Below are 57,671 nucleotides of genomic sequence, written 5' to 3' on the forward strand. Positions count from 1 at the left end.
CCTCGTGTATGACGCCAGCCTGGCCGACTACAAGAAATACATGTGCGGCGTCGGCATGACGGCCGAATGCGCGGGCGGCACCCTGGCCGGCTACAACCTGAACATGCCGTCCATCACCATCGGCAACGTGCTGGGCACGCAAACGGTAACGCGCCGCGTCACCAACGTGGGCAGCGGCAGCGCCACCTACACGGCCAGCGCCTCGGTCAGCGGCTACAGCGTGGCGGTTTCGCCTGCCACCCTGGCGCTCGCGCCCGGCGAAACCAAGTCCTTCACCGTGACATTGACGCGCACCACGGCACCGGACAATGCCTGGCAGTATGGCGCGCTCGTGTGGAGCGACGGCGTGCACACGGTGCGCAGCCCCGTCACGGCCCGCTCGGGCCGCGCGGTGCAGTCGCCGGCGTTGTTGAAGGCCGACAAGGTCAGCGGCCTGCGTTCCCTGACCCTGACCACCGGCTTTGCCGGCAAGGTGGGCGCGGCGACGGGCGGCCTGAAGGAAGTGGCGCGCAGCGAGCAAAGCATCAGCCAGGCCGCGCCGGGCAGCGTCGACACGCTGGAACAGATGGCTGCCGCGTGCAAGGCGGGCGGCAGCGGCGTGCGCACGGTCAATGTCAGCATTCCCGCCAGCACGGTGGTGGCGCGCTTCGAAACCTTCGACCGCGACACGACCGAAGGCGCGGGCAATGACCTCGACCTGCTGCTGCTCAACAGCGCCGGCGCGACCGTCGCCACCTCGGCCACCGCCGGTTCGAACGAGGCCATCACCTTGACCACCCCGGCGGCAGGCAACTACAAGGTGTGCGTGATCGGCTACGAACTGGCAAATGGCGTCTCGACCGGCTTCGGCCTGTCGTCGGCCGTCGTCACGACCGCCGACAAGGGCGGCAACCTGAAAGCCACCGTGCCCAGCAAGGTGTACGTGGGCGGCAGCGCCACGGCCGGCGTCAGCTGGTCGGGACTGGAAACGGGCAAGCGCTATCTGGGTGGCGTAGTCTTCCTTGATGGCAACAATGCGGCCGCATCCACCACCGTCCTGTCGGTGGAGACCAACAACCCGCTGCCGCTGGCCGTCCCCAGCCAGCGCAACGTGAAGGTAGACGCCAAGCTGTAACGGTATGGTTTCAGGCAGTAACACAACGCGCCCTGCGGGGCGCGTTTTTTATGCGCGACGCGCGTACAATCGACACATGTCCACACTACGCCTCGGTATTGCCATCCTGGCCGGCATGGCCAGCCTGCATGCGCTGCCTGTCACGGCGCAGGCCGCCGCGGCGCGGCAGTCCTATCTGGTACAATTGCGCGCCCCGCCGCTGGCCTCGCAGGCGGACGGCGTGCATGGGCTCGATACGCACAGCGACGCCGCGCGGCGCTACACGGCCCGGCTGGAAGCGCAGCAGAACGCCGTGCTGGCGCTGGTGCCCGATGCTCCAGTGCAATACCACTACACGGCGGCTTTCAATGGCTTTGCCGCCATGCTGACGGCGGACGAAGTGGCGCGCCTGCAAGCGAGTCCGGACGTGGCACGGGTGTCGCCCGGCAGCGTCGAACACACGCAGGATGGCGGCGGCAATGGCAAGAATAAAATACAGGACCAGCGCTAATGGCTGAGCAAACGCAGCGCGATGCCGCGCGAGACGGCTTGCGTGCGGTTGCTCACGCCCAATAATTTGTAGATGCGCTGCAAATGGCTTTTCACGGTGGTGCCGCTGATGCCGAGGATTTGCCCCACCTCGTCATTGCTCTTCCCCTCGCGCACCCAGTGCAGCACTTCCAGCTCACGCACACTGGCTGCGCGCGTGGCGCCCGGACCGGCCGTGGGTGCACGCCGGCTGGCCGGCAGCGCCAGCCAGTGCAGGTGCAGGTAGGGCAGCAGCAACTCCAGCGCATACGCCTGGCGTGCCGCATCCGGGGTTCCCATGGCGAACAGGGCAAAAAAGCTGCCGCCGCCCTCGCCCACGCTGCCGTGCACCAGCACGCCATCGATGACACGAGCCCTTTGGCCGCCCGCGCGCCACGCGAGCGCCAGGCGCGCCAACTGCCCTTGGCGCTCACGCAACTGCGCCTGATCGGGCACGATGCTGTGCCAGGCTGCGCTGCGCAACACGGCCCCGTCGGCACCCAGTTGCGCACACAGTAATAGGTCGTGCGGCAGCAGCGTTTGCAGCGGTCCCTGGCTCCACAGGAAAAAATCGCCGGACTCGGCAATGCCATGCGCGCCGAGTATCGCGTGCAGCAGGTATTCCTGTTCCCGTCCCGTCAGCAGCATCATGCGCACACGGCGGCATCAAACGCCAGATAGCGATAGCCGCTGCCGCGCACGGTTTCGATGCGGTGGCCGCAGCCGCCCGGCTGCAGTGCCTGCCGCAGGCGTCCCACGTGGGCGTCGACCGTGCGTTCGTCGAGATAGGCCGCATGGCCCCACACCTGGTCCAGCAGGTGCGCGCGGCTATGCACCCTGCCCGCATGGTCCATCAGGAAATGCAGCAATTTGAATTCCACGCGGCCCAGGTGGATGGGCACCTTGCCGGCCGTCACGCGCAGGGTATGCGGATCGAGCCGCAAGACGGTGGCGCCGGCCGTGCTTGCGCCCGTGCGCAAGGCCGATGGCGCGCGCCGGCGCAGCAGCGCATACACGCGGGCCAGCATTTCACGGGGACCGACAGGCTTGCACAGATAGTCGTCGGCGCCGCTTTCCAGCGCCAGCACCTTGTCCTGTTCGCTGTCGCGCGCGCTGACCATGATGATGGGCAAGTCGCACAGCTGACTATCCTGGCGCACCTGGCGCAGCAGCGCAATGCCGGACGCATCGGGCAACTCCCATTCCAGCAGCAGCACATCGGGCGGGTCGGCCGCCAGCAGCGCCAGCGCGCCGCGCCCGTCCAGGGCGCAGCTGACCCGGTAGCCGGCGCCCGCGAGGTTATGTGTCAGCAGCGCCTGCATGGCGGGCGCAGGGTCCAGCACCAGGATATGGCCAGGCATCGATGCATCCTCCCGAAAAAAAGTTGGCGGCAGCCCTGAAAATACTGGACTACCCGACAAGTTTTTTACTATGCATCAAGCGTAAAACGCTGACCAATACAATTTAGTTTCCTGATTTATAGCTATTCCGAATAAATAGACGCAACACAGCGGCCCGCAGGCGCGCTGTGTTTTGGCCGGCAAGACTATGCGCGTGCGACGGGCTGGCGGCGGCGCAGGGCAAAGCCGATCAGCGCCAGGCCGCCCGTCAGCATCATCCATTCCGACGCTTCCGGCACGGCCGAGATCGACGCGATGCTGGCATACGTGCTGCCGGCGATGCTGGCGGGAATGCCGCCGTTGAGCGGCGTCAACTCGAATTGCACCAGATTGCCGTTCGCATTGCCCAGGTAGGCCGTGCCGCTGGCGTCGAGCAAGCCCACGCCAAACGTCGTGCCCGCGTTGCCGGCCGTATTCAGGAAGTCGCCGCCGAAGACGATATTGAAACCGAACTTGCCGCCCAGTGTCACGTTGTGAAACCAGTCGTTGTAGGCGCTGCCATTGCCGAAGGTCAAGGTGCCGGGCAAGCTGCCGCTGACATTGCCTTCCTGCGAGGCGAGCGCGCCGAACGCGCCCGAAAAATTGCTGAGGGTGGCCATCGCGCCCGGTGCCGGGCTATTACCCGCGATAAAGGCGAAATCGAGGAAGCCGGCACCCGAGAACTGGCGCGTGTCGATTTCCACGCGGTAGCCGAGCGGGTCCGCCAGCGCCACGCTGGAGCCCGTGGCAAGCAAGGCGGCCAGCACGGCGCGGCGCAGGGTGAGGTTGAGTTTGGTAGTCAACATGGTCAAGTCCTTAGAAGTTACCGGCAAAAATGCTGGCGGAGTAATTGATCGTCACTTTCGACGGATTGCTGAAACTGACGGCAAACGAGGCCGTCGCGCCCGGCGCCAGGCTGGCCGCGTTCACCGTGACATACGCGGCGCCCGCATGGCTGCCCGTGGCATTGGCCAGGGTCACGCCGGCCGGCAAGCCGCCGAACACCACCTGGAACGGGCCGTTCAAGGCGCTCGTGCCTGTGTTGGTAAACGAGAACGTGCCCGTATATTTTTGCGTCGCACGGTTGAACGTCAGGCCCGAGCTGGCTTGCGCCACGCCGGCCGTGATGTCGCGGTAGGCGGGCTGCAAGTCCAGGCTGACGACGACGGGGTCGTGGTCCGAGGCGCGGTAGGGCAAGGCGTTGTACAGGTCTTGCGGCTTGGCCGAGTCGATGTTGTAGTCGATCACTTCCGGCTCGTCCGCATTCACGTGCCATTCGGCCACACCGGCCACTTGCGGGCTCAGCGAGGCGCTGGCCAGCGCATGGTCGAGGTAGCCGCTCTGGCCGCCGAATACGTAGGAATACGGCATGCCGGACGGCCGCACGAAACGCTCGAGTTCATTGACGAAGCCGGCGCCCGTGATGACTTGGATCGGGTCTTCCGCGCCATACGAATTCAAGTCGCCGATGACCAGCACGTCCGCGTCGCCGGCAGCGGCCGCCACCTGCGGCACGAAGCTGCCCACCAGGCGCTGCGCTTGCTGCACGCGGGTGGCGTTCCAGCAGCTCTGGCTATCGTTCTGGTCCGCGTCCAGCCCGCTCGACGGGCAGCTGCCCTTCGACTTCAGGTGGTTGACGACCAGCGAGAATTTCTCGCCATTGGCGGCGCGGAAGGTCTGCGCCATCGGCGGGCGGTTGTTGATGGCGTTGGCGTCCGACAGGGCGCCGCCCACCAGGCCCAGCTTGGCCGGCTTGTAGATCATGGCCACGCGGATGGCGTCCGTGCCTGTGGCGGCCGGCTTCGGTACCACGGCATAGGTGACGCCGCCGATGGCGGCGTTCAGTTGCTCGACCAGGTAAGTGACGGCCGTTTCGCCATTGTTCTGGATTTCCATCAAGCCCACCACGTCCGCATCGATGGCTTTCAATTCGGCCACGATCTTGTCGCGCTGGCGCACGAACTCGGCCAGGTTGTCGGCACCGCGGCAATTGCTCTTGGTGGTCGACGAACCCACGGTGCAGCCCTGCCCCGTCTGGCCAAACACGTTATTGCCATTGGTAAAGGTCGTAAAGAAATTGAGTACGTTGGCGCTCGCCACCTTGACGTTGCCGGACGGCAGTTCCGGGCTGCCCGTGCGCGGATTGTCGCGCGAGAATTGCGGCGTCTGCGTCGGCTGCAATTTGTAGGCGGCGCCGCCACCGCCGATGGCACCGAAATCCACCACGCCCGTCAGGTCGGCCACCGTGTCGCCGCTGCGCACGGTGTTGTCCTGGCCGATATACGGTATCGTCGGCGGCGCCACGAAAATGCCATCATCGAGCACGATCAGGTTGTTCGCGTTGGCGGCGATCAGGGCTTGCGCCTCGGCGGAACCGGCCGGATAACGGTTGGTCGGCACTTCGCGCCGCCCCGCCGACAGGGTCAGCTCGCCGCGCGCGCCCAAGTAGGCGTTTTGCGATACGGTCAACGGCTGCGTGAAGCGCACCAGCATGCCTTCCACGGCAGCCAGGTTCTCGTTCGGCAGAGTCACATTCGTCGGCACGATGCTGTGGCCCGCGCTTTGCGTGAGGATGGCCGTCACGTCCTTGAATTCCGTATAGGAATTTTTCGCGCCCGACGGCGTGTATTCGACCACCGTGCCCGTCACGCGCACCAGTTCGCCCGGCTGCACGGTGGTGGCCGTCGCGCCCGTGTACACGAAGATGCCGTCCGACGTAGACGGGTCGCCATCGCCGGCCGCGTCCTGGATGAAGAAGCCGGTACCCACTTTCAGGGTGACCACGCCTTCGGTCGTCTGCACGGAATTGGCGTACGGGCTGCTGGCACCGCTGCCCTGGATTTGCGGGATCGTGTGGCTGATGGCGGCCAGGCCCTGCACGGCGACGTCGATCTTGCAGCTGGCGCTTTGCTGCTGGTCGTTGCTGAAATTGACGATGACAGGATAATTTCCTACCGGCACGCCAGCGGCCACCAGCAGGCTCACGCTGGCGCTCTCGCCCGCCACGCCGGCCGCGCTGAAATTGGCCAGGCTGATGCCGGCCACGGCCGGCGAACTCAAGCTCGCGGCATTCACGACGCCATCGACGTCGGAGGCGCGCAGCGCGGCGCTGCCGCCATTGCCCAAGGCCACGGCCAGGCTGGCCGGGCAGCTGGTGACGATCGCGTGCACGACGGGGCCACCACACACATTCAGCGGCGAGGCCATATTGCGCGGCGCCACGCTACCGGCGGCAAAGTCCACGCTGTTATCGTCCGTGTCGCCGCAGCCGCCATTCGCGCGCGAAATCGACAGGGTATTCGATGGCGCAGGCGCGACGGCGCCTTCAAAACCGTTGGCCGTGCCGAAACCGACCAGGTCGACGACGGCGGCGCCCGTGGGGCTGGTGCCCGTCTGGGCCGCCTTGTTATTACTCAAGAGCACCTTTCCCGCCGTACCGGACATCGCCAGGCTGCCCGTGGCATCCGGCGTGGGCAAGTCCTGCGTGCCGCCCGCGCCCTTGGCTTGCTGGACCAGCAGATACTGGCCTGCTTGCAACTCGATAGCCGGCAAGGCCGTCACGGCCCAACTCGTGCCAGCGGCGGACGCGTATTGCACGCTCCAGTTGCTCAGGTTCACAGGGCTGGCGCCGCGGTTGAACAGTTCGATGAAATCGTTGCGGTACAGCGCGCCCGTATTGCCGCCACCGCCATACACCTGGCTGATGACGATATCGGAAGCGGCCAGGGCCGGCACAGTCAGGCTGGCCAGCAAGGTGGCCATGACGGTCAGGCGCAGCGGCGTGCGCAAGGGGGAAAACGAGGTGTGCATGAGGATCCCGGTCGGTAAATAAATAGCGCCGGCCCCACGTGATCGGCCGGCACGCCACAATTAACAAAAGTATTTCAGACTTGCTATTTGCATATTAAAGGCCTGGGATGACGACTTGATGACATTTGATTAAGCCGAATGGAGTAAGACCTCACCAGTCAGCCTCTTCCGATGCCTGCTGAAACGTATTTTTTGAGCAACATACTGCACTCTATGGCGAGTCAAAAAGACGCCGCCAGGAAAAATGTGATATATTTAAGGCAAATAAGTTTGGTTCATGACAACAACAACCAGCTTCGCGCCTACGATACCGCAACAATGAGAGCAGGCCCCAGCCTCGCTTGCCTCTTGGAATGCACATCCGGCCATGCACACAAAGGTCGCATTACCGGTAGCAACATTAATCGCATCACGAACGGACAGCGCACGGCGCGACGCTCGCATGCATTCTGAAGAGATACACCATGTTAAAACCACGCAAGCAATACACCGTTTCCTGCGCCGCCTTAGCGGCAGCCCTGTTCATGACGGCAGGGTTGGCGCAGGCACAAACAGCGGCGGCACAGCCCAATGCGGACAGCAAGCGCTGCGAAGCGGGCAATGCGGATGGCGGCGGCAAGGGCGCCGAATTCAACCCCGACAGTTCAAGCAGCGCCTGCAGCCTGGCGAATGGTTTCGTCAACTTTGGCTCGCGCAGCAATGACGGTGTTGGCTCGACTCCCGAATTTGGCGTCGGCGAGTCCGACCAGGTATTGCGCGCGCCTGCATTTTCCGGCAATGGCCATCGCCTGGCCAATGCCTTCGGGCAGCCTGCCGATGCAGGATACGGCGCCAATGCCAGCCTGCTGGCCAGCACCGGCCAGCACCATTTCGGCAGCCGCGACTTCGTGTATGCGCAGGAAGAGCCGGCCATCGAGGGCCGTGGCTATGAAGCTGGCCGCGGCCTGCGTGCCGGCGATGTGTACGAGCCGCTGCTGGTCTCGTCGGGCGGCGGCATCGCGCCACCGGCCGGTGGAGGCGGTGTCGGCGGCGGCGGCGCCAGCGGCGGTTTCGACCGCAGCGGCGGCGGCGCTATCGACACGGGCGGCAATGGCGTCGTAGTACCGCCGATTCCTCCCGTGCCGGAACCGGAAACCTATGTGATGTTGCTGGCAGGCCTGGGACTGCTCAGCTGGATCAGCCGCCGCCGCAACGGCAAGGCATAAAAAAAAATGGCTCATACGAGCCATTTTTTTTGCCTTCAATCATGCCAGCATGCCGTCAGCGGCGGAAGCTGGCGTAGGGTGCCGCCAGGGGATCGCCGATGAACAAGCCCTGAGCAGGCCAAGCGACGCTGCCCCAGTACGCTTCAAGCGCCGTCATGCCGCTCAGGTAGCGGCGCAGCAGCACCGTAGGGTTGGGAAATTTCTGCCAATAATTGCAGGGTTCACTGACAGTGCCGTAACTGGCGGTCGCGCCCGCTTCCAGCCAACGCTGGCTGCTCATCTGCGCCGTGCCCTGCAAATCGCCGCCAAACGACGTCAGGTGGTCGGCCAGAGCGCCCGGCAGGAAATGCAAGGTGTCGAGCTTGTCCACCTTTGCCATGCCCGTCTGGTACACCATGATATCTTGCGCGCCTTCCAGCACATCGGCCTTCATGCTCTTGATCGTCAGCTTGCGCTGGCGCACCACCCCGGCCGGCGGGAAAAATGCCGCCCGGCTGTTGCGCGCGCCTTCGCTCGTGCTCAGGTAATACGCGCTGGCGGCCGGCACGGCAAAGCCGCTGGCCGTGCCGCGATCGACGACCGCCTTGGCCTCCTCGACAAAATCGATGGGCAGCAACATCGACAGACGCATGCCCAGCTGGCTGAAGGGCTGGCCCGTATTGCTGTTGAAGTAGTTACTGGCCTTGCCGGCGCCGCAGCTCTTCGCGCACTGTCCGGCGTCATATCCCAAGGTAAAGGCCGAGGTGATGGAGTTGCATTCGACCGCATACGGCGCGCTCCATACCATCAGCACCGCCTGGATACCGGGCTTCAGCTGGCCGTCGATGCGTTCCTTCAGTTGAGCGAACTGGTCCATGCTCAGCTTGCGCAGCCGATTCGGAATATGCACATGCACGACATTGGCGGCAGGAATGGCATGCGCCTGGCGGTAATACTCTCCCACCTCGATACTGTTCGGTTCAGCATCATTGATGACGATGGCCAATTGTGACGGTTGCAAGCCGGGTGCGGCGGCCGGTTCGGCGCCATGGGCGCTACTGGCCAGCAATGCCAGCGACAGAAAGAATGAAATACGCAATGGGGTACCGGGGAAAAATACTCGTGCGATTGATCAAAACGGCCGTTTGCCGGCCGCCCATGGTGCCAACAATTATAGCCTTGAAAATAGCCCGAAGTGTTGCCCAAAAAAAACGGAGGCCGAGGCCTCCGTTTTTCCATTCACGCCACGGCCATCACGCCTTCTGCTTGCGGCGGCGCGCCATGAAACCCACAAGGCCCAGGCCCGCCAGCAACATGGCATAAGTTTCTGGTTCCGGCACGGGATTGACCGACACGTTGCCGCTATAGCTGCCGCCAGCCGCCGAAGCCACGTAGCCATTCACTTCCAGGAAGTAGTCGCCGGCGCCCAGGGGGGCCGTATTGGACGACAGAACCCAGGCCTGATCGGCCGCAGTAAAGTTCACCAGGTCCAGCGCCCCTTGCAAGACGACGCCGCCGGCATTCTTCAGACTGAAGCCCGTCAAGGTCAGGCCCGAGTTCAGGCTGGGCTTCAGGGAAGTGGCCAGGCCGCTGAAATCATTGCTACCGGTCAAAGTGAACAGAAACTTGTCGCTGAAGAAATTGTGCTCGACGCCTGCCAACTGGCCCGGCGCCAGCGAAAACGAGCCGAACAGGTTAGTGCCCGAATAGTCGAGCAAGTCCTGCGTCAGGTCGACAGGCGCGTGGCTGATGTCGACGGGGGCCGCTTGCGCGCCCAGGCTGCTGCCGGCCAGCATGATTGCCAGGAACAGAGATTTGAGAATTTTGTTCATACTTTTCACCAAGGAAACAGCGGCCGGCACAGGCTGGCCGCAAGATAAAAATGCGGAAAGAGAGCGATGCGGTGCTCAGGCAGACTTCTGCCGGCGGCGCGCCAGGAAGCCCAGCAGGCCCAGCCCGCCCAACAGCATGCCGTAGCTTGCAGGTTCCGGCACAGCCGACACCAGGCTGCCATTGCCGCTGAAGGTGGCGCCCGCGCCCGAAACGAGGTTGCCGCTGACCTTGACGTAATAGGAACCGGCCGCCAGATTGGCAAAGGACAAGGTCCACTTGTCATCCTTGCCCGTCAATACCTGCGCGCCCTGCAACAGGCTGTGATTGGCACTGTCGTACAGGCCCAGGCCCGTCAGGTTCAAGCCATTCGCCGCGCTCGTGCTGGTCGACGTCACCACCAGGTTCACATTGCTGAACTGTGCCACGTTGAACGTGAAGTGATCGTTGAAAAAGTTGCCTTTATTGCCGGATTTAAACTTGTCGCCAAAGGTCAACGATCCGCCATTCGCCAGCGTCAGTGCCGTCGGCACGGAGCTGATGTCGACGACGGCGGCTGTGGCGGCCTGGGAAAACAGGGCGGCACCGGCAAATGCCACGGTGGCCACAGCTGAGCAAATATGTTTCTTCATGCGATTCCACCAAACGTAATTGCAGACAATAAGTTGCCCGCAGGAATTGAATTATTTAACCAGTAGGAATAATATCATAAAGCAATTTATTGGATTATTATTTTTTTAATGAATAGTTTCTTTATGGCATCAAATTCAGATGCCGTGGCATGAGCAAAAAGTAAAGATATAATCAATGCCAATGACAACAGGATGGGAAGACGTGGTGAATGTATGACAACATGGACAGCATTAAAGGCAGACACGTATCGCTTATTCGGTCGCAGCAGCTGGCCCTTGACCTTTAAGGAAATCTTGCGCAGTAGAACCTTCCGTGTCGTCGCCACCGCCCGCCTCTGCCAGGCGGTATCGCAGGCACGCGGCATGTGGCCGATGTTCTTGCCCTTCTGCAAGCTCGTGCATCGCTATGCTGCCAACCGAGCGGGAGTGGATTTCCCCTGGAAGGCGCAGATAGGCCCCGGCTTTGCCCTCACCCATGGCTGGGGCATGGTGATGAGCCCGGGTGCCGTCATCGGCCGCAATGTCACGCTGTTCCATGGCGTCACGCTGGGCCGACGCGACCAAATTGCCAGGGATGGCCAGCGCGTCACCGGCTACCCGACCCTGGAAGACGAGGTGTGGGTTGGCCCGCACGCCATCATCACGGGCGGCATCACCATCGGGCGTGGCAGCCGCATCGGCGGCGGCGCCGTCGTCACGGAAGACATCCCGCCGTATTCCATCGTGGTGGGCAACCCTGGCAAGGTCGTCAAGAGCGGCTGCACGCCGGACGTGATGCACCGCGTGCCTTGAGTCTCAGGCGCGCTGATAGGCGTCGGCGTAGCGCACGATATCGTCCTCGCCCAGATAACTGCCCGTCTGCACCTCGATCAGATGCAGCGGCAGCTTGCCGGGGTTTTCCAGGCGATGCGTCATGCCGATGGGAATGTAGGTGGATTCGTTTTCCGTCAGTAATTTGACAGTCTCGCCGCAGGTGACGCGGGCCGTGCCGCGCACGACCACCCAATGCTCGGCGCGGTGATGGTGCATCTGCAGCGACAGCTGCCCGCCGGGATTGACGACGATGCGCTTGACCTGGAAGCGTTCGCCCATATCGATGCCTTCGTAGCTGCCCCAGGGCCGGTACACGAGGCGGTGCTGGACGTGTTCCGTGCGCGCATGCCGCTCCAGGTGCTCGACCACCTGCCGCACGCGCTGCACCTGGTCGCGATGCGCCACCAGCACGGCATCATCGGTCTCGACGATCACCAGGTCATCCACCCCAAGCACGGCCAGCATGCGGCTGCCAGCCCGCACCAGGCAATTGTGCACGCCATCGAGATAGGCATCGCCGCGCACGACATTGCCATGCTCGTCGCCGGGCAAGGCTTGCCACAGGGCCGACCAGGAACCGATATCGCTCCAGCCGATGGCGGCTGGCACGACAACGGCGCGCTGCGTGTGCTCCATCACGGCATGGTCGATCGAGACGCTGCGGCAGCGTGCAAAGGCGGCCGGATCGAGGCGGAAAAAGTCGAGGTCGCGGCAGCCGTGCGCGACGGCCAGTTCGCAGTCCGCCAGCATGGCAGGCTCCAGCAGCAGCAACTCGCCGAGAAAGGCGGCGGCGCGCAACAGGAACATGCCGCTGTTCCACATGTAACGCTCATCGGCGAGAAATGCGCGGGCAGTGGACAAGTCCGGTTTTTCCACGAAGCGCTCGACCTGGCGTCCTTGCGCCGAGCCTGGCAAAGGGACGCCGGCAAGGATATAGCCATAGCCCGTTTCGGCGGCGGTCGGCAAGATGCCGAAGGTGGCCAGCCCACCGGCGGCGGCCAGCGGCGCGGCTTGCGCGATCGCCCGGTGAAACGCGGCCGTGTCGCCGACCAGGTGATCGGCCGGCAAGACCAGCATCAGGGCATCGGCATCGTGCGCCAGCAGATATTGCGCGGCGGCCGCCACGGCCGGTGCCGTATTGCGTCCCAGCGGCTCCAGCAGGATGGCCAGCGGCGCGACGCCAACCTGGCGCAACTGTTCAGCCACCATGAAACGGTGCTCATTGCCGCACACCAGCAGCGGCGGCATGACCGCCAGCCCGACACCGCCCAGGTCGCGCACGCGCAGCACGGTTTCCTGCAGCAGCGTCTGGCTCGATACCAGCGGCAACAGTTGCTTGGGTAGCGCCTGGCGCGACAGCGGCCATAGACGGCTACCGGAGCCTCCCGACAAGATCACTGGATAGATGTTCATGTCGGGGCTCCTGGTTATTTGACTGCGCGCAATTGCGTGGACGTCTCGGCACGCCGCCGGTTACGCCGGTCGCGCGCATTGGCCCAGGCGTCGGGGTCATACTGCGACGCGTGCCGCATCTCGCCGGCCCGGTCGACGCTGTAATCCTTGAAGACGATCATTTCATCGAGCACCACGCCCGGCAGCACGCGCGTGTACTCGAACAACACGCTGCGCACCACTTCGGCACCCGCGCACACGTGGCTGCCGTGGCCGATCCAGGTCGGTCCGATGATCGTCGCGCCCGCCTCGATACGGCTGCCCGAACCGATGTAGACGGGGCCTTCGATACGCGTGCCGCCGCTCCAGTCGATGCTGGTATTCAAGCCGACCCACAGGCCATCGTCGATCTGGATGCCGGGCACGTCCAGCTGGGCCACCTCCCCCATCAGCACGCTTTGCAGCACTTCCCAGTAATCCTTGACGCTGCCGATATCGATCCAGTTGTAATCGCGTTTTTGCGCATAGAAGGGCAGCCCCTTCTCGACCAGCAGGGGGAACAGCTCCGAACCGATGTCGAACGGCCGGTCGCTGGGAATCAGTTCCAGCACTTCCGGCTCGAAAATATAGATGCCCGTGCTGACGCAATTGGACAACGCATCGGCCTGCGCCGGCTTTTCCTGGAAGGCGCGGATACGGCCATCGGCGTCGCTGACCACCACGCCATAGCTCGAGACCTTGTCCCAAGGCACTTCGAGCGTGATGACGGACGCCAGCGCGCCCTTGCGGCGGTGTTCGAACAGGGCGGACTTGATGTCGAGGTCGATCAAGGCATCGCCGCACAGCACGATGGTGGTTTCATCGAAAAATTTACCGAACTCCTGGATCTTCTTCATGCCGCCGGCCGATCCCAGCGGCTCGGGCACGACTTCGCCCGCGTCATTCGTGTAACCTTCGAAGGAATAGCCGATCTGCACGCCGAACTGGTGCCCCTCGCCGAAATACTCCTCGATTTTTTCATGCAGATAACTGACATTGACCATGATTTCGGTAATGCCGTAACGGGACAGGTGCTCGACCAGGTAAGCCATCACCGGCTTGCCCAGGATGGGTATCATCGGTTTCGGTAAATCATAGGTCAGGGGGCGCACGCGAGTGCCCTTGCCTGCAGCCAGTATCATTGCTTTCATCGTCGATCGCTTTCCATCGTTGTTTGGGGTGGATGCGGCGTCCGGCCAGCGTATCGCCAGCCATCGGCCATCTTGCAAGCGCATGGGCGGCGCTATCCGTGTCCGCCCTGTGCGCCCGTCCAATCCTCTTTCAGCCTATCCCTTGCCTGCCGCTGCCTATGCCAGTTCCTGGTCCAGTTGCGCCACGATGCGCTGCGCGGCCCGGCCATCCCACAGATGCGGACGGCGGCCCTGCTTGCCTTCGCCGCGCAGCACCTTGCGCGCCTCGGCCACGATGCGTAGCGGATCCGTGCCAGCCAGGACATTGCTGCCCTCGTCGACGGTGACCGGACGCTCCGTGTTTTCACGGATGGTGATGCAGGGCACGCCCAGCGCCGTCGTTTCTTCCTGCAAGCCGCCGCTGTCGGTCAGCACCAGCGCCGCATCCTTCCACAGGTCGAGGAAGGCCATGTAACCTTGCGGCCCCACCAGCGTGATGTTCGGCCCAAGGTCGATGCCAAACTTGTCGAGGTTGGCGCGCGTGCGTGGATGCACGGGAAAGATCAGGGGCAGGTCCGCGGCGATCTCGACCAGCGCGCCCGCCACCTTGCGCATGTCTTCTGCGCTGTCGACATTGCTCGGACGATGCAGGGTCACCACGCCATAGCGGGCTCCCGCGCCGCTGTGCGCCGCCTTGAAGGCCGACGTTTCAAATTGCTGCGGCGACTCGCGGCCGAGTTTCTCAGCCTGGTACAGCACGTTGTCGACCATTACGTGGCCCACGTAGTGCACGGCGGATTCCGACTTGCCTTCACGCCGCAAATGCTCGACGGCGCTCGGTTCGGTGACGAAGAACCAGTCCGAGATACTGTCCGTCACGAGACGGTTGATCTCTTCCGGCATGCCCATGTCGCCGCTGCGCAGGCCAGCCTCCACGTGTGCCACGGGAATGCCGAGTTTTTTCGCCGCAATCGAGCAGGCCAGCGTGGAATTGACGTCGCCCACCACCAGCACGGCGGCGGGCCGCTCGGCCTGGCATAGTTGCTCGAAGGCCAGCATGATCTTGCCCGTCTGTTCCGCGTGCGTGCCGCCGCCTGCCGCCATGAAGACGTCCGGCTCGGGGATGCCCAGCTCTTCAAAAAACACGTCGTTCATCTCGCGGTCGTAGTGCTGGCCCGTATGGATGATCTTGAACGCCAGGCGCGCATGGCCTTGCAACGCGCGCACGATAGGCGCGATCTTCATGAAATTGGGCCGTGCGCCGGCCACCAGGTAGATCGTCTTCATGATGCCAGTTCCTGTGCCGCTGGCCAGTAGCGGTCCACCAGTTCGCGCGTATTGCGGATATTGCCGCGGCTGGAGGCGCCAAAGACGATCGATTCGATGTTCGGCTGCTGGCAGACCCATTCGATCGCTTCCTCGGGAGCGATCGCGCCCGAGGCGAAGACGGACATGGCGATCGCGCGGAACTTGCGGTCGCGCAAGGCGCTCTGGTAGGCGTCGAAGCCGCCGGACATGCGGAAGCCCACTTTGTTGATGTTCGAGCAGACGATGGGATTGTCGATGCCCTGCTCTTCGAGCACGTCGAGCAGCATCGGCAGATTCATCGTGATGAAGCCGGGCTCGGCGTTGTAGCGCTTGCGCACGTGGTTGGCGAAGATCGAGAAGGCTTCCTTGAAGCCCAGCCCCAGCAGCAGGTCGACAACCACGTTCTGCAGGAAGATCACGGGCGTATTCAGGCCGGCAAACATCTTCATTTCCGCATCCACCAGCAGGGTGATGATGCCTTCGATATCCTTGGTCGCCAATGCCTTGCCGCCACGCAGGGCCGCATTCAGGAAGCCTTCATCGGGCGTAAAACGCCTGAGCGCGCCCATGATGCCGTCTTCCGTGACGGCATTCGCATATTTGTGGGCATACGGCATGCAAGGCATGAATTTGAAGTCCTTGTAGCGCACCGGGTCGGCACGCATGTGATCGCACACCTGTGCGATACGGTCATGGGTCGTGCACATGAAGGATTTCACCCCTTCATCATAGGCATTATCGAGCACCTTGATAACGGCCTTGATATCCTGGAAGCGCATGGCCTGGGCCCGCGCTTTTTCCTCCGACATATGATTCACACCGAAGAACTGATTATCACCAAATAACAAACGATCGAGTTGATCCATTTCCTGCTCCATTCATATTTCGTATCGAAATCCTGCTGCGCGGCATGTCAGCGGCCAAAAAAGAAACCTTTTTTCTTCTTCGGCTGTTCTGGCAAGGTATCGCCGGACAGCACGCCAGGACCTTTTTCCGCGTCGGCGATCAGCATCGAAATCACGCGGTCGGTCGCCAGCGCCGAGGCGAACGAGTTGACATTGTCGTCCGCGCGCTTGTCGACGATGCAACGGACGAAGTAATCGAGCTGCGCCGAGTATTCTTCGCCGCGCAGGTAAAAGTCGACCGGTTCCGTCAATTCCGTGGTGTTGCGCACGGTCCAGCCTTCGCCATAGCCTTCCGGTGCGCCGCTGGCGTCGCGCAGGTAGACCTGGACTTCCTGGCGGTCGGCGGTGATGCGGCCATTCTTGCCCCACACGCTGATCTTCGTCGACATCTTGCGGTAGGACTCATCGCTCCAGTTGACGGACAGCTGGGCGCTCTTGCCATCGGGGTAATACAGGGTGGAAAACACCTCATCGTCCGTGTCGGCCGAGAAAATCTTGTTGAGCACGGAGCCGCCCACGCCGCGCGGCGCGCCGAAATACCAGTTCAGCAGGTTCAGCGGATGGGCCGCGTAGTCATACAGGCAACCGCCGCCTTCCGAGCGCTGGGTACGCCATGTGGAACCTTTCGGCTTCAGCACCACCGGGCCATAGGCCTCGGCCAGCATATGCGTCACTTCGCCGATCACGTCCAGGTCCAGCAGGCGCTTGACCTCCTGGAAGGCACCGACGAAGCGGTAGTGATAGCCGACCTGGTTGACCAGGCCTTTTTCCGCCGCCAGACGGGTCGCCTGCTCGCCTTCCTCGGTGTCGAGGCAGAACGGTTTTTCGCAAAACACGTGGATATTCTTGTTCAGCGCGGCCAGCACCATCTTGCCGTGCATGCTCGATGGCGTCGCGATGATCACGGCATCGAGTTCCTGTTCATTGAGCATGAGGTCGAAGTCCGTATAGGTCTTGACGCCCGTATATTTACCCAGGATGTCGAGCATGTAGCCGGTGGCGTCGCAGACGGCCGCCAGCGTGACATCGGGATGTGCATTGATCATCGAGTGATGGGACAAGCCCATCTTGCCCAAGCCTACTACTGCGAGGCGTATCATATTGTCCTGTCCTTTAGCGCTGCCGGGACGCTGACAGCTTGTGCCGCCATCGTCCCGGATGTTGTTAATCAAAATTTAGCCGTTGACGAGCTGCCGCTTGACCAGGTCATACGCGGCGCGGCCCTTTTCCAGCAAGCTGCGATTCGGTGGTTGCTGCGTGGCGCTGTCCAGGTAAGCCAGCGCCTGCGCAGCCGTCAAGTCGGGCCGGTGCTCGAAGGCGCCCACTTCCAGCAGGTGGCGGTCGACGTCGAGCAAGGCATCCTGATAGACGGAGATAGTGGGAATGCCCAGCACGGCCATCTCGCGCGTCATGGTGCCGCCGGCGCCGATGAACAGGTCGCAATCGGGCGCGATATCGGCGATGTCGAGCGCGGTGGTGACCACGCGCACGCCGGCAAACTTCGGATCCTGGTAATGCACGCCCTGCTCTTTTCCTCGCGGCAATAGCACGATATCGACCCGGTCTTTCATGCCCAGCAACAGCTCATCAAGGAAATTGCGGCTGCCCTTGTAATACTGGGCCGTCCATGGTTCCGGACGGATATACACCACGGGCCGCGCGCGCCCTGTCCGCTGCTGTACGGCTTTGGCGCCGAGCCGCTGGTCCAGCTCCCACAGGTAAATCCCTTCCTTGACGCCCGGATAATGCAGGACCTTGCGCGGATTGGCCCACTGCTTCTTGAGTTTTTCCATGCCGAGAAACTCCGGCACCATGATGCGGTTGGCAAACAAGAACGCGGGGATATTGCCTGCCGCATGCTCGTTGTCGTTCATGTAGATCGAACGTATGCCCATCAGGCGTGCCGCCACCGGCGAATGGAAAGAGCTCTGCGAGATCGCCACGTCGATTTTCTTGCCGCTCAGAAAACGGCACAGCTGGTAGACGCGCACGGGGAAACCAAACAGCTTGGCCGACAGCTGGCCGCCGTAATGCTTGCCCACCACCGTGTACTTGAAGCCGTGCAAGTCGAGCAGCTCGACCGTATTGGCCAGCGGCCGGCACGTGATCACGACCTCGTGTTCGCGTTCCAGTTCGCGGATCATGGCCGCAAACATATTGATGTGCGGCGAGTTGGTCAGTTCAAACCAGATACGCATGAATTACCCTTGCAACAATGAAAAAGATGCCGCGCTGCTGCGCGGCGCCGGCCCTTACAGGCGCCAGACCTTGATGCCCACCTCTTCCAGCGCCTGCTGGTCGAAACACGCCTTGACGTCGATGAAGCAGCCGCTCTTGATCAGCTTGCGCTGCAGCTCTTCCACCGGCAGGTCGAGTAATTGCTGATGCGATACGGCCGCCACGATCGCGTCGGCACGCGGCAGTTCTTCCCAGCTGAACAGGCGCACGCCATACTCGTGCATCGCCTCTTCCTGTTCCGCATATGGATCGTGCACGAATACTTCCACGCCATAGGTCTTCAGTTCGCGGATGACGTCGCCTACCTTCGAGTTGCGCAGGTCGGCGCAGTTTTCCTTGAATGTCAGCCCCAGCACGTTGACGCGGGCGCCCTTGATGTAGCTGCCCGAGGCGATCATGTTCTTGATGGTCTGCTCGGCGATGTACTTGCCCATGCCATCGTTGATGCGGCGCCCGGCCAGGATCACCTGCGGGTGATAGCCGAGCATTTCCGCTTTGTGCGTCAGGTAATACGGGTCGACCCCGATGCAATGGCCACCCACGAGCCCCGGCGAGAACTTCAGGAAATTCCACTTGGTGCCGGCCGCCTTCAGCACTTCCGACGTATCGATGCCGATCTTGTCGAAAATGATCGCCAACTCGTTCATCAGCGCGATATTCAGGTCGCGCTGGGTGTTTTCGATCACCTTGCAGGCTTCCGCCGCCTTGATGCTGGAGCAGCGGTGTACGCCCGGCTCGACGATGGTTTCGTACATGGACGCAACGCGCTCGAGCGTCTGCGGCGTGTCGCCCGACACGACCTTGATGACATTCGTCAGCATATGCTTGCGGTCGCCCGGATTGATACGCTCCGGGGAATAGCCGACGAAGAAATCCTGCTTCCACTTCATGCCGGAGACCTCTTCCAGCACGGGGATGCACACCTCTTCGGTCGCGCCCGGATACACGGTCGATTCATAGACGACGATGGCGCCCTTTTTCAGGTACTGTCCCACCGTGCGGCTGGCGCCGATCAAGGGCGAGAAGTCCGGATTGTGCGCCTGGTCGACGGGGGTCGGCACGGCCACGATGATAATATCGGCTTCGGCCAGTACCTGCGGCTCGGACGAATACTCGGCCTGCACGGCCGCGGCCATTTGCTGGTCGCTCAGTTCGCGCGAAGGATCTGTGCCGCGCTGGCAGGACTGAACCTTCTCTACGGAAATATCAAAGCCGATGGTACGCCCCAGCTTGCCAAACTCCACTACCAAGGGCAGGCCTACGTAGCCCAGGCCAATCACGGCAATCACACTCATAGTCAGCTTTCAAAATATTAGAGAACGTATCTAAGAGACAATGCAGAACGATGAAAAACATTGTCAAAGAAACTCCATTATAGAATAAAATACAATTGGCGCACCGCACAGTACGTAATTAAATTTCACTAAAAATATTTTTCGCAATGACAATCCACCCGCCTGCAACGCAGGAATATCAATAAAAATATACTTTGCCATCCTATGCCACGGTGCTGTTGCTGTCGAAGCATTGTTCGCTATCACAGTCAACACTTGCATGCATTCAAGCTTTACGGGATGAAATTTTTACAACACCTTCTCTTGCTGGACAGTATGATGAGCTCCTCTCCCTTATGTGTCATGATCGGCCCCGGCCCCCAATCTCAAGGTGGCATTGCCAGTGTGGTGCGCGTCTATGCGGAAGCAGGCCTGTTTGCAGATGGTGAGGTCTACATGCTGCCCAGTTTCAGCGAAGGCGGCAAAATCCACAAGCTCGGCGTCGCTTCAATGGCTGTCCTCAAGTATGCTGGATTGCTCATCCGCAGCAAGGGAGCCGTTCTGCATGTTCATGCTGCCTCCGATGCCAGTTTCTGGCGCAAATCGATATTTATCTGGATGGCAGCCATGACTGGGCGCAAGATCATCTTTCATCTGCACAGTGGCGGATTTGGCCGCTTCATAGAGAATCTCCCTGGATGGAAACGCCGTTGCGCCATTGCCACCATCCGTCGCAGCAGTCAATTACTATGCCTGTCTACTCCGGCTCAGAACTGGCTGAAGCAGATAGCACCGGATTTGCCGCTACGCCTCTGGCCCAACCCCGTGCCCGCATGCTTGTTTGAAGAGAATAAGGATCATCTGGCACGCGAACCCGTGGTGCTGTTTTTGGGCGCATTGCTGCCAGCGAAGGGAGTCAGGGAATTGCTGCAAGCCTTTGCCCTGCTGCACGCGGCGGATCCCTCTGCGCAGCTGGTACTTGCCGGCAGCGGAGCAGATCTGGTGGCGTTGCAAGCGCAAGCCGCCGAGCTCCGCATACAGGATAACGTTCACTTCCCTGGATGGATCAATGCACGGGAAAAGGCCAGCTGGCTGCGCCGGGCTCGCGTATTGGCGTTGGCCTCCCATGTCGAGGGACAACCCATGGTTTTGCTGGAAGCTATGGCGAGCGGCGCGGCGGTACTGAGCACCGATGTGGGCGGCATTCCCGATTTGATCGAACACGGCATGCATGGACTGCTGGTACCGGCAGGCGATACGGCAGCCTTGACGGACAATCTGTTGCGGCTATGGAACGATGATGGCATGCGCTTGCGCCTGGCCCAGACGGCACGCGCGCACGTCAGCGAGCACCACCACGTACTGCAGGTAAATGCCGCCCTGATGCACCTCTACCGGCAACTGGCGGCACGCCCGACGCCACCAGCATGAGGGGGATAGCTATGCATGTTCAACTTGCCGTAAGCTTGCGGTAGTCTTTCGCCACATCGTTGGCAATCACGCGATAGCTGCGTTGCGACTCAATATAAGCGGGTCCCGCGGCGGCACGCTCTTTCGCGGCGGGAATATCGCGCAAGATGCACAATAACCCTTCCGCCATGGCATCCGTCGAACTCTCCACCAGCCAGCCGGCGTTGCTGTCTTGCAAGACACGTACCTGATCCGGGTTATCATTGGCTACGACAGGCATTGCCAGGGCAAGATATTCCATCAGCTTGGTCGGAGAACACACATCGTGAACAAGACCGCGCGGAAAATACGATACGGCAGCATCGGCGCTTGCCAGCAAAGTCCAAGCCTCTTGCGATGGCAGCCAGCCGGTAATTCGCACCGCATCGGCCAGTCCCAGGCTGCTTGCGTGCGCAAGCAGACGTTCCGTGTCCGCGGGCAGAGCAGAGGCGCCGATCAACAACAGCCGTGCAGCGGGTATTTGCAGACGGATGATGGCCAGTGCATCGATCATGCGTTCAATCTGCCTGCTTGCATCAAGCGTGCCGAGATAGGCAATCAGCGGGCCGTCATGCCAATCCGCCGGACGACGGGCTTCCACCTGCATGCCGGACACCGCTTGGGTATCCACGCCCATCGGCACCGCACTCAGGCGCTCCTTGCGTATCCCCTTCTTCAACATTATCTGTAGCATGGCATCGCTCTGTACAAACACATGCTGCGCGTGCGGCAGCACAACGTGATACAGGATGCGCTCCTCCAGCAGTCCCTTCAGAAGCACCAGTCGATTACGCAAGCCGCCATGCGCAGTCAATTGCGCTCGCGCGCGCGCAATCCGGGCTTCGCACATGAGGAACGATACCCAGTACACAAATGGTATGCCCTTGCAGCGGGCAATAAGCAGGCCCAGCACGCCAATCGATACCATGTCGCGCACCTGAATTACATCACACTGAACCCGCTTCGCCGTCAACAGCGCACCAAGATAGTGAGCAAGATAGGACAACTCCCGGCGCACCCGGCCACCACGGGCGCCACCGGTGCGGACACTGGAAAATGCTGTAACCTCATCGTTGCCCACACCACCAGGCTTGCCCACCAAATCGCAATCGATACCGAGACGCGGCAGATAGCGGCCAAACAAAACCGCGACGTCGGCACGAAAAGTGGGAAGCGGTTCTGGCACCAGTTGCAGAAGTCGCACCCTGTCAGGCACTGTTACAGTAGCATTGGCTTGCGCATCCATGAAAATAAACCTTGTCCAAAATATAATTTAACTATTGCAATTATATCATGGCATTCAGCTTATCCCAGCGGTGCGTCACCCCTATTCTGCTGGCAAACAAGGGCGGCGGCCGCTCTCTCAAGGTTTAGTTAACCACCAGTACGCTCTGCGTGCCAACGGTGACCTGACGTCCAGTGGCAGTGGAAGTCACCGTCACGGCGGGATTCTTGCAGCCTACATCGAGCAGCATCAGAAAATCCACGCTGTTGGCGGGCACTACGTTCAGAAATACCGCATGGTCCTCGTAGGTGCCGACCCGCGGTGGCGGCCCAGTTCTTTTTTCAAAACGCACGGCGATCGAACCGATAGGCTTGACGCAAACGGAGCGCCCTTGATTCGAAATGGACACCTTTCCTGCCGCATCCTGCAGTATCGGAGCCAAGGCGTGGAAATTCCATTCGAACGTACGCATGCTCGCCGAACTCGCTTTATCACGCACAATCACGGCATCGGTGCTACGCAAGTACCAGACTTGGCGTACGACAGAACTGAGGGCGCCCGCATACGCCATCGTAGCGTCGCCCTGAACGAAGTCGACTGCTGGGGTCGTTGAGAAGGCGGTAATCGTGCCGTTGTAAATCTTCGGTTCGCGGAACCCTTCCACGACCTGCCCCACCCCACCGTCAAATGTCAATGCGTTCGTAGACTTGGTTTGGCGATACCAACTGGTATGCATCGGCGAGCCGAACCAGTCATACCAACCTGTTTCGCTCAGTAAAGGAACACCTGCACTGGTTAGTACGAAACCATTCTGATTGCCATGACTGTGGGATACCGAGCCATACGGGCTGGATTTGAAATACACGGACGTACGCTGTAGATTATTCAAATCGCTATGCATCGCGGCCCAGCCAATACTCGGATACAAGGCTCCGTTGGCGGGCGGGCGCGGCGTGGCGGTCACGGTATTGACAGGCAGCGGATACGGCGCCTGCAGCAAGCTCAAGGCGTCCTCCGTAGCATCGACGTTCTTCACATACCATGCCGCCTCCGGCGTGGCATAGCGGGCGACAAAAGCCTTCTGGAAGCGGTACACGGGCTGGATTTCCTGCCCATCACCAAAAAGATGGTTTTTTGCTCCTGGCGGCACGAAATGCATGAAAAAACGTGCCAGACCAGCTGACCACGGCTTATTGAAAAGATTAATGCCGGTAGCCTGCTCCAGGCCAGGCCAGATTTGCAACGCATTATCGGCTGTAAATTCGGCATACGCGGTACCTTCGGAAAAACCGCCTTCCGGGCCGCTCCAGATCATCAGGGAGCTGGCCAGATAGCGTACCGAGAAGTCAAACCACTTTTCGGCCTCGGGTATATCGCCCAAAGACAGAGAAGAGATCAACGCTAGATAGCCCAAATTCGATCCGGCATGCGAATCATACGGATAGTTATCTATGCGGCCATTATTCGATGTCATGTCATTGTAAAAATCAATCACACGCAACTTGACCACATTCAACCATACCGCCTTACGCGTCGGATCGAGCGCGGAACCCAAGCTGTCCATGGCACGTATCAGCGCCAGGGATGTGGCACGGCTGCCCTGATCCTGGTTCAGGTAACTTGTCGGGCCCGATGGGTTGAGGGCGGCCAAGGCATCGCCGCGATTCAGCGCCTCGCTCAGGAAACGCTGTTCACCCGTCAGGCGATACATGAGGGAGGCCGCCGTCAACTGCCGCGTATTCAAATTGATCGCCGTTCGGATCGAGGTCATCTGACTGGCAAAGGCGGCCGTGACCACTTTATCCGCAGACAGTTGCAAGGTCCAGTCGCTATCGCGAGGATAGGCCAAGGCGGTAGCCTGTCGCGTGACCTCGTTGGTCAAGCTGAGCAGTGCAAGGCTGCGCTCAGCCTTGATGTTCGCCGGCCAGGCACTGGCCAGCGGCAGGTTCGCCTGCAAGCCGCGCGGGCGCGCCTTCTTCAGGATCATTGCCCGCAAGTCGGCATTTTCCGGCAGTTCAAATGGAATCGACGCGGCATTAATCACAAAGGCCCGGTCGGCTGACCAATCGGTGCCACTGGTCGGACGCACGCGCCAGGTATAGGTACCGGCAGGCAGGGCTTTACTCGGCAAATACCAGTTGCGCGTGCTCGTATAGGTACGCACCACCGTTGTCCCCGAACGTATCTCCAGCGTATAGGAAGTGAAATTGGTCGGATGACGCGCCCACGTAAAGCTTGGTGGATTCTGTACCTGCACATCCATATTGAACGGTGCGGGTCGCACGACCATGGCATCTGTCGACTGCGCCCAGTCAGCGTGCGCATAAGGCGAATAAGGAAACAATAACCAGGCGGCGCTGCACAACAAAGTGCGTTTAGCGGCTTTCATGCTTGTAGCCTCCATAAAAATAGAATGACATCCTTGCGGGCGGCGCCCATAACGCTGTGCCTCAAATTTGACGTCATCGCAAAGCTTCAGCACGAACACCTGAGGCGATCGGCAATTATGTTGCAAATATCCCAATACACCAGCGCTCTCTGATTATACCTAAAGTACTTTCAAGCAATCCATAGAATTAGTTGCGCATCCGCATTTCTCGCCACAATTCCCATTTTTTCAGCAGTGACCCGTTGCCTACAGCACACATCAGCAATGTAACCAACCATCGCAAATTGACCATATAGCAAGCTGCCCGGCGCAGCGCGGCAAAGGCATCGGCGCGACGGCCATCTTGCAAGGCATACCGGGCGACCCCCACGTAGGCATCGGCAACAATACGCAGCGCCGGCCGCCGTGAAGGATGAGCAGCAGGAAGCTGCAAAGCGCGCTGTTCCAGCCGCGAAAACACGCGCGGCATGACCCTCAGGTCGTACACGGTACACAGGCTGCCAGCGACATCCATCCGGTATGCAACCAGCTTGGCCGGACAAAATACCAGTTGCAGACGCTCGGCCAAGCGAAACCATAAATCCTGATCCTCGCCGAAATGATCGCCCTCCGGAAAACACTGCGGCATGGCGTACAAGGCGGCTCGGGGCACAGCGATTGAATTGGTGCAATAGAAAACCCCATGCGCGGCACGGTATTCGTAAAAATTGTCCAGTGCGGAAAAATGCGCATCCGCATCCGTGTCAAGCTGGCCATCCGCAGGATCCGCCATGCACAAGAACGAGGTAGAGAAAAAACTGCCTTGTGGATAGCGTTGATACATCGCCGCCAGAACCGCGAGAAATGCCGGGCCATACCAATCATCAGCGTCGAGGAAACACACCAGGTCACCATGTGCAGCCGCAATACCGGCATTGCGCGCGCGCGAAACCCCGCCATTGGTTTGCCGGATCAAGCGAATCCGCGGATCGCCTATCGCCTCCACCGCGGCGGCGCCGCCATCACTGGAACCGTCGTCCACCACGATAATTTCAAAATTCTGATGACTTTGCGCCAGGACGGAAGCAATGGCAGAAGTAATATATTGTTCCTTGTTATACAAAGGAATAATGACCGAAAATAACATTAAGACAACTCCCCTTCCATCACGTGGCGCCGTTGCGTTATCTTATCCCGCAGCGCCTGTCCAGCAGGAACGTAATAACGCACAAGGACGGCCAACTGCAACATATGAATCGGCAAGTCAGGCCCCAGGCTGGCCATGGACAGCGGCACTTCGCTGATGGATTTGCAAATTAGCAAAATAAAAAGCGCAAGCGACAATCCCTGGCTTGCCCGCACGGTCCTGCCCACAAAGTACGCGATGACGAAGGTGTAGAACACGAGTCCAACGGCGCCGATGCTGCCCGCGCTCGACAGGCTCTGGAAGAATTGGCTATGCGCATGTGCGGCATACGGCATGCCAACACTGTTACGGAAAGCCTCATCAAAAATATTCAGTCCATAGCCAAACACGGGGTACTTGCGCCACTCTTCAACGGCGATCTGCCAAATCTGATCGCGCCCCATGAAGGTCATCAGTTCGGCGCCGTCACGGGTCGTGAAGAAACGCGCGATTTTGTCGCCACCGCCGCCAAACATGAAAATCACGCACACCGCAGCACCACCAAACATCATCAGCAGCACCAATAGCACGGGCAGATGCGGACGCCGGAAATCCTGGATGCGGGCATGGATTTCATCGCGGCGGCTATACCAGGCCAGCACCACGGCTGACAGAACGAAAGCGATCCAGCTGGTTTTCGACTGGGTGAGCACCAGACTGATGCCGCCCAGCATCCAGCCAAAGCGCATCAGCCACGCATTCTTGAAAGGCCGGTACCACAAGCACAGCATGAACAGCACGCATAACGGCCCCAAGCTGTTGGCGTGGCTGGTCAGTCCCGCATAGCGCAGCTTCAGCCCGGGAATCAGCCCATGATAGCTGGTACTCAACACTAGTCCATGCTTCCATACGATGCAAGCGGCGCTGGCCACCAGCAATGCATACAACGAATTACGCAAGGCGACTGTCATCGCGTCGACATCGGCCTTGGTATTGGCGAACAATGCTGCTTGGCAAGCGAGCAAGGCGTACAGAAACTCATGCGAAAGGTAAAAATACTGGCCAAAAAATGCCGGGCTCAAGGTATTACTAATAAAGAATACCCAGAATGCAAAGAGCAGCATGCCAGGCAAGGGCTTGCCATTGCTATTCAACAAGCGCCGCACTATCCGTTCACCGCAGGCGAAAATCAGGAAGATGGAGGTAAAGCGGCCTATCCACACGAGTACCGGGCTCTTGTTGACGACGATGGCCAGCACGTCGTCGGGAAAGGCCAGGTCTCTGCCCGATAACAGCATGGACAGCGCGTAGGTGAGCAGGATCGGATAGGCGATGTACTGCATCAAGCCCAATTCACGTTTTTGCCCCCAATGCGCACTGAGCGCAACTCCCACGACCACCACGATTGCGGCGATCAACACCACCAAGCCGACGATAAATTCAATCATATCAATCTCATCATACTGAACATTTACTACGAAGATAAACACCGACCCGTGCCGGCACCGGCGGACTGAAGCGTCCAAGCAGGTCGACGATGCGTCGTCCCAGCAGTTGTGGATGTAGCAAGCCGGCCAGCAGACACAGGCCGCCGCCACCTAGCGAGCCAAGCAACAAGGCAGGCAACGGTCCGTACCCGATGGCATGTCCCAGCAGCGAGCCGCCATGGGCGCCGGCCGCCGCCAGCAGCATCAGCACGACGGAGCGCCAGACGCTGGGCCACAAGTCGATTATGCCCAAATGCAAGCGCCGACATGCCGTCACGCCGACCACCAGCGCACGCGCCAGCAAGGTGCCCGACGCGATGGCGGCCACCACCACCACGCCCAGGCTGRAAAACTGCCAAAGTGCGATACCCGCCAGCACGATCAACGGCATCTGCAGCAACGCTTCCAGGTGTTTGCCGCCCGTGTTCCACAAGATCGGTGTCGACATACCCCACGTGACGTAGGCGGGCATGCCCAACGCCAATACGGTGAGCACGCGGCTCGATTCGCGCCATGTATCGCCGTACAGCGTGGCAATCAGGTCGCCGGCAAGACAGGCCAGCACCACGAAGATGGGGCCGATGACGATCCAGGTGGCGGCGATGACGGACAGATACGCCTGCCGCAGGCCAGCCAGGTCGTCCTGCAAGCGCGCGCCTGCCGCCAGGAAGGCCGGCTGCAAGGCGCTGAGGAACAGCGAATTGGGCGTATTGGCCAAGTTGTAACCCACCGCATACACCCCGACCGCGTGGGCATTCAGGATGCGCCCCAGGAAAACCCGGTCCAGGTTGTTCAAGAACCAGTTGCTCAGATTGGTGATGAAGACGGTACCGCCTGTATGCGTCGAACGGCGCGCACCCGCATACCACAGCAGCGGACGCAAGGAATGCGGGTGGCGGCAATACGTCAGCAACAGCAGGCTCAAGGCCTGCACCAGCCAAGCGCTGACGAGCGTCCAGACACCCGCGCCAAGCAGGGCCAGCGGAATGCCCACGCAGAGGTAGCCCAGCACGTAACTGAGTATCTGCGCGATATTGAGCCAGCGAAAATTGAGCTGGCGCCGCAGCAAATTGCTGCTGGGAGCCGTCATCGCACTGAGCAGGCAGGTCAGGCTCAGCCAGCAAACGATGGGCACCAGCCGCGGCTCCTTGAAGTAGGCGGCGATCCAGGGCGCCAGCAGGTACAGGCTCAGCATGGCCGCCGCGCCGGACAGGCATTGCCACGTGAAGGCGAAGCGGATGTCGTCGTCATGCAGTTGCTGGTTTTGCACCAGGCCCCAGGCAAAGCCGAAATCGGCAAGAAAGGTGCTCAGTGTCATGACCAGCAAGCCCATGGCGAACAGGCCGTAGATTTCCGGCCCCAGCAGGCGCGCCAACACGATCTGCACGCCCATCTGCAACACGAAGCGCGTCACCGTGCCGAGCGCGGCCCATTTGACGGCGCTTACCGCGCGTGTCTTGACGTCAGCGCCGGGAGACATGGCGCGACGCAGGACAGTAGGAGGCGCACTGGCGCTGCAATGTAAGGTTAATGGCAATTCCTATCGACAAAAATATCAGGGCTCCGGCCAAACAGCGGCGGCGCGCTCCGGTTAACCAGGGAAGTTGCCGATGATGCGCGCACGGTCCTGCGGCTTCATGCCCAACAACATGGCGCGCACAAAACCTTCCTGTATCGCGTAGGCGGCACCCGTATCGCTGTCGATGCTCGACACGCGCACCAGCATGGCGTCGGGAATCGCCCCGCTCAAGCCATAGCGCAATTCCTGCATGCGCTGGTCCAGGCCCGGCGTAAGCGCCTTGTCGCCAACGGTGATCCAATAGGTGATCGGTTCCTGGCGCGGGCCGTTCGTGGCATACAGGAGTTTCACCGGCAAGGTGCCATAGTCGGTGCGCAGCTCGCTGCGCACCGACTTCTGTACCTCGAAACCTTGCGCGCCATAGCAGACTTCCGGCAGGTGGACAGCCATATTGCTGCTCTGGTCGCCACCATAGGCGATCGACAACATGACGCGGTTTCCCTGCGGATCGACATACGTGCGCGACAGGGTCTGGTTGTAGATCTTGTCCAGGCGCGCCTGGGTTTCGGGATCGACTTGCAGCGGAATGATGGTCGTGTCGATGGTCCAGCCGCCAAAAGCCACAGGAATGATTTGCGCGAGCTGGAACTGGCTCTTGCGGTCGGCGATCTTGACGCTGGGCGTCAAGTGCTTGGCTAGCCCGGCCGACGCCACCATCAGGATGCCGGCCAGCATGCTGACCTTGACGGAATTGATCATCGATTTCATGCCTGGCTCCCCGATGCTGTGCGCTCACGCAATTTAACGATCCATTGCAGCAGGGTATCGGCAGAAAGGATCAGGATCAGCGCCGTAATGAACAGCACCATGCCGGCGAAACCGTGCAGGAAGCCCTGCCCTGCGGCATCGCCGAAATAATAGGTAATCAGGGTCAGCGCGATGACGCGCACGACGTTGGCCGAGAACGAGATCGGGATGATCAGGATGGCCAGGGCGATATTTCGCAAGGCCGACGTGTGGCGCACGACGTTCAGGTAAAACAGGCCCAGCGCCTCCAGCGACAGCAAGGTCTGCAGACCGGCGCACGCGTCCGCCACCATCAGCTGGTACTGGCCGATCTGCAGGATCACGCCCGTGCGGGCGATCGGATAACCGGCAAAAAACAGCAGATGCTCGACCACGTACGATACGGCCATCTTCATCGGCATCGTCAGCATGATGACGATCTGGGCCGGCAGCGGCACCATGAACAGCATGAAGAAGAACGGGAACCACAATACTTTCAGGGCACGCAAGCCACGTTTCAGCAACAATACGGCCGCCAGCATCCAGATGAAGGAGCCGATTTCAAACGCGATGATATGTTGCGAACGGCCCAGCACGTACAGCACCAGGGCGACGGCCAGCACCACCCAGCCCAGCGCGGTAGGTTCGCTGCCACGGGTTTTTTCCAGCATGCCCGGCCAGTTGCGCCAGATCAGCCACAGCGACAGGAACAGGATGATGGGGCCGTGCGCCTGTTCTTCCGTCGCCCAGATACCGCCAAACAGGCCGGCAAAAGATGGAATGTACATGGCCAGCAAGCCGATGGCCAATGGCAGCCATTCTGGCAAGTATTCCTTGCATTGTTGCAAGTTCAGGCCCGACCACCGCTTGGCTTGCGTATTCATTTAGAAATCCACCATCACGGAACCGACCACCTTGGCGCCGCTTTGCACGATCTGCTCGGCCATGGCGTTGATGTCGCTCAACAGGGATTGATTCTTGCGCGCCACGATCAGCACGCCACCGGCGCGCGCCGCAATGGCCATCGCATCGGAACCGAGCGCATACGCGGCCACGTCATAGATGACGATGTCGAACAGCGACTCGAGTTCCGTGTTCAGGCTGGCAAACGAGCTACGGCTCAGCAACTCCTGCGGATTCGGCGGCAAGGTACCGGATCCCAGCACGGACAGGTCGACGAACGATTCGACCTTGGTGATGGCATCGAGCTGGGCGCGTCCGGCGAGCACGTCGGACAGGCCCTGGCGCGTCTGGACAGCGAAGATTTCATGCTGGCGCGGATTGCGCAAGTTGGCGTCGACCAGCAGGGTGCGTTCACCCAGCTGCGAAAACACGACAGCCAGGTTGGCCGCAAACAGGCTGGCGCCGTCGCCGGACGCGCCGCCCAGCACCACCAGCGCCTTGTGTCCGCGGGCAAACCAGCGCAGCATGACCTGGCTGCGGATCGCGCGCAGCGTTTCCACTTGCGGGCTGAACGGTTCGTAAGCTGCCACCAGCAGCTCCGAATACTTGCCCTCGCCTTTTTGCAGGTAGGGATAATCGAACTGGCGTGCCAGCACTTGCTGGATGTCGGCCTCCGTGATCAGGCCCAGGCGCAGGGCCGCCTCGCCGAAGCGGATGCCAAGTTCCTTTTGCATGCGCAGTACGCGCTCGGCGTTCTCGGGCGTGATCTTGCCCGACTCGAGCAGCAGACCGCCAATACTGGAGTCGCCGGTACGTGGCACGGTGTTCATCGAAATGGGGAGCGCGGCTTGGTTCATCGTCATATCCATGTTTTAACGTAAGCGCAGGCGGCGCGGCAGAATGCCGTTCAACACACCTTTTTTGCGCGGCGACTTGCGGGCATTCCAGTCGATGGCGCCGAAGACGGGAATCTGCAGTGTTTCTTGCAAGTCGGCTTCCGAACGCACGCGGCGATACAGCATCTCGATCACGATGGCCAGGCCTACGCCCAGCAAGGTGCCGAGGAAAATCGACAGCAAGGTATTGAGCAGTACGCGCGGACCGGCCGGATCGATCGGCGGCACGGCAGGATTGAGTACGGAAATATCCGATTGCTCCGCCTGGCCTTCTATGCGCGTTTGCGACAGCCGCTGCGACGTCACGTCAAAGGCGCGCTGCGCGCTCTCGACATCCTTCATCAGCACGCCCATCTCATCGCGTGTACGGTTCAGCTCCAGCACCTTGGCTTTTTGCGCCTGCAGGGCGGCGCGCACTGCCGCTTCGCGCTGTTGCAGGATCTGCGCATTGTTGCCCACGCTGCTAGAAGTATTGGCCAGCTGTTCGCGCAGGTCGGCGCGCAGCTTGTCGACTTCCGCCTTGGCGCTCTCGTATTGCGGGTGGTTGCGGCCCAGGCGCTGGGCGATTTCCGCCAGCTTGCCTTCGGCGTTACCCAGGCCGATTTTCAAGTTCTGGATCAGCGGATTGGACGACACGTCGGGCGAGGCCATGCCATTGCTGCCCTGCGCCATGCGCTGGCGCGACGACGCTTCCATCGTCTGCCCCTGGGCCATGACCAATTGCGCCGACAAGTCATTCAGCCGGTTCGATTCGACATCGAGGCGGTTGTCGACGCTGACGATGCCATTGTCCTGCTGGTATTTGGAGAGCTTGCTCTGCGCCACTTCCAGGTTATCGCGCAGCAACTTGGTCTGTTCGCTGAAATACGTCGAGACGCGGCGCATCGGATCGACCTTCAGCTGGATGCTGGTCTTCTGGTACTCGTCCGCGAAGGCATTTGCCACGGCGGCGACGAACTGCGGGTCGCTGCCCTTGAAGCTGATGTCGACCACGCTGCTTTCGCGCGATGGCACGATTTCCACTTTTTTCAGCAGCAGGTCGGCCAGCCAGTCGCGCACAGTACCGCCCTTGCCTTCTGTCGCCTCATTGAATTGCGCGATCACGGCAGGGCTTTCCGCCAGTTTCAAATGGTCGACGACGCGCAAGGCAACGTTCTTGCTGCTGATGATATCGATTTGCGTCGCCATGAAACCGGGCAACAACTGGCCCGGCATGGCCAAGCCTGTCAGCGGATCGACACCTTTGTAGTTCAAGAGCAACGAACTTGTCGCCTTGTATGTTTTAGGCAAGAGCAAACTGACCGACAGCGTGCCGAGAACAGTGACCAACAGCGTGATCAAGATCAACTTCTTGTGTGCACGCAGGATCAGTAGGAGCTGTGACAAATTCATGGGGAAACCTCAACACAGAATGAAAAACATCCGGCTTGCGCCGGAAAGATACGGACACTGGTTTAGAACAGGCTTTCCTGCACGTACACCATATCGTCAACTTGCAGCAGGTCATCATGCTTGGCGTTGATGATTTCCAGCTTGCCAGCCTCATCACGGCGCTTGATGCGAATGCCGCGCTCGGTGCCACGCTGCGTCAAGCCACCGCCGACGGACAATGCCTGCAGCACCGTCATCGAACGCTCGAGGCGGAAGGCGCCCGGACGCTGGACTTCGCCGTAGATATAGAAGCGCGGCGCGCGCTCGACAAAGATCACGTCGTTGCCGGCCACGTCCAGGTCGCGGTTCAGGTCGGCAGAGCGCACCATGTCGACGATATCGACGATTTCGCGCGTCGTCTTGCCGTTGCGCTTGCGGATCAGGGTGACAGCATCGCCGCCGTCCTGGCTGACGCCGCCGGCCATGGCCAGCATGTCCATCAGGCTGCGCTTGCCTTCAATCGGATAACGCCCGGGACGGTTGACCTGGCCCAGCACCGACACTTGCTGGCTTTGCAGCTGCGTCACGATGATGTTGACCTGCGCCTTGCGCAGGAAGCCGCCGCTTTCCAGCAAGCCGCCCAGTTTTTTTTCCGCTGCCGACACGGACAAACCGCCCAGGGCAACATTACCGACCAGGGGAAAAGTGATTTCGCCCGCCTCGCTGACGCGCGTTTCGAGCGCCAGGTCGGGATTGCCGTAGACGGAAATTTTCAATACGTCGCCGGCGCCCAGCTGCACGTCGGCGGCGCCGGCAAAACCGGCACTCAGGGCCAACAGGGTGGCCATGCACCACATCAGAAGTCGTTTCATGATTCGCTTATTCCATTGATAGAGTTACTTACCTAAAATGCTGCGACTTATTTCAAGCCAGCAACGCCACGATCATTTGCCTCCGAGGAACTTTGCGCCGGTGCGGCCTGGGACGCCGCCGGAGCAGGTGCCGGCACCGATGCCGGCGCCGGCGCCGCGGCACTGGCCGCTGCCGCTGCGGCCGCCGGAGCGCCGTCCTTGCCCAGGTACTCGATCTTGGCGGCGGCACGCAAACGTTTCAATTCAGCATCGGCCGCATCCTTGTTTTTCTTGTTGAACAAAAATTGTTCAATTTGCGGGGCGGCTTGTGCCAGGGTCACGGGATTGTCGCGGATATCGGCGAGGGAAATGAGCAGTGTGCGATCGCCCTCGCGGATGATGAACAGCTGGCCCTTCGGCATGGACAGCAATTTCGCGCTCAACTCCGGTGCCAGATCGGCGCTGGTGCGCGACAACTGGGTACGGGCAAACTTGACCTTGTGCGTCTCGAGCCAGGCCGCCACCTCCTCGAGCGTCTTGGCGCTATCCATGGCCGCCTTTAACTGATCGTTCATGTCGGCGCTGGCGATCACGAGTTCGCGCATGTCGAATTGCTTGCGCTCGCTGAAGAATTGCGGGTTCTTCTGGAAGTACTCTTCCACTTCCTGCTTGGTGGGACGGGCGACCGTGCCGATGCGCTTTTGTATGTAGGCTTGCGCGACGATCAGCGCCTTGGCGCGTTCGATCGCTTGCACCACTTTGGGATCGCGGTCCGTCTTGTCCTTGGCCGCCTCGTTCTGCAGCAACTGGCGGTCGATCAGCGATTCCAGCAACTGCTTGCTGGCCGCTTCCTGCTGCGGCGCCTGGACATTGGCGCGCTGCATCTCTTCATTGAGCTGCAGGACGGTGATTTCTTCTCCATTCACACTCGCCAGCGCCTGGCCGGGCTTTTTTTCTTTATTGCCACAAGCGGACAACCCTGCGACGGCCAGCACGACCAGACCTGCGCACAGCAGACGGGAATGCGTAGCAGATTTGCTCGAAGACACACGGGCGATTTGCGGTTGGTTCAAAATGACTCCTTCAGTTCAGGTAAGGAAATCCGCTGACAGTTTGTGAACGCGATGATAACTCACTTAACAACAAAACATTGTCAAAAAAAGCAGATTTCGAATGAAATTATGGGCTTGCGACCACATGATTGTCAATATTATAAATATGATACACAATGTACTAGCTTGCTAGGAAACTATTTGCTTAAAAAACTATTAAAAGATCTTAAAAACAACTGTTTCATCAGAAACACAAACATTGACATCGATAGATCTCGGGAATTGGTTTTTATATGGAAATATTTCCCACACAGCAATGCGCACTGCTGTCACGCCGGTCAAGCATGGGAGACGGAGCAATACGGGAGAGCGGCGGGGATGAGGCCGTACCTCGTGGAGCACCTGTTGTTGCACAGCAGCCTGACGCCATGCTGGCCTAGCGAGGCGCCAGCGAGCATGGCGCGCATGCCGCAAGCCACAAGCTGACCCGCCGCCAGGCAGGCGGATCATGTCACCGTGCAAATCATGTCGCCGTGCTTGCCTCATAGGGTCGTCTGGCTCGTCGAATCACTGTTCGGCCGGCTCCAGGAACCGGCTATTGGACACCTTGCATGATTGCGCCATTTTAACGCGTATTAAATCTCTGCAAAAAATATTCAAGTCCGGTGTGGCGGCCAGCCATCGGTCCGTACTCAATGCGCGTTGTCGCGCTTCAGCACCACCTTGACGGTGCGCAAAATGATCCACAAGTCGAGCCACAGCGACCAGTTGCGCAGGTAGTCGAGGTCGAAATGGATGCGCGCTTCCATCTTGTCGAGCGTTTCCGTCTCGCCGCGCAAACCATTCACCTGCGCCCAGCCGGTAATGCCCGGCTTGACCTTGTGGCGCAGCATATAGCCCTTGATCAGCTTGCGGTATTGCTCGTTGTGCGCCACCGCGTGCGGACGCGGCCCGACAATGCTCATGCGTCCTTGCAGTACGTTAATAAACTGCGGCAGCTCATCGAGCGAACTGCGGCGCAAAAAGCCGCCCACGCGCGTCACGCGCTGGTCGTTCTTGGTTGCCTGCACCACCTTGTCGCCATCCTCGCTGACCGTCATCGAGCGGAATTTATAGACGATGATTTCTTCCCCATACAGGCCGTAACGGCGCTGGCGAAAGATCACCGGCCCCTTCGACGTCGACTTGACGGCGATGGCGATGACCAGCATGACGGGCAGCAGCATGATCTGGATCAGCAGGCCCAGCACGATGTCGCTGCCGCGCTTGACCATGCTGTTAAAGCCCGTGAACGGCGATTCGCGGATGGCGATCACCGGCATGCCGCCCACGTTGTCGAAGCGCGCCTGCATCAGGTCGAAAATATAAATATCGGGCAAAAAGTACACGGAAGCCGTCGTATCCTGCAATTCATCGAGCATCTTGCGAATGCGCGGCTGGGCCGAAATGGGCTGGCTGATGAATATCATCTTGATATTGTGTTGGCGCACATAGGCAGCGATATCGGCCATTTTGCCCAGCATGGGTTCGCGCATCGTCTCCGGCCAGCGGTCATCGGTACGGTCATCAAAAAAGCCCCGCACGCTCATGAACAGATTCGGATTGCGCGCCACAGTGGCGGCAAACTTCAGACTGGCGTCATTGGCGCCGATGATGACGACCGAGCGCACTTCACTATCACGGCCAGGATCGGCCACCATGCGCCGTGCGGCAAGATGACTGAGCAGCAGTATGAATGGCGTCAGCATGAACCAGGCCAGCACCAGTTCGCGGTCGAAATGAAACGCCAGCCCCGTCGCCGAACCTAGGAATACCAGGATCAGGGCCGTGATACCCCAACTGACGAAGATATCGCGGGCATAGGCCAGCATGCGGCCGCTGCGCCAGGTGCGGTAGGGGTCGACATACTGGAACACGGATGATGAAATAAAGAACGCAAGGATCATCAATACCAGCGAGTAGCCAGTAAATGGGGAGCCTGACAAGGCGGACAGCAGATACAGCGTACCCATGATAATCAATGGGTCGAGTATGCGCTGGAAGAACGAAATCAGGGGTATATCATTAACCGTCATAATACTCTTCAGAACTGGGCACTGGCGCTAAAGGAAACGCCTTTGGCGCGATAGCTGCCTGTATTGATAATCGGGGCGCCTTTGCGGGTATCGCGGAAGGCGTTCAAGCCCAGCTGGATATTCGGCCGCGGGGCATAAGTCAGCCCCAGCGACTCGGTACGCGTCGTATCGCTGACATCGACAGGGAAAACCAGTCCGCTGGCGGCCGAAAAGTCGCGCTTCTCGCGGCGGACCTGGGCATCCATGCGCACCTTGGACGTGATATCCCAGGCGGCAGCCACACTGGCGCCATTATTCAGGCTGCTCGAAATCAGCGCATTTTCCACCACGCCATACTCATGCCACAGGGAACCGGTGAAACGCACCTTGCCCAGCGGCGCCCAGTTCACCACGATGCGGCCATTGGCGCCGCTCGAATCGCGCCCCGAATAAAAGGAATGGCTACGGCGCACCCAGCCACCCAACAGTTGCACTTGGGTAATCGCACTATAGTTCCAATAAATATTCGCCTTGATCTCATCCTGGGTATAGCCATCATCGACGCCGAACTGGCCGCCATTGACGCGATTGGGATAGCTGCCATTGATATGCCGCAACTGCACACCGACGCGACTATTGCTTACAGGCAAATAATCGAGCCCCAGTTCCGTTGCTTTTTCTTCACGGTTGGATACACGCTGCGACAGCAAATCATACGAGTAGCGCTCACGGCTGTAAGCGCCACGCACGCGCCAGCTCGGATGGAAGCGCCAGCCGCCGTCCACGTACTCGCGCTGGCGCGTACGCAAATTGCGTTCGGTGCTCTGGAAATCGCTGAACGGCGTCAGGGTTTGCGAATACAGGGCGCCCGCATGGCCATCGAGATGATTGCCGAGATGCCATTCGAGATCGGCCAGGAAATCCTTGCCGCTGTAGTTGAATTGGTCAAAATGCTGGAATGACACACGTGACCACTTGGCCTGTCCCGTCAGCACCTGGCGCCCGATAGGCCGGTTGACGARAAAACCCGCCTGTATCTGACGCGAGGTATCGGAACGGGGACCGTTATAGCCGGGAACATTGTCGTCGAGGCGCAACAGATTGTCGTCATAAGAATACGATGTCGCCAGGAACGGGAAAATGGTATCGCTCAAGGCGGCCATTGCAGACGAGCTGGTCATGCCTCCGACCACGAGCACGCAAGCGGCACGCAGGACGGACATGAGCGGCACGCCAGGCGGCTGACATGGGCGGCTGCGGGGGCTTTTTGGCGGGGAATTCAACATGGGCATTGTCTTTGAAAGAGCAAACAGTTAGTTGGCAATATTACCAGTAAGTCCAGTGTCCACCGGAAACAATCCAGAGGCCCAGCACGCCATTCGTCACGCCATGGGCGAGGATGGGCGACCACAGCGACTGGCTGCGCATGTACAGCAAGCTGTAAGCGGCACCGGCAACGATACCGGCCAGCCACAAATTGTGTTCGAAGCCAAACAGTACCACGGTGATAACAAAGGCCTTCGCACTCGCCAGGCGCGGGTTAAATCGCAGAAAGTCAGGGGCGTCGATCCAGCGCAACAGGAAGGAGCGCCAGAACAGCTCTTCCATCACAGGCACCACCAGCGCCGCGCCCGCGATGCGCAGCACCACCAGCGTCCACTCGATGCGGCCGTCATTGCGGGGATCGAAGCCGTCGGCGCTGCCGATGCTCATCCAGCCCGCATTCAAATTAATCCACAGCAAAAAAACAACAAGTCCGACGGAGACGGCGATGGCAGTAGCGCGCGCGCCGAATGGCACCCGGGCCAGCTCCATATAGCTGCGACGCCAATACAGCAGCATGCCCAGCACGACGCCGATCTTGACGGCGTACAGCCAGCGCAAATCGTGCGCGGCAAAACCCGCCCGGCCCAGCATGTCGGCGATGAAGATGAAGGAGAGGTAGGCGAGGAATGGTGCTACCCGGGGCAAGGCGGCGCGGTCAAACATGCTGATGCGCACCGGAGGTGAAGCCACGCGCCGGACGCGGTGGTCCGAAGCGCGTGTTTTCGATAACAAACATGCATCCTCCGATGTAAAAAATATAATTATATAATTATATCAAGCGGAACCGTTGCCGTGGCAAGTAATCCTAACTTAAATTACAACAGAGAATGCAAGAAACTAATCAGGCATTGCTGCGCGCCTCGATCTGCTCCCATTTTTCCAGCGCTTCCAGCAGCTCACCTTCGATCGCGGCCACGCGCGCGTTCAGGCGCTTGCCTTCGGCTGGCGTTTTCTTGTAGAAGTCCGGATGCGACAGTTCGGCGGCCAGCACCGATTGCTCGTCTTCCAGCTTGGCGATCAGTTTCGGCAACTCTTCCAGTTCGCGCTGCTCCTTGTAGCTGAGCTTTTTCTGCTTGGCAACAGGTACGGCAGCTTCGACCTTGACGGCCGGCTTGCTGGCGGGCGCCGTGGCGATCGGCAAGGTGCGCACGCGCTCCCAGTCCGTGTAGCCGCCGACGAATTCGCGCCACTTGCCGGCGCCTTCGGCGACGATCACCTGTGTGACGACGTTGTCGAGGAAGGTACGGTCATGGCTGACGAGGAAAACGGTGCCGGTGTATTCTTCCAGCAACTCTTCCAGCAATTCCAGGGTATCGATATCCAAGTCATTGGTCGGCTCATCGAGCACCAGCACGTTGGCCGGCTTGGCGAACAGGCGCGCCAGCAGCAAACGGTTGCGCTCGCCACCGGACAGCGACTTGACGGGCGAACGCGCACGTTCCGGCGCAAACAGGAAGTCATTCAGGTAAGTCATCACGTGGCGGCGCTGGCCATTGATCTCGACCCAGTCGCTGCCTGGCGCGATGGTTTCCATCAGATTCGCCTCTTCGTTCAGCTGCGTGCGCATCTGGTCGAAATACGCGACCTGCAGCTTGGTGCCCAGGCGGATGGTGCCCGTGTCCGACTGCTCTTCGCCCAGAATCATTTTCAGCAAGGTGGTCTTGCCGGCGCCGTTGGCGCCGATCAGGCCAACCTTGTCGCCGCGCAAGATGGTGGCGCTGAAATCCTTGACGATGACCTTGTCGCCGTAGATCTTCGAGACGTTTTCCAGGTCCGCCACGATCTTGCCCGAGCGTTCGCCGGCCGACACGTCCAGTTTCACTTGGCCCTGCTGTTCGCGGCGCGCATTGCGCGTCAGGCGCAGCGCTTCCAGGCGACGCACGCGGCCTTCGTCGCGCACGCGGCGGGCCTTGACGCCCTTGCGTATCCACACTTCTTCCTGCGCCAGGAACTTGTCGAACTTGGCGTTTTCCACTTCCTCGATTTCCAGCTGCTCCGCCTTGCGCACCTGGTAGGCTGTGAAGTTGCCCGGATATGACAGCAGGCGGCCGCGATCCAGTTCGATGATGCGCGTGGCAACATTGTCGAGGAAGGAGCGGTCATGGGTGATGAACAGCACGCTGCCCTTGAAGTCGCGCAGCAAGCCTTCCAGCCACAGGATGGAACTGAAGTCCAGATGGTTGGTCGGCTCATCGAGCAGCAGCACGTCGGGCGCCGACACCAGCGCGCGCGCCAGCGCCACGCGCTTCTGCATGCCGCCCGACAGGGTCTTCATGGCCATGTCGCCCGTCAGGTTCAGGCGATCGAGTACGGTTTCCACCTTGTTCGGCAAGCTCCATGCATCGGCCGCGTCCAGTTTGACCTGGATGTCGTGCATGCGTTCCATCAGTTCGTCGTCATTACCCTGGCCAAACTGGCCCGTCAGCGCATCGTATTCCTTCAACCAGGCCTGCGACTCGCCCATGCCGGACGCGACGGCGTCGAACACGGACATGTCCGGATCGAATTGCGGTTCCTGCTCCACGTACGCGATCTTGATGCCTTGCTGCATGACCAGCAAGCCATCGTCGAGCTTGAACTTGCCCGAAATGACTTTCAATAAGGAGGATTTACCTGTGCCGTTGCGGCCGATCAAGCCGACCCGTTCCGAGGTTTCCAGTGAAAATTCCGCGTGATCGAGCAGCGCGACGTGACCGAACGCAAGTTGCGCCGATGAAAGAGAAATGACAGCCATAATGAGTAAAGGTGTACGGGCGCCGCCTCGCGCGCACCGCGTGGTGCGCCAAACAGCTGCCGATTGGATGAATGAAGCACGCATTGTACCGACAACTCGGCACCACCAGTACATTGCAGCCAGCATGAACTCAGGCCACCGGCGCGCGTTGCGTGGAATGTGGTGTCGCCAGCAGGAATCGAACCTGCATTTAAGTCTTAGGAGGACCTTGTACTATCCATTGTACGATGGCGACACGCGCAGCGGCATTATACAGGGTGGCGCGCGCCATGGACATAGCGAGCGCTGCTGCGCGACGGGAAATCCGGCTGGCGTAGCGCGCGACTCCCGGCTATGGCTGCCGGGCCGGCAACAGAAATGGCATGACATGCTGCGCCGCCAGACCATGCGCCACCTTGTTCCAGTGGCCATCCATCGGCAGGAAATCGAGCCGCTCGGCACGCTGGCCCCAATGCTCCTCGAACACGGGCTGCATGTCGACCACGACGTGGCCATGCTGCCTCGCCTGCGCCATGAAAACCTGGCGGTCGTCGCCGTGCCACGACGGTCTCCCCTTCTTCGGCTCATACAAGGTGTTGCGTTCCCCATCGACGACAAAGACCATTTTCCTGTCAGCGGCGCCAGGAACCGCCTTGATCTGTGCGAAATAGTAGGCCAGCATCTGGTCGCGCGCCGCCGGCCCGGCATCGTCGGCCACTGGCGCGGGAGCTTCGCGTCGCAGCGACGAGATCCAGTCCGGCAGCTTCAGGTTGTAATAGGTGTAGCGCACAAGGGCAGAATGCGCGAGCCAGCGCTTGAGCTTTGATTCGGCATAGTCGACATGGACCATCCGCACGCCATCGCGGCCGGCCACGAACTGGTTGTGGCTGCGCGGTGCGGGCAACAGCAGGTTGTTCAGATTGCCCGAATCGATCAGCACGACGACGTTGCGTGGATGCAGGCGCGGCGCATAATGGCGCAGCAATTCAAGCGTATCGGCCAGGCCGTTTCCCGAACTGGCGGCCGACACCACGGCCCCGCCCAGCATGCGGTCCAGCTCTCCCTGCAGGGTGTCGGGGTAGTCGAGCATCAGGCTTTCGACAAAGCTGTCGCCCAGCACCAGCACGGCGGGATCCGGCTTGAACTCGGCGGAATTGGCAAAACCCTGCCCGTTGGTGACACCGCGGCGCGCGTTCGACAATGCCCAGCCATGCGAATACACATACTCCTGCCGGGGCAAGTAACGGCTGAGCGGCATGCTGGCACTGCTTTGCTCGAGCCGCAAGCCGGACGACACCGGCAGGCACTGCAACACGGCCTCGAGCACCAGCGCCATCAGCAGCACACCGATTCCTATCGTAATGGATGAACGCATGATGATTTAAAAGTTAAAGTACAGAAATTCGGATACGCCACGGGTCTCGCTGATCGACAGCAAGAACAGGCACAACAACAGCAAGGCACCCAGCAACAAGTTGCCGCGCCTGCCTTCCAGGCGTTTTTCCTGCTCCAGGCGCAAGCCGCGGCCCAGCAAGTCATAGGCATTCGGCAAAAAGAACGCAATGGCGGCGCAGGCGCCCAGCCACCACAGGCAACTGCCAAGCTCCATGATGCGGTTCATGCCCAGCACGGTCTCGGACATGGCCGGTGTCTGGGTGCCGCCCCACATCGCATGCAGCACGTCCAGCGCCACGCCCACGGAAGTGGCGCGGAAGAAGACCCAGGCCACGACCACGGCCAGGAAGGTGGCGCACGCGCCACCGAAGCGCAGTACCAGGTTGCTGCGCCCGCCCAGCACGTGCCGCAAAGCATGGTTGATGATCAGGTAAATGCCGTGCAACATGCCCCACAGCAAGAATGTCCAGTTGGCACCGTGCCACAGTCCGCCCAGCAGCATCGTTAGCAACAGATTGCGGTAACGCAAAAAAGCGCTCTTGCGATTGCCACCCAGCGGAATGTACAGGTAGTCGCGCAGGAAATTGGACAGGGTAATATGCCAGCGGCGCCAGAAATCGATGATGGACGCGGCCTTGTACGGCGAGTTGAAATTGATGGGCAAGACGATGCCGAACATATATGACAAGCCATAGGCCATGTCGGAATACGCCGAGAAATCGAAATACAGCTGGAAGGTATAGGCCAGCGCGCCGGCCCAGGCTTCGAGCATGCTCAGGTGCTGATGGTGCAAGTCGAAGACGGGCCCCACGAAGCGGGCCACGCCATCGGCCAGGACGACCTTCTTGAACAGGCCGATGGTAAAGAAACTCAGGCCCACCACCAGCCGCCCGCGATGCGGAACATGCCGGGCCGGTTCCGAGAACTGCGGCATCATCTCCTTGTGATGCAGGATGGGGCCGGCAATCAGGTGGGGGAAGTATGTAACGAACAAGCCGTAGCTTTCAGGTTGATAGTCCTTGACCTTGCCGGCATGGCAATCGACCAGATAGGCGATTTGCGTGAAGGTGAAGAAGGAAATACCGATGGGCAAAGGAATCCCGATAGGCTCGATGGGCGTCCCCGTGAGCGCGGCGATGTTGCTCAAAAGGAAGTCAAAATACTTGAAAAAGACGAGCAGGGACAGATTGAACACAAGACCGCCAATCAGCCAAAGCTTTGCCTGGCGCAACCTGCCCTGTCCATGATGCAGCGAGATACTGCGCCCGACGGCAAAGTTGGTGCAGATCGACAAGGCCAGCAGGGGCAGGAATGTTATATCCCAGTAGCAATAGAACGCAACCGAGGCCAGCAATAGAAAAATGATCGACAGGCGCAGCGAATAGCGTGACAGGACAAAGTAGCCAAGCAGTGCCAGCGGCAGGAAAACGAGGAAAAATGAAAAGGTATTAAATAGCACTACAAGATTCCAAGCGTGGGGGTTGTTCATACGACAGCATCAATTCCTGGCGACTGCCGATGAGCTGATGGCCATCAATCATTTTTCCGGCAACGCGGGGCGGCAAGATGGCCTCCATGCCGTATGCGACAGGCGACATGGCGCGCCGCTCCTGCGGCACGCGCAAGCGTACACGATATCAGCGCAACTGCCGCATTCAGCTGTGTGCGTGCAAGCTTGTCCGCTGCTGGCGCAAATGCATGCCAGCCAGCAAGATCAACCCCGCCAGCAGCACGCCAAAGGTGGCGGGTTCCGGCACAGCACTGATAGTAAACACCTGGATCGCGCCATACGTGATGTTGGGGCCTGTAAAACTCGAACCATCGACCAGGCTGATCCCGCTCGCCGGGTGTCCACGGTAATTGTAGGTGTAAAGGGAAGAATAGCCGCCATGCGTCAAGTCCTGCGGCACATACAGATCATGGCCGAGACCAAAGGTGGGGCCATAATTTTCCTGATTGTAGGTCTGATCCTTGCCGATGCCATCGCCGCTGAAATACTGCTTCAATTGCGGCAGCATGAATCCCGCTGTCAGATTGAACAGGAAACCCGTGCGCTGGCTGTCATCCATGGTCACATGCATGCCATCGGTCGAGCTCCAGCTTTGCGGGTTATAGCCACCGACAAGCCAGGTTTGCCCCGAGGTATTGGTCGCTTCCATGATGGAAAAGGTCCGCCCCTTGCCATCGGAGGCCTTGTGAAAATCGAGCGAGGTGTCGCCCGCCGCCTTGCTGTAGATATTCGTCAGCGCCAGGCGGCCTTCGCCAAGCCAGCTTTCCAGTTGCGTTTGATAGCCGGGAGAGAGTAGCGACGTGCCGGTTCCGGCCTGCGCGCCCAGGCCAACACTCATACCGGCCAAGGCCAGCACCACACTTCTTACCGCCTTAAAATTATTGTGCATCATCTGCCTCGACTGTCAGTATTTGAAGCCGGTGTATTTTCCGGTTGCCAAATATAACATAGCAGATATTGTTTTTATATTTCTTATTTTAGCGCAAAAAAATATAATTTTGACAAAAATAATTCATTCAGGCAACACCGCCGTCACTTCGATCTCGACCTTCGCTCTGTCCTCGATGAGCCCCGCCACCTGCACCGCCGTCATGGCTGGAAAATGCTTGCCGATAATTTCCCTGTAGGCAACGCCAATGTGTGGATATGCCGCCACATATTCCTTCTTGTCCAGTACATACCAGTTCATGCGCACGATGTGCTCGGGCAAGGCGCCCGCCTCGGCCAGCACGGCAACGATATTTTGCAAGGCCTGGCGCACCTGTCCCACAAAGTCATCCGTATGAAACTGGCCCTGCGCATCCCAGCCTATCATGCCGCTGACGTACACCGTGCGGCCGCTGGCGGCGATACCGTTCGCATAGCCGCGCGGCCTGGCCCATCCCGCTGGTTGTAACACTTGCATATGGTTTTCCTCGTCGTCCATGCGGTTCATGCGATTCATGCGTCCGCCGCCTCGCGCAGCAGTTCGCGCGCGATAATCAATTGCTGCACTTCGCTGGCGCCCTCGTAGATGCGCAAGGCGCGGATTTCGCGGTACAGGCGCTCGACCGGATGGCCGCTGACCACCCCCATGCCGCCGAACAGCTGCACGGCCGCGTCGATCACCTGCTGCGCCGTCTCGGTGGCCGTCAGCTTGGCCATCGCCGCTTCCTTCGTGACCTTGCGGCCCTGGTCGCGCTGCCACGCGGCGCGGTAGGTGAGCAAGGCGGCAGCATCGATGCCGGTGGCCATCTGCGCCAATTTCGCCTGCGTCAACTGGAAGTCCGCCAGGGTCTGGCCGAACATCTGGCGCGCCGTCGCATGACGCAGCGCTTCGTCGAAGGCGCGCCGCGCAAAGCCCAGGGCGGCGGCGGCCACCGAGGTGCGGAACACGTCGAGTGTCGCCATCGCCACCTTGAAGCCCTGTCCCGCCTCGCCCAGGCGCTGCGACACGGGCACGCGGCAATTGGCAAAGCGCAGGCGCGCCAGCGGATGCGGCGCGATGACGGCGATGCGCTCGGCGATTTCCAGCCCGGGATTGTCGGCGTCGACGATGAAGGCGCTGATGCCGCGCGCGCCGGGCGCCTCGCCCGTACGCGCGAACACCACGTAAAAGTCGGCGATGCCGCCGTTCGAGATCCACGTCTTTTCGCCGTCGAGCACATAGTCGTCGCCGTCGCGGCGCGCCGCGCACGCCATGGCCGCCACGTCGGAGCCGGCCTGCGGCTCGGACATGGCAAAGGCGGCGATGCGCTTGCCGCTGGCCACGTCCGGCAAATAGCGCGCCTTGTTCCCGGCGCTGCCGAACAGGCCGATGGCGCCGGAGCCGAGTCCCTGCATGGCAAAGGCGAAATCGGCCAGGCCATCGTGGCGCGCCAGCGTTTCGCGCATCAGACAAATGGCGCGCGTGTCGATCTTGCCATCGCTGCCCGTGGCGTAGGTCAGCCAGCCGCCCTGCCCCAGTTGCGCCACCCGCGCGCGGCAAGCCGCATCGACATCGCTGCCATGCTCGTCGCCAAGATGCTGCGCCGCCCAGGCATCGAGTGCGCGTTCCAGTTCCGCATGGCGCGCCTCGAAAAACGGCCACTCCAGGTAAGTCTTGTCATTCATCTCAATCGCCCTCGAACTGCGGTTTTTCTTTCGCCACAAAGGCGTGATAGGCCCGATGAAAATCGTTGGTGGCCATGCAGATGGCCTGCGCCTGCGCCTCCGCCTCGATGGCCTCGTCGACGCCCATGTTCCACTCTTGCTGCAGCATTTTTTTCGTCATGCCGTGCGCGAACGTGGGGCCGCTGGCCAGGCCGGCGGCGAACAGCCGCGCCGCCTCGGCCAATTCTTCCGGCTCGACCAGGCGGTTGAACCAGCCCCAGCGCTCGGCCTCGGCGCCGGCCAGGGAGCGCCCCGTGTACAGCAGCTCGGCGGCGCGGCCCTGGCCGATCACGCGCGGCAGCAAGGCGCAGGCGCCCATGTCGCAGCCGGCCAGGCCCACGCGGGTAAACAAAAAGGCCGTCTTGCTGCGCGCCGTGCCGATGCGGATATCGGAAGCGAGCGCCAGCATGGCGCCGGCGCCTGCGCAAATGCCGTCGATGGCGGCGATGATGGGCTGCGGACAGGCGCGCATGGCTTTCACCACGTCGCCCGTCATGCGGGTAAACGCCAGCAAGCCGGGCATGTCGAGCTGCGTCAGCGGACCGATGATGTCGTGCACATCGCCGCCCGAGCAGAAATTGCCGCCGCTGCCCGTGATCACCACGGCCTTGACGTCGTCCGCATGCGCCAGCGCGCGGAACAGCTCGCGCAATTCCGCATACGAATCGAAGGTGAGCGGATTTTTGCGCTCGGGCCGGTGCAGGGTCAAGGTGGCGACGCCTGCGTCGACGGCAAACAGAAAATGCCGCGCGGCGTAGCCGGCCAGGCTGGCACGGTTGCCTGGCAGGTCTTGCGGCTGGCCGGATAGATGACGCATGGTGCTTCCTTTATTTATCGATGGTGTCACGATCGTGTTCATTCAAGTGCTGTTTCATCTGCGACAGCAGTTCGATCAAACGGGTTTTATCATCGGGCGTCACGCCGTGCAGCAGTTCGGCGATCCAGCCTTCGTGCACGCGCGCCATTTCGTCGAACGCGCGCCGGCCGGCCGGCGTCAGCTTGACGCTGTATGACCGGCGGTCTTTCGGGTCGACCACGCGCGCCACGAGTTTTTCCTGCTCCAGCTGGTCGGTGATGCCCGTGATATTGCCGCCCGTGACCATCATGCGCCTGGACAGCTCGCCCATGCGCAAACCATCGGGAAAGCGCTCGAGCTGCGCCATCAAGTCGAAACGGGGCAAGGTGATGCCGAAGGTGGCGCGCAAGCGCGTGCGCACTTCGTTTTCAATCTTCACCGTGCACGAGAGCATGCGCAGCCACAATTTCAGCGACTGGTGGTGGTCTTGCGTCAGCCGGCTGGCCAGGTCCAGCACGGGTTCGTCGTGCAAATTTTCGGGTTCTTTATCCATAATCTTCATTCAGTTACATGACTTCGCCGCCGGCGACGGCGATCGACTGTCCATTCATGGCGGACGACGCGGGCAGGCATAGCCAGGCCACCGCATCGGCCACTTCGCGCGGCTGCACCAGCCGCTGCTGGGGATTGCTGGCCGCCAATTCCGCGCGCGCCGCTTCTTCGCCGCGCCCTGTCTTGCGCACGATGTTCTGCACGGCTTGCGCCACCATGTCCGTTTCCGTGTAGCCGGGGCAGACGGCGTTGACAGTGACGCCGCGCGGCGCCACTTCCAGCGCCAGCGCGCGCGTCAGGCCGATCACGCCATGCTTGGCGGCGACATAGGCGCTGACGTAACGATAGCCTTTCAGGCCCGCCGTCGACGCCACGTTGACGATGCGCCCCCAGCCCGCTTCCAGCATGGCCGGCATGGCGGCATGGCAGCAGTGGAACACGCCAGTCAGGTTCACGGCCAGCATCTGCTGCCAGATGGCGGCATCGGTCTTGCCGAAAGGCGCCGCATGCGCCTGGCCCGCGTTATTGATCAATATATCGATGCGGCCGAAGTGCGCGGCGGCCTGTGCGAAGCCGGCCTGCACGGACGCTTCCACGCTCACGTCGAGCACGCAGATGGCCACCCTGCCCGCATGGCCCGCCTCTTCCAGCTGCATGCGCGCGCGCGCCAGCCGCGCGCCATCGCGTCCGGCCAGCGTGACCCTGGCGCCCGCGTCCAGCAAGGCACCCGCGCAAGCCAGGCCGATGCCGCCGCCGGCCCCCGTCACCAGCGCATGTTTTCCTGATAATGCGTCCATCAATGCTTGCTTGCTCATGTCATCCCTCCAGCAGCCGCGCGGCCACCTGTTGCGGCGTGAGGCCCGTGTTGGCGGCGGCCAGCTGGCGCTCGCGCTGCAGATTGCGTTCCAGCTGCTGCTGGCCCGGCCGGTACTGTTTCGGCCAGGCTGCACCGGCGCCGCTGTAGCCGATGCGCGCCATTTCCGTCAGCGTCCAGGCCGGATTGGCCAAATGCGGCCGGCCGACCGCGCACAGGTCGGCGCGCCCCGCGGCGATGATGCTGTTGGCGTGGTCCGCTTCGAAAATCGAGCCGACGGCCATGCTGGCAATGCCCGCCTCGTTGCGCACGCGGTCGGCGAACGGCGCCTGGAACATGCGCCCGTAGACCGGCTGTTCGCGCTTGCTAACCTGGCCCGAGGAACAGTCGATCAGGTCGGCGCCCGCCTGCTTGAACAGGCGCGCGATGACGACGGCATCGTCGGGCGTGATGCCGCCTTCGACCCAGTCGTGGGCCGAGATGCGCACGCTCATCGGTTTATCCTGCGGCCACGCCGCGCGCATGGCGCGAAACACGCGCAGCGGATAGCGGCAGCGGTTTTCCAGGCTGCCGCCATATTCGTCCGTGCGGCGGTTGGTCAGCGGCGAAATAAAACTCGACAGCAGATAGCCGTGCGCGCAATGCAGTTCCAGCCAGTCGAAACCGGCGACGGCGGCGGCCAGGGTGGCGCGCACGAAGTCCTGTTCGATGCGCGCCAGGTCGCTTTCCGTGGCCGCCCGCGCCACCTGCGACACGCCGGCCAGATACTGCTGTTCCGAGGCCGAGATCAGCGGCCAGTTGCCCTCCCCGAGCGGCTGGTCGATGCCGTCCCACATGGGCCGCGTCGAGCCTTTCGCGCCCGCGTGGCCCAGCTGCAGGGCGATCTTGGCGTCGCTGTTGCCATGCACGAAATCGACGATGCGCCGCCAGGCCTGCGTGTGCGCTTCGCTGTACATGCCGGGACAGGCGGGCGTGATGCGCGCATCGGCCGACACGCACGTCATCTCGGCAAACACGAGGCCCGCGCCGCCCATGGCGCGCGCACCCAGATGCATCAGATGGTAGTCGCCCGCCACGCCATCGACGGCGCTGTACTGCGCCATGGGCGAGACGGCGATGCGGTTTTTCAGCAGTACGCCGCGCAGGCGGAAGGGAGTCAGCATGGGCGGCACGGGCTGTTCCGGCATGGCCACATCGGCCTGTTCTCCGGCGCGCCGCGCCAGCCACGATTCATAGCCGGCCACATAGGCGGGATCGCGCAGGCGCAGGTTTTCATGCGAGATGCGCTGGCTGCGTGTGAGCATCGAGTAGGCGAACTGCGGCGCCTCCATGGCGCTGTAGCGCTCGACGTTTTCAAACCACTCCATGGAATTGCGCGCCGCGCTCTGGATTTTCAGCACCTCGATGGCGCGCAGCTGCTGGTAGGCGGCCAGCGCGGCATCCGTACCAGCATCGGCGTCGGCATGCTGGCCGAAGCAGCGCGCCAACTCGATCGCGTCTTCCAGCGCCAGCTTGGTGCCCGAGCCGATCGAATAATGCGCCGTGTGGGCCGCGTCGCCCATCAGCACGACGGGCACGCCGTCCTGGCGGTGCACCCATTGCCGGCAGACGATGCGCGGGAAGGTGATCCACTGCGCCGAGCCGCGCAGGTGGGGCGAGTTGCTCAGCAAACCGTGGCCATCGAGTTCCTCGGCGAACAGCGCTTCGCAAAAGGCGATGCCCTCATCCTGGCTCATGGCGTCGAGGCCCGCCGCGCGCCACACGTGTTCGGGCGTCTCGACGATGAAGGTGGAAGTGTCGCCATCGTATTGATAGATATGCGCCTGGAACCAGCCAAACTCAGTCTGGCGGAAGGCGAACGTAAACGCCTCGAATTTCTTGCGCGTGCCCAGCCAGACGAAGCGGCAATGGCGCTGGTCGACCTCGGGCTGGTAGCTGGCCGCATAGCGCGTGCGGATGCGGCTGTTCAAGCCGTCGCTGGCGATCACCAGGTCGGCGCCGTACTGCTTCGCGATGGCCTGGTCGTCCTGCACTTGCGTCTCGAAGACCAGCTGCACGCCGAGTTCCTCGCAGCGCGCCTGCAGGATATTGAGCAGGCGCTTGCGGCCGATGCCGCAAAAGCCATGGCCGCCGGAGCGCACGGTCTGGCCCTTGAAGTGGATCTCGATATCGTCCCAGTGATTGAACGCCTGCAGGATGGCGCGCGCCGTCGGCTCGTCCGCATTGGCAAGGTTGCCCAGGGTCTGGTCAGAGAACACCACGCCCCAGCCAAACGTGTCGTACGGGCGGTTGCGCTCGATGACCGTGATGCGGTGCTCCGGATTCTGCTTTTTCATGAGCAGGCTGAAATACAGGCCGGCGGGGCCGCCGCCGATGCAGACGATATTCATGGGGTGTCCGTGCGAAGTTTGAAGCGCTGCAGCTTGCCCGTTTCCGTGCGCGGCAGCGCAGGCAGGAAACGGATGGCGCGCGGGTATTTATACGGGGCGATCTGCTGGCGCACGAAGTCCTGCAGTTCGGCCGCCAGCGCGTCGCCGGCCTGGCAGCCGTCCTTGAGCACCACGTGCGCCTCGACGATCTGGCCGCGCTCGGCATCGGCGCGCCCGACGACGCCGCATTCGGCCACGGCCGGATGGCGCAGCAGCGCCTCCTCCACTTCCGGGCCGGCGATGTTGTAGCCGGCCGAGACGATCATGTCGTCGCTGCGCGAACGGTAATAGAAATAGCCGTCGGCATCCATCTCGAAGGTGTCGCCCGTCAGGTTCCAGCCGTTCTGCACGTACTCGCGCTGGCGCGGGTCGGACAGGTAGCGGCAGCCCGTAGGGCCTTTCACGGCCAGGCGGCCCGTCACGCCGGGCGGCTGCGGCACGCCCGCATCGTCGACGATGCATGCCTGGTAGCCGGGGATGGCCTTGCCAATGGCGCCGCGGCGGATACCCTCGCCCGTGGCGGAAATGAAGATGTGCAGCATCTCGGTGGCGCCGATGCCATCCGTCATGGCCAGTCCCGTCGCCTCCTGCCAGGCGTCGCGCGTGGCCAGCGGCAGCGCCTCGCCGGCCGACACGGACAAGCGCAGGCTGCGCAGGTCGTGGCCGGCCGCCAGGGGCGCCATCTGACGGTAAAAGGTGGGCGCCGTGAAGCAGATCGTGGCTTGATAGGCGCCGATGGCGCGCAGCAGGGTCTCGGGCGTGAGTTTTTCCAGCAGCACGGTGGCCGCGCCAAAGCGCAGGGGAAACAGCAGCAAGCCACCGAGGCCGAAGGTAAACGCCAGCGGCGGCGTGCCGATGAAGATGTCATCGGGGCGCACCCGCAGCATGGAGCGGGGAAAGCAGTCGCAGATGGCCAGCAGGTCGCGGTGCATGTGCATGGTGCCCTTGGGGACGCCCGTCGTGCCCGAGGTAAAGCTGATCAGGCAGACGTCATCGGCCGCCGTATCGCATGCGGAAAAGGGGGCGGCGTGGGCCGCCATGCGCCGCTCCAGCTCGGACCCCTCGGCGCCGAAGCACAGCATGGGCGGCAAACCGGGCAAGCCGTCGAGCTCCCCCCGCAAGCCCTGCGCGCACAGCACGGCATTGACTTGCGCCTTGGCCAGGATGGCGGACAGTTCGCGCGCGCGCAGCAGCGGCATGGTAGGCACGGCGATGCAGCCGGCCTTCAGCACGGCCAGCAGGCAGGCGGCCATCATGGGCGTATTCGCGCCGCGCAGCAGCACGCGGTTGCCGGGGATCAGGCCCAGGTCGGCGCGCAATACATGGGCGATGCGGTCGACCTGCCGCGCCAGCTGCGCGTAAGTCCAGCGCTGTCCGTCGGCCAGGATGGCGGTGCGCTCGCCGCCGCCGTCGGCCACGGCCGCATCGAGCAGCGCGGCGACGCAATTGAGGCGCGGCGGATACTGCAGCTCAGGCAAGTCGAGGCACAGCTGCGGCCAGAGTGCGCGCGGCGGCAGGTGCGCGCGCGCAAAGTCGTCCTGGGGAGATGCGGTGGTAGGCGAAGGGTCGCTGCTCATGCTCATCCTGGCTGGTGACGGGCGCGTGCACAAGGCCCGGAAGCAGATACTTTAAACCTAAAGTATTTTTCCAGCAAGCAGAAAACAGAAAACTCAGTCAGCGTCATCCTGTTGGCGCAGCAAACGTGCCTGCTGCGCCGCGCTGCGCGCCAGCGCGGCCAGCACGGCCTGTATCTGCTCGCCATCGAGCACCGCCGACTGCAGCAGCGCGCTCATGCCGGCTTGCGCGCCGTGCAAGCCCAGGGTGCGGCAACCGAGGTACAGCCGTTCGAGCTGCTGGCGCGCCTGGGCCGGTTCGCCGCGCGCCAGCAAGGCGTCGACCTGTTCGCTGGCGGCGACTATCTGCCCCTGGAAGCCCGTCAAGTAGGCCAGCAGGCGTTCGTCGTCGATGCCCAGCCGCTGCAAGGTGTCGCGCGGCGCCTCGGCCGGCAAGGCGGAGACGTCGAAACAGGCGTCGATATGCCGGCGCACCTGCTCCGGCTGGAAGGGCTTGACGATGTAGCCGGCGGCGCCCGCCTGCACGGCGTCGCGCACCGTGTCCTGGTCATTCGCCGACGAGACGAGCACCAGCGGCATGGCGTCGAGCGCGCTGTCGGAGCGGATTTTCTGCAGCAGCTCCATGCCGGACAGGCGCGGCATGCGCAAGTCGCAAAAGCACAGCGCGGGGCGCAAGCCGCCTTCGAGCTGCTCCCACGCCGCCGCGCCATCTTCGGCTTCCACGATATCGTGCACGCCGCAGCTGTCGATCAGATGCATCAATACCATGCGCGACACGACATCGTCGTCAACCACCAGTACTTTCATTGCTTTCTCCATTGCCGGCGGCGTCAGGGTGCCTGGCCGTATTCTACCCAGTTTCGCCGCGCGCTCCACGGCTGGAATTGCCTATTTTACATTTCCTTGCCCGAAACGGCTATTTGCGCCAACAGTGCGCGCAATTGCGGCAAATGCAGGGCCACTTGCGTCCAGCGCCCGCCGTCCGCCGCCTCTTCCATTTCCGTGCACAGCATGTGCAGCTGCGTTTCATCGAGATAGGCGGCGCTACCCTTCAATCCGTGCAGCAGGCGCCCGGCGTTGTCCTGGTCCTGCGCCGCCAGGGCATTGTCGAGTTCGCGCAGGCGCCCCTCCAGGTCGGCGACAAAGGCGACGCGGATGCGCCGCTGCAGTTCGCCGCCGCGGCCGGATTGGGCGGGCGCCGCCGCGGGGATGGCCGGCGCGACGCCGAACAGGGCGTCGAGTTCCGCCTGCCCCCGCGCGCTAGCGCGCGGCGCGTTCGACGGCATGCGCGGCAACATGAAACCGCGCTGCAGCTGGCGCTCGATGGCGCGCGCCAGCAAGCCATGCAACGCCGCTTCGTCCACCGGCTTGCTGAGGAAATCATCCATGCCGACGCCCAGATAGCGGCTGCGGTCCTCTTCGCTGGCATTTGCCGTCAGGGCCACGATCATCAGTTCCTGGTCGCGCACGGGCTGGTCCGGCCAGCCGCCCACGCGGATCAGACGCGTCGCCGTGGCGCCGTCCATCTCCGGCATGCGCCCGTCCATCAGGATCAGGTCATAGCGCGTATGCACGCAGGCCGCCACCGCCAGCATGCCATTGGCGACCACGTCGACCCGGTGTCCCAGTTCCTCGAGCATGACGCGGATGATGATCTGGTTGGTAGGAAAATCTTCCGCGCACAGCACGCGCAACTGGTGGCTGTGCGGCGCCAGCGCCACCTGCGGCACCAGCGGCGGCGCCACGCCATCGGCCAGCGGCAAGGTGAAGGCAAACGTGCTGCCCTGCCCCGGCGTGCTGGCCACCTCGATCTCGCCTTCCATCAGTTCGACCAGCTGGCGGCAGATCGCCAGACCCAGCCCCGTGCCGCCATAGCGCCGCGTGGTGCTGGCATCGGCCTGCTCGAACTTCTGGAACAGGCGCGCCATCGCGTCCGCATCGATGCCGATGCCGCTGTCGCTGACGCTAAAGCGAATCAGGTTGACACGGCGTCCGCCGCTGCCGCTGGCCACGCCGGCCCGCTCGACACACACGCTGACGCCGCCGCGCTGGGTGAACTTGAAGGCATTGCCGACCAGGTTGACCAGCACCTGGCGCAAGCGGGTCGGGTCACCCACCACGAAGGGGGGCAGGTCGGGCGCGAAATCGATGGAGAAGCCGATGCTGCGCGCGGCCGCCTGCTCCTCGAACAGGGTCACGACCGTTTCGATGGCCGCGCCGAGCGCGAAGTCGATGTTCTCGATACTCAGCTTGCCCGCCTCGATCTTGGAAAAATCGAGCAAGTCATTGATGATCACCAGCAGCGACTGGGCATTGGCCTGGCCGCGCAGGATCTGCTCGCGCGTGGCGTCGTGCAGCTGCTCGTCGCGCAAGGCAAAGCCCAGCATGCCGATCACGCCGGCCAGCGGCGTGCGCATCTCGTGGCTCATATTGGCCAAAAATTCCGACTTCTGGCGCGTCGCATCCTCGGCCTTGCGCTTGGCCTGGCGCAGGCTTTCCTCGTTTTTCGTCAGGCTGCTGTTGACTTGCGCCAGCTTTTCCGACTGGGCCAGCACCTCGATTTCCTTGCTCTGCAACTCGGCCGTGCGTTCGCCGACCAGTTTTTCCAGCTCGTTCTGCTGGCGCCGCAGCGCGCGCACGCGCTGCCGGTACGCGCCATACACGGCGCCCAGCAGCAGCACCGCCATCAGCGTGCGGAACCACCAGGTCTTCCAGAACGGCGGCAAAATCGTGATGGCCAGCGTGGCGCCGCTCTCGTTCCACACGCCGTCCTTGTTGGCCGCCTTGACGCGAAACACGTAATTGCCCGCATCGAGGTTGGTGTAGGTGGCAAAGCGCCGCCCCGCATCCGTCATGACCCAGTCCTGGTCGAAGCCTTCGAGGCGGTAGGCGAACATATTGCGCTGGGGCGCGGCGAAATGCAGGGCCGCGAATTCCAGCGAAAAGACGCTTTCGCGGCTGGTCAGCACCAGCTCGCGCGTATGGTCGATGGCCTTCTTGAGCACATGCGCGAACTCGCCGCGGCCGATGGCCACCGGCTTGTTGAAGATCTGCAGTTCCGTGACGGCCACCAGCGGCGGCACGCGGTTGTCGTGGATATCCTGCGGCATGAACGCCGTCATGCCGTTGAAGCCGCCGAAATACATGGTACCGTCCGACGCGCGCAGGGCCGCACCGTCGAAGTAAGAGCCTTCCACCGTGCCATCGGCGCTGTCGTAGTTGCGAAACAGGCCGCTGCGCATGTCGAGCCGCGTGATGCCGCTGTTCGTGCTCAGCCACAGCTGTTCGTTGTCGTCGCCGAGGATGCTGGCGACGGCATCGTCGGCCATGCCATCCTTGCGCAGAAAGCGCCGGAAGCGGATCCCGCCCCTGGCGTCGGCATCCATGCGGTTCAAGCCATTGGCCGTGCCCACCCACAGCACGCCGCGCTTGTCTTCGTGCAGGAAATGCACTTCGTCGTGGCTCAGGCTTTGCGGGTCTTGCGGATCGTGGCGGAAATGCCGGAAGCGGCCGCTGGCGCGGTCCAGCAGGTCCAGGCCGTGGAAGGAGCCGATCCACAGCCGCCCCTTGCTGTCTTCCAGCACCGGCCGCACCATGTTGTCGGACAGGCTGTTCGGGTCGGCCGGATCGTGGCGGTAGGTGGTAAACCGCTTGGTAACGGGGTCGAAGCGGTGCACGCCGCCCCGCGTCGAGACCCACAGCATGCCGCTGCGGTCGCTCACGATATTGCGGATGGTATCGCTGTTCGGGTCGCCGGCGGCAAAGCGCATGGTAAAGAAGCGCCCCAGGGCCGGATCGAAGCGGTGCAAGCCCGTCGAACCGCCCACCCACAGCGTGCCGTCCGGCGCCTTGTACAGCGTGGTGACCTGTTCGTCGCGCGACATGCCGGGCGAACTGCGCAGGTCGAACAGGCGCGAGCTGCCGTCGCGCGTGTCGTACAGTTTCAGGCCGCCCTTGGTGGCCAGCCACAGCTTGCCATTGCCCGCGTCGGCCACGGCGCGCACTTTCTTGTCCGCCAGCGCGCCCACGTCGCCGGGCGCGCGCGCCATGCGCGAAAAGCCGCCGCTGCCCAGGTCGACCCGGCTCACGCCGTTGTACCAGGAGCCGACCCAGAAAGTGCCGGCGCGGTCGCGGTACAAGGATGACAGCTGGTTGTCGGCGACGCTGAACTTGTCGCCCGTCTGGTGCCGGTACTGCAGGAAGGTGTCGCTGTCGGGCAGCCAGCGGAACAAGCCGTCGGCATTGCTGCCCAGCCAGACGGTGGCGTCGACATCCTGGTACAGGCTGGCCACGCGGATGGCCGAAAAGCCATGCTTCTCGCCAAAGCGCACGCGTGCCTGCGGCGCCTGGCCGGCGGCGCCCAGGCGCCAGCGCTCGGCGCCGGCCATGGTGCCGATCCACAGGTTCTGCTGGCGGTCGACCAGCAGCGACTGGATCACGTTGTACTTCGAGCCGGGCGTCGCGTCGACGGCGAAATGCTCGAAGCGCTCGCTGCCCGGTGCCAGCATGTCCAGGCCCGTTACCGTGCCGATCCACAGGCGCTGTTGCGCATCGAGCGCCAGCGCCTTGATTTCATTGTCGCCCAGGCTGTGCGGGTTGCCTGCTTCATGGTGCCAGGTGCGGAAGGCGCCGGTGGCGGGATCGAAATGCTGCAAGCCGTCCGAAGTGGCGATCCAGAAGCCGCGCGCGCCATCGTCGAGAATGGCGTGGATATGCCGGTTGCCGTTGCCGCGCTTGCTCTTTTCGGCCGGGACGTAATGGATGAAGGTCTGGCTGGCGGCGTCGAAGCGGTCCAGGCCATTGTCCGTGCCCACCCACAACTGGCCCTGGCTATCGACATGCAGCTCGCCGACCCAGTTGTCGGTCAGGCTGGTCTTGTCGCCCTCGATATTCTTGTAGACGACCATGCGGTAGCCATCATAGCGGCTCAGGCCGGACTGGCTGCCGAACCACATATAGCCTTGCCGGTCCTGGGCGATGGCCAGCACCGATTCCTGCGCCAGGCCCTGGTCGACGCTGAGCTGGTCGAAACGCAGGGTGGGCGCAGGCGCCGCCACGGCCCATCCGCCCGCCAGCAAAATTAACAGTAAGGCAACATCGCAAACACGTCGAAATACCCGCACAATCGTCCTGTCAAAAAAAACGCGAAAACTCCGGCAGCTGTTCCGGGGGCCGTCTCAAGAACCAAAAAACGCCAGTACATCGTCCTTGCGGGCCTGCGTATCGCGCTGTCCAAGACGGATCAGCTCGTTAGTATACGTCGATTCGAACAATAAATACGATGCCAGC

At 61.6% G+C, this 57,671-nt stretch carries 47 protein-coding genes and 1 tRNA gene (2 of these 48 running past the window's edge); 5 read left to right on the plus strand and 43 right to left on the minus strand.

What is annotated here, in order from left to right; genetic code table 11:
• Both CBW66_RS08800 and CBW66_RS08805 read left to right on the plus strand, forming a co-directional pair.
• Positions 1–1,114 carry the final stretch of a S8 family peptidase gene (locus tag CBW66_RS08800; protein WP_086138772.1) on the plus strand. The gene continues 2,039 nt to the left of window position 1, outside the view, so 1,114 of the gene's 3,153 nt are visible here — the last part of the coding sequence; its start codon lies beyond the left edge, outside the window; its stop codon occupies positions 1,112–1,114.
• Between the two features lie 76 nt (positions 1,115–1,190).
• Entirely contained in the window at positions 1,191–1,604 is a 414-nt protein-coding gene (locus CBW66_RS08805; protein WP_170932953.1) for a protease inhibitor I9 family protein, read from the plus strand.
• Here the strand turns inward: CBW66_RS08805 and CBW66_RS08810 are convergent.
• From CBW66_RS08810 to CBW66_RS08825, 4 genes are all read right to left on the minus strand, one after another.
• Entirely contained in the window at positions 1,601–2,272 is a 672-nt protein-coding gene (locus tag CBW66_RS08810) for a LuxR C-terminal-related transcriptional regulator (protein ID WP_086138774.1), read from the minus strand. The genes CBW66_RS08805 and CBW66_RS08810 overlap by 4 nt on opposite strands.
• The gene (locus CBW66_RS08815) at positions 2,269–2,982 is read right to left on the minus strand and encodes a winged helix-turn-helix domain-containing protein (RefSeq protein WP_086138775.1); all 714 of its coding nucleotides are present in this window, start codon (positions 2,980–2,982) and stop codon (positions 2,269–2,271) included. The genes CBW66_RS08810 and CBW66_RS08815 overlap by 4 nt, the downstream gene beginning before the upstream one ends.
• Before the next feature lie 185 nt (positions 2,983–3,167).
• Positions 3,168–3,806, minus strand: a complete 639-nt coding sequence (locus CBW66_RS08820) for an NF038129 family PEP-CTERM protein (protein ID WP_086138776.1) — start codon at positions 3,804–3,806, stop codon at positions 3,168–3,170.
• Between the two features lie 10 nt (positions 3,807–3,816).
• Entirely contained in the window at positions 3,817–6,810 is a 2,994-nt protein-coding gene (locus CBW66_RS08825; protein ID WP_086138777.1) for an ExeM/NucH family extracellular endonuclease, read from the minus strand.
• A gap of 464 nt (positions 6,811–7,274) precedes the next feature.
• Here CBW66_RS08825 and CBW66_RS08830 point away from each other — a divergent pair, with 464 nt between their 5' ends.
• Positions 7,275–8,015, plus strand: coding sequence for a PEP-CTERM sorting domain-containing protein (locus CBW66_RS08830; RefSeq protein WP_139841675.1), 741 nt, complete (start codon positions 7,275–7,277; stop codon positions 8,013–8,015).
• Between the two features lie 55 nt (positions 8,016–8,070).
• On the opposite strand, the gene CBW66_RS08835 is transcribed toward CBW66_RS08830, so the two are convergent.
• The 3 genes from CBW66_RS08835 to CBW66_RS08845 form a co-directional block, all read right to left on the minus strand.
• On the minus strand, positions 8,071–9,093 hold the full coding sequence (locus CBW66_RS08835) for a TIGR03790 family protein (RefSeq protein ID WP_086138779.1): 1,023 nt from the start codon (positions 9,091–9,093) through the stop codon (positions 8,071–8,073).
• A gap of 154 nt (positions 9,094–9,247) precedes the next feature.
• Complete coding sequence (locus CBW66_RS08840) at positions 9,248–9,826, minus strand: FxDxF family PEP-CTERM protein (RefSeq protein ID WP_086138780.1); 579 nt, start codon at positions 9,824–9,826, stop codon at positions 9,248–9,250.
• A gap of 75 nt (positions 9,827–9,901) precedes the next feature.
• Positions 9,902–10,456, minus strand: a complete 555-nt coding sequence (locus CBW66_RS08845; RefSeq protein WP_086138781.1) for an FxDxF family PEP-CTERM protein — start codon at positions 10,454–10,456, stop codon at positions 9,902–9,904.
• A gap of 294 nt (positions 10,457–10,750) precedes the next feature.
• On the opposite strand from CBW66_RS08845, the gene CBW66_RS08850 reads away from it, so the two are divergent.
• The gene (locus tag CBW66_RS08850; RefSeq protein ID WP_230491998.1) at positions 10,751–11,248 is read left to right on the plus strand and encodes a serine acetyltransferase; all 498 of its coding nucleotides are present in this window, start codon (positions 10,751–10,753) and stop codon (positions 11,246–11,248) included.
• A gap of 3 nt (positions 11,249–11,251) precedes the next feature.
• Here CBW66_RS08850 and CBW66_RS08855 read toward each other — a convergent pair whose 3' ends face one another.
• The 7 genes from CBW66_RS08855 to CBW66_RS08885 all read right to left on the minus strand — a co-directional run bounded on the left by CBW66_RS08855 (position 11,252) and on the right by CBW66_RS08885 (position 19,576).
• Complete coding sequence (locus CBW66_RS08855; RefSeq protein ID WP_086138783.1) at positions 11,252–12,682, minus strand: mannose-1-phosphate guanylyltransferase/mannose-6-phosphate isomerase; 1,431 nt, start codon at positions 12,680–12,682, stop codon at positions 11,252–11,254.
• A 14-nt stretch (positions 12,683–12,696) separates the two neighbouring features.
• The gene (locus tag CBW66_RS08860; RefSeq protein ID WP_086138784.1) at positions 12,697–13,851 is read right to left on the minus strand and encodes a sugar phosphate nucleotidyltransferase; all 1,155 of its coding nucleotides are present in this window, start codon (positions 13,849–13,851) and stop codon (positions 12,697–12,699) included.
• Positions 13,852–14,007: 156 nt separating this feature from the next.
• Entirely contained in the window at positions 14,008–15,117 is a 1,110-nt protein-coding gene (wecB, locus tag CBW66_RS08865; protein ID WP_086138785.1) for a non-hydrolyzing UDP-N-acetylglucosamine 2-epimerase, read from the minus strand.
• Positions 15,114–16,004, minus strand: coding sequence for a hypothetical protein (locus tag CBW66_RS08870; protein WP_230491999.1), 891 nt, complete (start codon positions 16,002–16,004; stop codon positions 15,114–15,116). Before CBW66_RS08870 ends, wecB begins: the two co-directional genes overlap by 4 nt.
• Positions 16,005–16,051: 47 nt before the next feature.
• Positions 16,052–17,143, minus strand: coding sequence for a Gfo/Idh/MocA family protein (locus CBW66_RS08875; RefSeq protein WP_086138787.1), 1,092 nt, complete (start codon positions 17,141–17,143; stop codon positions 16,052–16,054).
• Positions 17,144–17,218: 75 nt separating this feature from the next.
• Positions 17,219–18,241, minus strand: coding sequence for a DUF354 domain-containing protein (locus CBW66_RS08880; RefSeq protein WP_086138788.1), 1,023 nt, complete (start codon positions 18,239–18,241; stop codon positions 17,219–17,221).
• Between the two features lie 54 nt (positions 18,242–18,295).
• The gene (locus CBW66_RS08885) at positions 18,296–19,576 is read right to left on the minus strand and encodes a nucleotide sugar dehydrogenase (protein WP_086138789.1); all 1,281 of its coding nucleotides are present in this window, start codon (positions 19,574–19,576) and stop codon (positions 18,296–18,298) included.
• Positions 19,577–19,855: 279 nt separating this feature from the next.
• Here CBW66_RS08885 and CBW66_RS08890 point away from each other — a divergent pair, with 279 nt between their 5' ends.
• A complete protein-coding gene (locus tag CBW66_RS08890) occupies positions 19,856–20,986 on the plus strand; it encodes a glycosyltransferase family 4 protein (protein ID WP_170932952.1) in 1,131 nt (376 codons plus the stop codon).
• 19 nt (positions 20,987–21,005) lie between these two features.
• On the opposite strand, the gene CBW66_RS08895 is transcribed toward CBW66_RS08890, so the two are convergent.
• The 29 genes from CBW66_RS08895 to CBW66_RS09035 form a co-directional block, all read right to left on the minus strand.
• Positions 21,006–22,250: a glycosyltransferase gene (locus CBW66_RS08895; RefSeq protein WP_086138794.1), complete on the minus strand. Its 1,245-nt coding sequence runs from the start codon at positions 22,248–22,250 to the stop codon at positions 21,006–21,008.
• 124 nt (positions 22,251–22,374) lie between these two features.
• Positions 22,375–24,618, minus strand: a complete 2,244-nt coding sequence (locus tag CBW66_RS08900) for a heparinase II/III family protein (RefSeq protein ID WP_230492000.1) — start codon at positions 24,616–24,618, stop codon at positions 22,375–22,377.
• 187 nt (positions 24,619–24,805) lie between these two features.
• Positions 24,806–25,744, minus strand: coding sequence for a glycosyltransferase family A protein (locus CBW66_RS08905; RefSeq protein WP_086138795.1), 939 nt, complete (start codon positions 25,742–25,744; stop codon positions 24,806–24,808).
• The gene (locus CBW66_RS08910) at positions 25,744–27,171 is read right to left on the minus strand and encodes an O-antigen ligase (protein ID WP_086138797.1); all 1,428 of its coding nucleotides are present in this window, start codon (positions 27,169–27,171) and stop codon (positions 25,744–25,746) included. The genes CBW66_RS08905 and CBW66_RS08910 overlap by 1 nt, the downstream gene beginning before the upstream one ends.
• A gap of 10 nt (positions 27,172–27,181) precedes the next feature.
• Positions 27,182–28,690 carry a lipopolysaccharide biosynthesis protein gene (locus CBW66_RS08915; RefSeq protein WP_086153621.1) on the minus strand — a complete coding sequence of 503 codons (1,509 nt, stop codon included), beginning with the start codon at positions 28,688–28,690 and terminating at the stop codon, positions 27,182–27,184.
• A 111-nt stretch (positions 28,691–28,801) separates the two neighbouring features.
• On the minus strand, positions 28,802–29,497 hold the full coding sequence (gene epsI / locus CBW66_RS08920; protein WP_086138801.1) for an exosortase-associated protein EpsI, B-type: 696 nt from the start codon (positions 29,495–29,497) through the stop codon (positions 28,802–28,804).
• Positions 29,494–30,399, minus strand: a complete 906-nt coding sequence (gene xrtB / locus CBW66_RS08925) for an exosortase B (RefSeq protein ID WP_086138802.1) — start codon at positions 30,397–30,399, stop codon at positions 29,494–29,496. Before xrtB ends, epsI begins: the two co-directional genes overlap by 4 nt.
• Positions 30,400–31,275, minus strand: a complete 876-nt coding sequence (epsG, locus tag CBW66_RS08930) for a chain length determinant protein tyrosine kinase EpsG (protein ID WP_086138834.1) — start codon at positions 31,273–31,275, stop codon at positions 30,400–30,402.
• A 15-nt stretch (positions 31,276–31,290) separates the two neighbouring features.
• Positions 31,291–32,706: a chain length determinant protein EpsF gene (gene epsF / locus CBW66_RS08935; protein WP_086138803.1), complete on the minus strand. Its 1,416-nt coding sequence runs from the start codon at positions 32,704–32,706 to the stop codon at positions 31,291–31,293.
• Positions 32,707–32,768: 62 nt separating this feature from the next.
• Positions 32,769–33,557, minus strand: coding sequence for a polysaccharide export protein EpsE (gene epsE / locus CBW66_RS08940; RefSeq protein ID WP_170932951.1), 789 nt, complete (start codon positions 33,555–33,557; stop codon positions 32,769–32,771).
• A 47-nt stretch (positions 33,558–33,604) separates the two neighbouring features.
• Complete coding sequence (locus CBW66_RS08945) at positions 33,605–34,609, minus strand: EpsD family peptidyl-prolyl cis-trans isomerase (RefSeq protein WP_086138805.1); 1,005 nt, start codon at positions 34,607–34,609, stop codon at positions 33,605–33,607.
• 671 nt (positions 34,610–35,280) lie between these two features.
• On the minus strand, positions 35,281–36,663 hold the full coding sequence (locus tag CBW66_RS08950; protein ID WP_086138806.1) for an undecaprenyl-phosphate glucose phosphotransferase: 1,383 nt from the start codon (positions 36,661–36,663) through the stop codon (positions 35,281–35,283).
• 8 nt (positions 36,664–36,671) lie between these two features.
• The gene (epsL, locus tag CBW66_RS08955) at positions 36,672–37,865 is read right to left on the minus strand and encodes an XrtB/PEP-CTERM-associated polysaccharide biosynthesis outer membrane protein EpsL (RefSeq protein WP_253249955.1); all 1,194 of its coding nucleotides are present in this window, start codon (positions 37,863–37,865) and stop codon (positions 36,672–36,674) included.
• Between the two features lie 103 nt (positions 37,866–37,968).
• On the minus strand, positions 37,969–38,658 hold the full coding sequence (locus tag CBW66_RS08960) for a CAAX prenyl protease-related protein (protein WP_230492002.1): 690 nt from the start codon (positions 38,656–38,658) through the stop codon (positions 37,969–37,971).
• A gap of 151 nt (positions 38,659–38,809) precedes the next feature.
• The gene (locus CBW66_RS08965; protein WP_086142896.1) at positions 38,810–40,702 is read right to left on the minus strand and encodes an ATP-binding cassette domain-containing protein; all 1,893 of its coding nucleotides are present in this window, start codon (positions 40,700–40,702) and stop codon (positions 38,810–38,812) included.
• A gap of 160 nt (positions 40,703–40,862) precedes the next feature.
• Positions 40,863–40,937 (minus strand) — tRNA-Arg (locus CBW66_RS08970).
• Positions 40,938–41,033: 96 nt separating this feature from the next.
• The gene (locus CBW66_RS08975; protein ID WP_139841676.1) at positions 41,034–42,056 is read right to left on the minus strand and encodes a hypothetical protein; all 1,023 of its coding nucleotides are present in this window, start codon (positions 42,054–42,056) and stop codon (positions 41,034–41,036) included.
• A 6-nt stretch (positions 42,057–42,062) separates the two neighbouring features.
• Entirely contained in the window at positions 42,063–43,535 is a 1,473-nt protein-coding gene (locus CBW66_RS08980) for an MBOAT family protein (protein WP_086138810.1), read from the minus strand.
• A gap of 196 nt (positions 43,536–43,731) precedes the next feature.
• Entirely contained in the window at positions 43,732–44,478 is a 747-nt protein-coding gene (locus CBW66_RS08985) for a PEP_CTERM-anchored TLD domain-containing protein (protein WP_240513050.1), read from the minus strand.
• Positions 44,479–44,598: 120 nt separating this feature from the next.
• Positions 44,599–44,991 (minus strand): RidA family protein, encoded by a 393-nt coding sequence (locus CBW66_RS08990; protein WP_086138836.1) that lies wholly within the window; start codon positions 44,989–44,991, stop codon positions 44,599–44,601.
• A gap of 35 nt (positions 44,992–45,026) precedes the next feature.
• Positions 45,027–46,178, minus strand: coding sequence for an acyl-CoA dehydrogenase family protein (locus CBW66_RS08995; protein ID WP_086138812.1), 1,152 nt, complete (start codon positions 46,176–46,178; stop codon positions 45,027–45,029).
• Position 46,179: 1 nt separating this feature from the next.
• Complete coding sequence (locus CBW66_RS09000) at positions 46,180–47,034, minus strand: enoyl-CoA hydratase family protein (protein WP_086138813.1); 855 nt, start codon at positions 47,032–47,034, stop codon at positions 46,180–46,182.
• A gap of 10 nt (positions 47,035–47,044) precedes the next feature.
• Complete coding sequence (locus tag CBW66_RS09005; protein WP_086138814.1) at positions 47,045–47,566, minus strand: MarR family winged helix-turn-helix transcriptional regulator; 522 nt, start codon at positions 47,564–47,566, stop codon at positions 47,045–47,047.
• A 13-nt stretch (positions 47,567–47,579) separates the two neighbouring features.
• Complete coding sequence (locus CBW66_RS09010; protein ID WP_086138815.1) at positions 47,580–48,380, minus strand: SDR family NAD(P)-dependent oxidoreductase; 801 nt, start codon at positions 48,378–48,380, stop codon at positions 47,580–47,582.
• A gap of 1 nt (position 48,381) precedes the next feature.
• On the minus strand, positions 48,382–50,769 hold the full coding sequence (locus CBW66_RS09015) for a bifunctional salicylyl-CoA 5-hydroxylase/oxidoreductase (protein ID WP_086138816.1): 2,388 nt from the start codon (positions 50,767–50,769) through the stop codon (positions 48,382–48,384).
• On the minus strand, positions 50,766–52,385 hold the full coding sequence (locus tag CBW66_RS09020) for an AMP-binding protein (RefSeq protein WP_086138817.1): 1,620 nt from the start codon (positions 52,383–52,385) through the stop codon (positions 50,766–50,768). The genes CBW66_RS09015 and CBW66_RS09020 overlap by 4 nt, the downstream gene beginning before the upstream one ends.
• A 93-nt stretch (positions 52,386–52,478) precedes the next feature.
• Positions 52,479–53,189 carry a response regulator gene (locus CBW66_RS09025; protein WP_086138818.1) on the minus strand — a complete coding sequence of 237 codons (711 nt, stop codon included), beginning with the start codon at positions 53,187–53,189 and terminating at the stop codon, positions 52,479–52,481.
• A gap of 86 nt (positions 53,190–53,275) precedes the next feature.
• A complete protein-coding gene (locus CBW66_RS09030; RefSeq protein ID WP_230492004.1) occupies positions 53,276–57,439 on the minus strand; it encodes a two-component regulator propeller domain-containing protein in 4,164 nt (1,387 codons plus the stop codon).
• A gap of 120 nt (positions 57,440–57,559) precedes the next feature.
• Positions 57,560–57,671, minus strand: partial view of a patatin-like phospholipase family protein gene (locus CBW66_RS09035; protein ID WP_070224601.1) — the 3' portion only. 1,058 nt of this gene lie beyond the right edge of the window; only the last 112 of its 1,170 coding nucleotides appear in the window; its start codon lies beyond the right edge, outside the window; its stop codon occupies positions 57,560–57,562.

The organism is Janthinobacterium sp. GW456P, from assembly GCF_002127655.1.
In the GTDB taxonomy this organism is placed as follows: Bacteria; Pseudomonadota; Gammaproteobacteria; order Burkholderiales; family Burkholderiaceae_D; genus Janthinobacterium.

Excerpts from the sequence above, each read along its gene's own strand:
- wecB (WP_086138785.1), bottom strand. The coding sequence starts at position 15,117 with ATGAAGACGATCTACCTGGTGGCCGGCGCACGGCCCAATTTCATGAAG.
- CBW66_RS09000 (WP_086138813.1), bottom strand. The coding sequence starts at position 47,034 with ATGCGTCATCTATCCGGCCAGCCGCAAGACCTGCCAGGCAACCGTGCC.
- CBW66_RS09025 (WP_086138818.1), bottom strand. The coding sequence starts at position 53,189 with ATGAAAGTACTGGTGGTTGACGACGATGTCGTGTCGCGCATGGTATTG.
- CBW66_RS08820 (WP_086138776.1), bottom strand. The coding sequence starts at position 3,806 with ATGTTGACTACCAAACTCAACCTCACCCTGCGCCGCGCCGTGCTGGCC.
- CBW66_RS09010 (WP_086138815.1), bottom strand. The coding sequence starts at position 48,380 with ATGAGCAAGCAAGCATTGATGGACGCATTATCAGGAAAACATGCGCTG.
- xrtB (WP_086138802.1), bottom strand. The coding sequence starts at position 30,399 with ATGAATACGCAAGCCAAGCGGTGGTCGGGCCTGAACTTGCAACAATGC.
- CBW66_RS08950 (WP_086138806.1), bottom strand. The coding sequence starts at position 36,663 with ATGACGGTTAATGATATACCCCTGATTTCGTTCTTCCAGCGCATACTC.
- CBW66_RS08830 (WP_139841675.1), top strand. The coding sequence starts at position 7,275 with ATGTTAAAACCACGCAAGCAATACACCGTTTCCTGCGCCGCCTTAGCG.
- CBW66_RS08845 (WP_086138781.1), bottom strand. The coding sequence starts at position 10,456 with ATGAAGAAACATATTTGCTCAGCTGTGGCCACCGTGGCATTTGCCGGT.
- CBW66_RS08910 (WP_086138797.1), bottom strand. The coding sequence starts at position 27,171 with ATGATTGAATTTATCGTCGGCTTGGTGGTGTTGATCGCCGCAATCGTG.
- CBW66_RS08885 (WP_086138789.1), bottom strand. The coding sequence starts at position 19,576 with ATGAGTGTGATTGCCGTGATTGGCCTGGGCTACGTAGGCCTGCCCTTG.
- epsE (WP_170932951.1), bottom strand. The coding sequence starts at position 33,557 with ATGAAACGACTTCTGATGTGGTGCATGGCCACCCTGTTGGCCCTGAGT.
- CBW66_RS08895 (WP_086138794.1), bottom strand. The coding sequence starts at position 22,250 with ATGGATGCGCAAGCCAATGCTACTGTAACAGTGCCTGACAGGGTGCGA.
- CBW66_RS08890 (WP_170932952.1), top strand. The coding sequence starts at position 19,856 with ATGAAATTTTTACAACACCTTCTCTTGCTGGACAGTATGATGAGCTCC.
- CBW66_RS08855 (WP_086138783.1), bottom strand. The coding sequence starts at position 12,682 with ATGAACATCTATCCAGTGATCTTGTCGGGAGGCTCCGGTAGCCGTCTA.
- epsG (WP_086138834.1), bottom strand. The coding sequence starts at position 31,275 with ATGAACCAAGCCGCGCTCCCCATTTCGATGAACACCGTGCCACGTACC.
- CBW66_RS08815 (WP_086138775.1), bottom strand. The coding sequence starts at position 2,982 with ATGCCTGGCCATATCCTGGTGCTGGACCCTGCGCCCGCCATGCAGGCG.
- epsI (WP_086138801.1), bottom strand. The coding sequence starts at position 29,497 with ATGAAATCGATGATCAATTCCGTCAAGGTCAGCATGCTGGCCGGCATC.
- CBW66_RS08875 (WP_086138787.1), bottom strand. The coding sequence starts at position 17,143 with ATGATACGCCTCGCAGTAGTAGGCTTGGGCAAGATGGGCTTGTCCCAT.
- CBW66_RS08825 (WP_086138777.1), bottom strand. The coding sequence starts at position 6,810 with ATGCACACCTCGTTTTCCCCCTTGCGCACGCCGCTGCGCCTGACCGTC.
- CBW66_RS08965 (WP_086142896.1), bottom strand. The coding sequence starts at position 40,702 with ATGGCTGTCATTTCTCTTTCATCGGCGCAACTTGCGTTCGGTCACGTC.
- epsF (WP_086138803.1), bottom strand. The coding sequence starts at position 32,706 with ATGAATTTGTCACAGCTCCTACTGATCCTGCGTGCACACAAGAAGTTG.
- CBW66_RS08995 (WP_086138812.1), bottom strand. The coding sequence starts at position 46,178 with ATGAATGACAAGACTTACCTGGAGTGGCCGTTTTTCGAGGCGCGCCAT.
- CBW66_RS09005 (WP_086138814.1), bottom strand. The coding sequence starts at position 47,566 with ATGGATAAAGAACCCGAAAATTTGCACGACGAACCCGTGCTGGACCTG.
- CBW66_RS09020 (WP_086138817.1), bottom strand. The coding sequence starts at position 52,385 with ATGAGCAGCGACCCTTCGCCTACCACCGCATCTCCCCAGGACGACTTT.
- CBW66_RS08810 (WP_086138774.1), bottom strand. The coding sequence starts at position 2,272 with ATGATGCTGCTGACGGGACGGGAACAGGAATACCTGCTGCACGCGATA.
- CBW66_RS09015 (WP_086138816.1), bottom strand. The coding sequence starts at position 50,769 with ATGAATATCGTCTGCATCGGCGGCGGCCCCGCCGGCCTGTATTTCAGC.
- CBW66_RS08840 (WP_086138780.1), bottom strand. The coding sequence starts at position 9,826 with ATGAACAAAATTCTCAAATCTCTGTTCCTGGCAATCATGCTGGCCGGC.
- CBW66_RS08985 (WP_240513050.1), bottom strand. The coding sequence starts at position 44,478 with ATGATGCACAATAATTTTAAGGCGGTAAGAAGTGTGGTGCTGGCCTTG.
- CBW66_RS08860 (WP_086138784.1), bottom strand. The coding sequence starts at position 13,851 with ATGAAAGCAATGATACTGGCTGCAGGCAAGGGCACTCGCGTGCGCCCC.
- CBW66_RS08870 (WP_230491999.1), bottom strand. The coding sequence starts at position 16,004 with ATGGATCAACTCGATCGTTTGTTATTTGGTGATAATCAGTTCTTCGGT.
- CBW66_RS08975 (WP_139841676.1), bottom strand. The coding sequence starts at position 42,056 with ATGCGTTCATCCATTACGATAGGAATCGGTGTGCTGCTGATGGCGCTG.
- CBW66_RS08990 (WP_086138836.1), bottom strand. The coding sequence starts at position 44,991 with ATGCAAGTGTTACAACCAGCGGGATGGGCCAGGCCGCGCGGCTATGCG.
- CBW66_RS08905 (WP_086138795.1), bottom strand. The coding sequence starts at position 25,744 with ATGTTATTTTCGGTCATTATTCCTTTGTATAACAAGGAACAATATATT.
- CBW66_RS08880 (WP_086138788.1), bottom strand. The coding sequence starts at position 18,241 with ATGCGTATCTGGTTTGAACTGACCAACTCGCCGCACATCAATATGTTT.
- CBW66_RS08900 (WP_230492000.1), bottom strand. The coding sequence starts at position 24,618 with ATGAAAGCCGCTAAACGCACTTTGTTGTGCAGCGCCGCCTGGTTATTG.
- CBW66_RS08805 (WP_170932953.1), top strand. The coding sequence starts at position 1,191 with ATGTCCACACTACGCCTCGGTATTGCCATCCTGGCCGGCATGGCCAGC.